Origin of the sequence: Agathobaculum butyriciproducens (genome assembly GCA_003096535.1) — a bacterium.
In the GTDB taxonomy this organism is placed as follows: Bacteria; Bacillota; Clostridia; order Oscillospirales; family Butyricicoccaceae; genus Agathobaculum; species Agathobaculum butyriciproducens.
In genome coordinates this window covers 1-51,248 of record QEKJ01000018.1, presented here as the reverse complement: position 1 = coordinate 51,248, position 51,248 = coordinate 1, and the positions used below count along the sequence as shown (strand labels likewise).

Annotated in this window: 51 protein-coding genes and 1 rRNA gene; 12 read left to right on the top strand and 40 right to left on the bottom strand. The window is 56.7% G+C overall.

The features are described from left to right. Window positions 1–471: 471 nt before the first annotated feature. The 7 genes from C7386_RS11170 to yunB form a co-directional block, all read right to left on the bottom strand. Window positions 472–804, bottom strand: a complete 333-nt coding sequence (locus tag C7386_RS11170) for a hypothetical protein (RefSeq protein ID WP_116705570.1) — start codon at window positions 802–804, stop codon at window positions 472–474. Then, entirely contained in the window at window positions 752–1,669 is a 918-nt protein-coding gene (locus C7386_RS13825) for a transglutaminase-like domain-containing protein (protein ID WP_286050406.1), read from the bottom strand. The genes C7386_RS11170 and C7386_RS13825 overlap by 53 nt, the downstream gene beginning before the upstream one ends. A 219-nt stretch (window positions 1,670–1,888) precedes the next feature. Continuing rightward, window positions 1,889–3,313 (bottom strand): Asp-tRNA(Asn)/Glu-tRNA(Gln) amidotransferase subunit GatB, encoded by a 1,425-nt coding sequence (gene gatB / locus C7386_RS11160; protein ID WP_110436651.1) that lies wholly within the window; start codon window positions 3,311–3,313, stop codon window positions 1,889–1,891. A gap of 15 nt (window positions 3,314–3,328) precedes the next feature. Beyond that, window positions 3,329–4,798, bottom strand: a complete 1,470-nt coding sequence (gene gatA / locus C7386_RS11155; RefSeq protein WP_110436650.1) for an Asp-tRNA(Asn)/Glu-tRNA(Gln) amidotransferase subunit GatA — start codon at window positions 4,796–4,798, stop codon at window positions 3,329–3,331. A gap of 15 nt (window positions 4,799–4,813) precedes the next feature. Next, window positions 4,814–5,101, bottom strand: coding sequence for an Asp-tRNA(Asn)/Glu-tRNA(Gln) amidotransferase subunit GatC (gene gatC / locus C7386_RS11150; RefSeq protein WP_110436649.1), 288 nt, complete (start codon window positions 5,099–5,101; stop codon window positions 4,814–4,816). A gap of 163 nt (window positions 5,102–5,264) precedes the next feature. Beyond that, a complete protein-coding gene (ligA, locus tag C7386_RS11145; protein WP_110436648.1) occupies window positions 5,265–7,250 on the bottom strand; it encodes an NAD-dependent DNA ligase LigA in 1,986 nt (661 codons plus the stop codon). A gap of 73 nt (window positions 7,251–7,323) precedes the next feature. Then, on the bottom strand, window positions 7,324–7,980 hold the full coding sequence (yunB, locus tag C7386_RS11140; protein WP_165815540.1) for a sporulation protein YunB: 657 nt from the start codon (window positions 7,978–7,980) through the stop codon (window positions 7,324–7,326). Window positions 7,981–8,066: 86 nt separating this feature from the next. On the opposite strand from yunB, the gene C7386_RS13305 reads away from it, so the two are divergent. After that, window positions 8,067–8,252 (top strand): hypothetical protein, encoded by a 186-nt coding sequence (locus C7386_RS13305; RefSeq protein ID WP_133241599.1) that lies wholly within the window; start codon window positions 8,067–8,069, stop codon window positions 8,250–8,252. 13 nt (window positions 8,253–8,265) lie between these two features. Here the strand turns inward: C7386_RS13305 and C7386_RS11135 are convergent, their stop codons facing one another. The 12 genes from C7386_RS11135 to C7386_RS11080 all read right to left on the bottom strand — a co-directional run bounded on the left by C7386_RS11135 (window position 8,266) and on the right by C7386_RS11080 (window position 18,831). Next, window positions 8,266–10,188, bottom strand: a complete 1,923-nt coding sequence (locus C7386_RS11135; RefSeq protein WP_110436646.1) for a bifunctional 4-hydroxy-3-methylbut-2-enyl diphosphate reductase/30S ribosomal protein S1 — start codon at window positions 10,186–10,188, stop codon at window positions 8,266–8,268. Next, window positions 10,185–10,769 carry a lysophospholipid acyltransferase family protein gene (locus tag C7386_RS11130; RefSeq protein WP_110436645.1) on the bottom strand — a complete coding sequence of 195 codons (585 nt, stop codon included), beginning with the start codon at window positions 10,767–10,769 and terminating at the stop codon, window positions 10,185–10,187. Before C7386_RS11130 ends, C7386_RS11135 begins: the two co-directional genes overlap by 4 nt. Then, window positions 10,766–11,449 (bottom strand): (d)CMP kinase, encoded by a 684-nt coding sequence (gene cmk / locus C7386_RS11125; RefSeq protein ID WP_286050401.1) that lies wholly within the window; start codon window positions 11,447–11,449, stop codon window positions 10,766–10,768. Before cmk ends, C7386_RS11130 begins: the two co-directional genes overlap by 4 nt. Further along, window positions 11,446–12,675, bottom strand: a complete 1,230-nt coding sequence (locus C7386_RS11120; RefSeq protein ID WP_116705569.1) for a BaiN/RdsA family NAD(P)/FAD-dependent oxidoreductase — start codon at window positions 12,673–12,675, stop codon at window positions 11,446–11,448. Before C7386_RS11120 ends, cmk begins: the two co-directional genes overlap by 4 nt. After that, window positions 12,672–13,541, bottom strand: coding sequence for a MurR/RpiR family transcriptional regulator (locus C7386_RS11115; RefSeq protein WP_110436642.1), 870 nt, complete (start codon window positions 13,539–13,541; stop codon window positions 12,672–12,674). Before C7386_RS11115 ends, C7386_RS11120 begins: the two co-directional genes overlap by 4 nt. A 130-nt stretch (window positions 13,542–13,671) precedes the next feature. Continuing rightward, window positions 13,672–14,403 (bottom strand): pseudouridine synthase, encoded by a 732-nt coding sequence (locus C7386_RS11110; protein WP_116705568.1) that lies wholly within the window; start codon window positions 14,401–14,403, stop codon window positions 13,672–13,674. A gap of 172 nt (window positions 14,404–14,575) precedes the next feature. Continuing rightward, window positions 14,576–15,652, bottom strand: coding sequence for a D-alanyl-D-alanine carboxypeptidase family protein (locus C7386_RS11105; protein ID WP_165815539.1), 1,077 nt, complete (start codon window positions 15,650–15,652; stop codon window positions 14,576–14,578). Between the two features lie 71 nt (window positions 15,653–15,723). Further along, on the bottom strand, window positions 15,724–16,164 hold the full coding sequence (ytfJ, locus tag C7386_RS11100) for a GerW family sporulation protein (RefSeq protein ID WP_110436639.1): 441 nt from the start codon (window positions 16,162–16,164) through the stop codon (window positions 15,724–15,726). Window positions 16,165–16,196: 32 nt separating this feature from the next. Further along, on the bottom strand, window positions 16,197–16,829 hold the full coding sequence (locus tag C7386_RS11095) for a DUF2953 domain-containing protein (RefSeq protein WP_110436638.1): 633 nt from the start codon (window positions 16,827–16,829) through the stop codon (window positions 16,197–16,199). A gap of 6 nt (window positions 16,830–16,835) precedes the next feature. Beyond that, window positions 16,836–17,474 carry an SMC-Scp complex subunit ScpB gene (scpB, locus tag C7386_RS11090; RefSeq protein ID WP_252197078.1) on the bottom strand — a complete coding sequence of 213 codons (639 nt, stop codon included), beginning with the start codon at window positions 17,472–17,474 and terminating at the stop codon, window positions 16,836–16,838. Then, entirely contained in the window at window positions 17,458–18,171 is a 714-nt protein-coding gene (locus tag C7386_RS11085; protein WP_110436637.1) for a segregation and condensation protein A, read from the bottom strand. The genes scpB and C7386_RS11085 overlap by 17 nt, the downstream gene beginning before the upstream one ends. A gap of 3 nt (window positions 18,172–18,174) precedes the next feature. Further along, window positions 18,175–18,831, bottom strand: a complete 657-nt coding sequence (locus C7386_RS11080) for a site-2 protease family protein (protein WP_133241598.1) — start codon at window positions 18,829–18,831, stop codon at window positions 18,175–18,177. 278 nt (window positions 18,832–19,109) lie between these two features. Between C7386_RS11080 and C7386_RS11075 the strand changes: the two genes are divergently transcribed. Both C7386_RS11075 and C7386_RS11070 read left to right on the top strand, forming a co-directional pair. Then, on the top strand, window positions 19,110–20,189 hold the full coding sequence (locus C7386_RS11075) for a sensor histidine kinase (protein ID WP_116705567.1): 1,080 nt from the start codon (window positions 19,110–19,112) through the stop codon (window positions 20,187–20,189). Continuing rightward, window positions 20,186–20,899, top strand: coding sequence for a response regulator (locus C7386_RS11070; protein ID WP_116705566.1), 714 nt, complete (start codon window positions 20,186–20,188; stop codon window positions 20,897–20,899). The genes C7386_RS11075 and C7386_RS11070 overlap by 4 nt, the downstream gene beginning before the upstream one ends. Window positions 20,900–21,090: 191 nt before the next feature. Here C7386_RS11070 and C7386_RS11065 read toward each other — a convergent pair whose 3' ends face one another. From C7386_RS11065 to C7386_RS11050, 4 genes are all read right to left on the bottom strand, one after another. Beyond that, window positions 21,091–22,914: a polysaccharide deacetylase family protein gene (locus tag C7386_RS11065; protein WP_165815538.1), complete on the bottom strand. Its 1,824-nt coding sequence runs from the start codon at window positions 22,912–22,914 to the stop codon at window positions 21,091–21,093. Between the two features lie 325 nt (window positions 22,915–23,239). Continuing rightward, complete coding sequence (locus C7386_RS11060; RefSeq protein WP_110436632.1) at window positions 23,240–23,428, bottom strand: hypothetical protein; 189 nt, start codon at window positions 23,426–23,428, stop codon at window positions 23,240–23,242. 116 nt (window positions 23,429–23,544) lie between these two features. After that, window positions 23,545–24,462: a collagen-like domain-containing protein gene (locus tag C7386_RS11055; protein ID WP_133241597.1), complete on the bottom strand. Its 918-nt coding sequence runs from the start codon at window positions 24,460–24,462 to the stop codon at window positions 23,545–23,547. A gap of 49 nt (window positions 24,463–24,511) precedes the next feature. After that, entirely contained in the window at window positions 24,512–25,600 is a 1,089-nt protein-coding gene (locus C7386_RS11050) for a tetratricopeptide repeat-containing glycosyltransferase family 2 protein (protein WP_116705564.1), read from the bottom strand. A 104-nt stretch (window positions 25,601–25,704) separates the two neighbouring features. Between C7386_RS11050 and selD the strand changes: the two genes are divergently transcribed. After that, the gene (gene selD / locus C7386_RS11045; RefSeq protein WP_116705563.1) at window positions 25,705–26,742 is read left to right on the top strand and encodes a selenide, water dikinase SelD; all 1,038 of its coding nucleotides are present in this window, start codon (window positions 25,705–25,707) and stop codon (window positions 26,740–26,742) included. 422 nt (window positions 26,743–27,164) lie between these two features. On the opposite strand, the gene C7386_RS11040 is transcribed toward selD, so the two are convergent. From C7386_RS11040 to yqeB, 8 genes are all read right to left on the bottom strand, one after another. Then, window positions 27,165–27,674 carry a MogA/MoaB family molybdenum cofactor biosynthesis protein gene (locus C7386_RS11040; RefSeq protein ID WP_116705562.1) on the bottom strand — a complete coding sequence of 170 codons (510 nt, stop codon included), beginning with the start codon at window positions 27,672–27,674 and terminating at the stop codon, window positions 27,165–27,167. A gap of 1 nt (window position 27,675) precedes the next feature. Next, entirely contained in the window at window positions 27,676–28,698 is a 1,023-nt protein-coding gene (locus C7386_RS11035; RefSeq protein ID WP_110436627.1) for a molybdopterin-binding protein, read from the bottom strand. After that, window positions 28,695–29,129: an MOSC domain-containing protein gene (locus C7386_RS11030; RefSeq protein ID WP_110436626.1), complete on the bottom strand. Its 435-nt coding sequence runs from the start codon at window positions 29,127–29,129 to the stop codon at window positions 28,695–28,697. Before C7386_RS11030 ends, C7386_RS11035 begins: the two co-directional genes overlap by 4 nt. 202 nt (window positions 29,130–29,331) lie before the next feature. Then, window positions 29,332–30,279: a GTP 3',8-cyclase MoaA gene (gene moaA / locus C7386_RS11025; RefSeq protein ID WP_110436625.1), complete on the bottom strand. Its 948-nt coding sequence runs from the start codon at window positions 30,277–30,279 to the stop codon at window positions 29,332–29,334. 5 nt (window positions 30,280–30,284) lie between these two features. Further along, the gene (locus C7386_RS11020; RefSeq protein WP_110436624.1) at window positions 30,285–31,322 is read right to left on the bottom strand and encodes a sulfate/molybdate ABC transporter ATP-binding protein; all 1,038 of its coding nucleotides are present in this window, start codon (window positions 31,320–31,322) and stop codon (window positions 30,285–30,287) included. Next, entirely contained in the window at window positions 31,313–31,990 is a 678-nt protein-coding gene (gene modB, locus C7386_RS11015) for a molybdate ABC transporter permease subunit (RefSeq protein WP_110436623.1), read from the bottom strand. The genes C7386_RS11020 and modB overlap by 10 nt, the downstream gene beginning before the upstream one ends. 61 nt (window positions 31,991–32,051) lie before the next feature. After that, window positions 32,052–32,912 (bottom strand): molybdate ABC transporter substrate-binding protein, encoded by an 861-nt coding sequence (gene modA / locus C7386_RS11010; RefSeq protein ID WP_116705561.1) that lies wholly within the window; start codon window positions 32,910–32,912, stop codon window positions 32,052–32,054. 28 nt (window positions 32,913–32,940) lie between these two features. Beyond that, window positions 32,941–33,732: a selenium-dependent molybdenum cofactor biosynthesis protein YqeB gene (yqeB, locus tag C7386_RS11005; protein ID WP_116705560.1), complete on the bottom strand. Its 792-nt coding sequence runs from the start codon at window positions 33,730–33,732 to the stop codon at window positions 32,941–32,943. Between the two features lie 266 nt (window positions 33,733–33,998). Between yqeB and yqeC the strand changes: the two genes are divergently transcribed. Continuing rightward, a complete protein-coding gene (gene yqeC, locus C7386_RS11000; protein WP_318261298.1) occupies window positions 33,999–34,634 on the top strand; it encodes a selenium cofactor biosynthesis protein YqeC in 636 nt (211 codons plus the stop codon). A 66-nt stretch (window positions 34,635–34,700) separates the two neighbouring features. Here the strand turns inward: yqeC and C7386_RS10995 are convergent, their stop codons facing one another. Next, window positions 34,701–35,750 carry a LacI family DNA-binding transcriptional regulator gene (locus tag C7386_RS10995; protein ID WP_116705559.1) on the bottom strand — a complete coding sequence of 350 codons (1,050 nt, stop codon included), beginning with the start codon at window positions 35,748–35,750 and terminating at the stop codon, window positions 34,701–34,703. A gap of 527 nt (window positions 35,751–36,277) precedes the next feature. Here C7386_RS10995 and C7386_RS10990 point away from each other — a divergent pair. The 6 genes from C7386_RS10990 to C7386_RS10970 all read left to right on the top strand — a co-directional run bounded on the left by C7386_RS10990 (window position 36,278) and on the right by C7386_RS10970 (window position 41,977). Beyond that, window positions 36,278–37,939 (top strand): solute:sodium symporter family transporter, encoded by a 1,662-nt coding sequence (locus tag C7386_RS10990; RefSeq protein ID WP_110436618.1) that lies wholly within the window; start codon window positions 36,278–36,280, stop codon window positions 37,937–37,939. Window positions 37,940–38,251: 312 nt separating this feature from the next. After that, window positions 38,252–39,268, top strand: coding sequence for a Gfo/Idh/MocA family protein (locus C7386_RS10985; protein WP_110436617.1), 1,017 nt, complete (start codon window positions 38,252–38,254; stop codon window positions 39,266–39,268). A gap of 138 nt (window positions 39,269–39,406) precedes the next feature. Further along, window positions 39,407–40,279 carry a sugar phosphate isomerase/epimerase family protein gene (locus C7386_RS10980; RefSeq protein ID WP_110436616.1) on the top strand — a complete coding sequence of 291 codons (873 nt, stop codon included), beginning with the start codon at window positions 39,407–39,409 and terminating at the stop codon, window positions 40,277–40,279. A 370-nt stretch (window positions 40,280–40,649) separates the two neighbouring features. Beyond that, window positions 40,650–41,210: an NAD(P)H-dependent oxidoreductase gene (locus C7386_RS10975; RefSeq protein WP_116705558.1), complete on the top strand. Its 561-nt coding sequence runs from the start codon at window positions 40,650–40,652 to the stop codon at window positions 41,208–41,210. Next, window positions 41,207–41,380: a DUF6472 family protein gene (locus C7386_RS13500; RefSeq protein WP_165815537.1), complete on the top strand. Its 174-nt coding sequence runs from the start codon at window positions 41,207–41,209 to the stop codon at window positions 41,378–41,380. Before C7386_RS10975 ends, C7386_RS13500 begins: the two co-directional genes overlap by 4 nt. Before the next feature lie 15 nt (window positions 41,381–41,395). Next, entirely contained in the window at window positions 41,396–41,977 is a 582-nt protein-coding gene (locus C7386_RS10970) for a sugar O-acetyltransferase (protein WP_116705557.1), read from the top strand. 144 nt (window positions 41,978–42,121) lie between these two features. On the opposite strand, the gene C7386_RS10965 is transcribed toward C7386_RS10970, so the two are convergent. The 4 genes from C7386_RS10965 to C7386_RS10950 all read right to left on the bottom strand — a co-directional run bounded on the left by C7386_RS10965 (window position 42,122) and on the right by C7386_RS10950 (window position 46,201). Then, on the bottom strand, window positions 42,122–42,748 hold the full coding sequence (locus C7386_RS10965; RefSeq protein ID WP_116705556.1) for a hypothetical protein: 627 nt from the start codon (window positions 42,746–42,748) through the stop codon (window positions 42,122–42,124). 50 nt (window positions 42,749–42,798) lie between these two features. After that, window positions 42,799–43,866: an alginate O-acetyltransferase AlgX-related protein gene (locus C7386_RS10960; RefSeq protein WP_116705555.1), complete on the bottom strand. Its 1,068-nt coding sequence runs from the start codon at window positions 43,864–43,866 to the stop codon at window positions 42,799–42,801. 8 nt (window positions 43,867–43,874) lie between these two features. Continuing rightward, entirely contained in the window at window positions 43,875–45,215 is a 1,341-nt protein-coding gene (locus tag C7386_RS10955; RefSeq protein ID WP_318261297.1) for an MBOAT family O-acyltransferase, read from the bottom strand. 74 nt (window positions 45,216–45,289) lie between these two features. After that, the gene (locus C7386_RS10950) at window positions 45,290–46,201 is read right to left on the bottom strand and encodes a DMT family transporter (RefSeq protein WP_116705553.1); all 912 of its coding nucleotides are present in this window, start codon (window positions 46,199–46,201) and stop codon (window positions 45,290–45,292) included. Window positions 46,202–46,337: 136 nt separating this feature from the next. On the opposite strand from C7386_RS10950, the gene C7386_RS13495 reads away from it, so the two are divergent. After that, complete coding sequence (locus C7386_RS13495) at window positions 46,338–46,508, top strand: hypothetical protein (RefSeq protein WP_158578383.1); 171 nt, start codon at window positions 46,338–46,340, stop codon at window positions 46,506–46,508. Window positions 46,509–47,109: 601 nt separating this feature from the next. Here the strand turns inward: C7386_RS13495 and C7386_RS10945 are convergent. The 4 genes from C7386_RS10945 to rrf form a co-directional block, all read right to left on the bottom strand. After that, entirely contained in the window at window positions 47,110–48,294 is a 1,185-nt protein-coding gene (locus C7386_RS10945) for a pyridoxal phosphate-dependent aminotransferase (RefSeq protein ID WP_116705552.1), read from the bottom strand. Between the two features lie 266 nt (window positions 48,295–48,560). Continuing rightward, on the bottom strand, window positions 48,561–49,265 hold the full coding sequence (locus C7386_RS10940; protein WP_116705551.1) for a hypothetical protein: 705 nt from the start codon (window positions 49,263–49,265) through the stop codon (window positions 48,561–48,563). Beyond that, window positions 49,258–50,781 (bottom strand): DUF1538 domain-containing protein, encoded by a 1,524-nt coding sequence (locus C7386_RS10935; protein ID WP_116705550.1) that lies wholly within the window; start codon window positions 50,779–50,781, stop codon window positions 49,258–49,260. The genes C7386_RS10940 and C7386_RS10935 overlap by 8 nt, the downstream gene beginning before the upstream one ends. Before the next feature lie 126 nt (window positions 50,782–50,907). Further along, a 5S ribosomal RNA gene (rrf, locus tag C7386_RS10930) occupies window positions 50,908–51,024 on the bottom strand. Between the last annotated feature and the right edge of the window lie 224 nt (window positions 51,025–51,248).

Below are 51,248 nucleotides of genomic sequence, written 5' to 3'. Positions count from 1 at the left end.
GTAAAAAACTCTCGAAATTTCAGGTTCGCACTACAACCTTGTTCATATCGAACAAAAGTTTAAGCACATCGTTGTTTAATTTACAAGGTACAATCCGCTGTTTTCAAAGAGTTTTCACAACTTTTCGTTGTTCTTAACTGCTCATCAACAGCTTATTTAGTATACCTCTCCCGATACGCTTTGTCAACACTTTTTTTCATTTTTCCCAAAAGTTTTTGCGTATAGCTTGCTCTCCCCTTGTCCATACTGAGTCCCGAGGTGAATTTCCATGAAGTATTTCTGCAATCTTACAGCACTGCTATCCATTGATCAAACGGCTAACGCCTGTTTTTGTGCACTTTCTCCGGAAATCCGGCAGCGCATTCTTCCGCACAGCGCACAGCTGCATACGCGCGAGGAACTGCTGCTCTGCGCCTTCCGTCTGCTGCAGCAATAGTAAGATCCCGAAGCCTATCGCCTCGGGATTTCTTTTTATTTCGCCGCCAGCAAGTACGCATACCGCAGTTTAAGGCGCATTTTCCAGCTTTTCTTCACATTTCTTCCCCAAAGCCGCTGCACGAACAGATCGAGCGCACGCTCCTCGAACGGCTCAAGCACGATGCCGCCGTATATGGTTTTCTCAAGCAGACCGTTCACACGCTCGTACTCTCCGGGCTTAACCGACGGCAGCGTGTCCGCAAGCGCCTTATCGGTCGCCGATGTCTCCCAGCCGAGCGCCGCGTCAATTCCCAGAGGGAAATCAGCTTGAATATCAGCTTCTGCGACTGCCGCACACGCTCCTCGATCGACATTCTGCGCCCGCATAACGTGCGGGAATGCCGTGCGCCCGCAGCGCCTGCACGGTCGCCGAGGCATAAAGCACTGCATTGCCCTTCCGCGAGTTTGTCAGGAAATATGCAATTGGGTCCGCATTATCCGGTGCGGCTTCGGCAGTCTCGCTGTAGCGCACCTGCGCTTTCAGCACCTCGCGGATGCGGCTGAGCGCACTGTAAACACCGTCATTTTCATCATCATAATCCTGCCAGAACAGACGGTTGAGCACAGGCAGCAGTTTCTCGTCCGCTGCGGTATATGCATCATACACAAAGCTGCGATAGACCGACTCTGCTTCCGCATAGGCTGTCTGCTCCTCGGTCTGCGGGCTGCTGACCCAGCTCTCCGCGACCATGAGCTCCGACGGCCGCGTACCCGAAACCTCGGTCACCATATAATTGCGGGTACCGAACAGACCGCGCCCCTTGAGCAGTGCGTCTCTGCGTTCGTGCACGTCACCGTCCGTTACCTTTTCCATCGAAGCCGGTGCGTACACCGCGTCGCGCGAAGCGTTCTGCACCGATATCTCGACCGTGTTGGCCTCCGGTGCATCGCCGGTCAGCCGGTAATATGCCGCCGGCTGTGTTAACGAGTTAAGACCCTGTGTCTGCACCCACTCGCCGTTCTTTGTCCGAAGGACGGTCTCGAACGGCTGCGCTCCGTCCCACGCACAGTATTTCTTCCAGACGGAAACGTCTTTCTGCCCGCCGGAGTGCGCTCCGTTTTTATCCGCGCACTGCCTGCGGTTCCGCAGCGCAGCACACAGGAGCACAACCGCCAGCAGTGCCTCAGCACAGCCGATCACCACCAGCGGAAAGTGCTCACCCAGCATTTCCAGCCAATCCGTTATGTGCATTCCTTCACCTGTCAAATTCCATTTTTACTCTTTTCTGTATTCTTCATCCAGTCGATACCTACATATCCATTTATACATAATAGCTTCTCTATCTGTCGATTTATAATATTTTCCAATGCAGCCGCTCTCTCCGACAAATTTCTCACCCCAAAAAACACAAAAAGGATACAGAACAGTACCGTTCTGTATCCTCTTGTATCAATTCGGTTTTAAGCTGAATTACAGCTTTGCCAGCTCGGATGCGATCAGCTTGTTGATGATCTGCGGGTTGCCCTGACCCTTGGAAGCCTTCATGCACTGGCCTACGAGGAAGCCGGTAACATTCTTGCCTGCCTTGAAGTCGGCAACAGCCTTTTCGTTCTTGGCAATAACGTCCTGTACGATGGCCAGAATTGCGCCCTCGTCGGATACCTGCTTGAGACCCATGCGGTCAACGATAGCCTCAACGGTCTCGTCGGTCTCGAACATGCTCGGCAGAACCTTCTTGCCTGCGTTGCCGGAGATGGTGCCGGCCTCGATCAACTTAACCAGAGCAACCAGCTTGTCTGCGGTCATCTTGGTCTCGCGGAGGCTTACGCCCTTGTCGTTCAGGTACTTGGAGATATCGGACAGGATCCAGTTTGCGGCAGCCTTGGGCTTAACCTGCTTTGCAGCAGCGTCGAGCAGCTCGGCCTTCTCAAAGCTGTCGGACAGCAGACGCGCCTCCATGGCGGTCATGCCGTACTCGTTCAGATAACGCTCGTAACGGGTGATCGGCAGCTCCGGAACCTCGCTTTCGATCTGGTGCAGCCATTCGTCGGAGATCTCGACGGCGATCAGGTCCGGGTCCGGGAAGTAACGGTAATCCTGTGCGTCTTCCTTGGTACGCATTACCGTGTTCTTCAGCTTAACGTCATCCCAGCGGCGGGTCTCCTGCTGGATTTCGCCGCCGTTCTCTACAACCTCGATCTGGCGTGCAATTTCGTAATCGATCGCACGAACCGCACCGGAGAAGGTGTTGATGTTCTTCATCTCGACACGGGTGCCCAGCTCGGTGGAGCCTTCCGGACGGATGGAAACGTTTACGTCGCAGCGGATGGAGCCTTCCTCCATCTTGCAGTCGCAGATGTCGAGGTAGGACAGCGTAGTCTTGATCATTTCAAGGAATTCCTTTGCCTCGGCAGAGGAATGCAGGTCGGGACGGGTTACCATCTCGATCAGCGGTACGCCGCAGCGGTTGAAGTCAACGATGGTGCCGTCGATCTCGTCATGCAGCAGCTTGCCCGCATCCTCCTCGAAGTGGATGCGCTCCAGACGGCAGGAATGCTTCACGCCGTCCACATAGAAGAATACCTCGCCGTTCTCGCAGATCGGCACATCAAACTGAGAGATCTGATATGCCTTCGGCAGATCGGGGTAAAAATAGTTCTTACGGTCAGCCTTGCACAGCTGATTGATGGTGCAGCCGGTAGCCTTGCCCATCTTTGCGGCGTAGTGTACAACCTGCTTGTTGAGTACCGGCAGTGCGCCCGGCATACCGGTGCAAACCGGGCAGGTGTGGGTGTTGATCGGTGCGCCGAAGCCAGTGGAGCACGAGCAGTAAATCTTGCTCTTGGTGGACAGCTCCGCATGCACTTCCAGACCGATGACAGCTTCGTATTTCATGTTTGTCTTCCTCCCTTACAGTGCAGCGATGATGTTCTTGAGACCGGACGCCTGCTCAAAGGCCAGACCGGCGTTCAGCAGCGTCTGCTCGCCGAAGCGCGGACCGATGAGCTGCATGCCGACCGGCATGTGGTTCTCATCAAAACCGCACGGCTGAACCAGACCCGGCAGACCGGCGATATTGACGGAAACCGTGCAGATATCGCCTGCGTACATCTCGAGCGGATTGGTGGTCTTGGAGCCGATCTCGTAAGCGGTGGTCGGCGCAACCGGCGTCAGGATGACGTCGCACTTCTCGAATGCGTTTGCAAACTCCTCGCGGATCTTGCGCTGTGCCGCACGAGCCTTCTTGTAGTACGCATCGTAGTAGCCGGAGGACAGAACGTAGGTGCCCAGCATGATGCGGCGCTGAACCTCGGCGCCGAAGCCCTCGGAACGGCTCTTGGTGTACAGCTCGATGATGTCATCGCCTGCATTCGGGGTACGGTAGCCGTACTTTACGCCGTCGAAACGGGCAAGGTTGGAGGAAGCCTCTGCGGAGGAGAGGATGTAGTAGATCGGCAGTGCATACTCAACGAGCGGCAGAGAGATCTCGAATACCTCCGCGCCGAGTGCCTTGTACGCCTCTGCAGCCGCCATAACGTTCTTGCGAACGGCATCCGAGATGCCCTCACCGAAATACTCCTTCGGCAGACCGATCTTGAGACCCTTGACGTCAGCGTTCAGGTTGGCGCGCAGCGAACCCTCAAACGGGGTCTTGACAGAGGTGGAATCGTGCAGCGGATCGTGGCCGGTAACCGCATCGAGCAGCATGGCTGCGTCCTCGATGGAGCGGCCGAACGGGCCGATCTGGTCGAGAGAAGATGCGAATGCGATCAGGCCGTAACGGGAAACCGCACCGTAGGTCGGCTTGAGACCGACAACGCCGCAGAAGGACGCCGGCTGACGGATAGAGCCGCCGGTATCCGAGCCGAGCGCCAGCGGAGCCTCGCCTGCTGCAACAACAGCAGCGGAGCCGCCGGAGGAGCCGCCCGGTACGCGGTCGAGACCATGCGGGTTGTGGGTCGGGTGCATAGCCGAATTCTCGCAGGAGGAGCCCATTGCGAACTCGTCCATGTTGGCCTTGCCGGTGATGACCGCATCGGAAGCAATCAGCTTCTCCATAACGGTTGCGTTGTACGGCGGCTTGAAATTGCCCAGCATCTTGGACGCACAGGTGGTCAGCGTGCCCTTGGTGCAGATGTTGTCCTTAATAGCGATCGGGATACCGGCCAGCGCGGACAGCGTATCGCCGCTCGCGCGCTTCTTGTCAACCGCTTCTGCCTGTGCCAGCGCGGACTCCTCGGCTACGGTAACGTAGCCCTGAACCTTATCCTCTACCGCCTTGGTGCGGGCAAAAACGTCCTTTGCCAGCTCTACTGCGGAAATTTTCTTTTTGCCGAGCAGCTCGGACAGCTCGGACGCAGTTTTTTCGTAAAGTGCCATGATTCTGTCCCCTCCTTACTCGACAACACGCGGAACTGCTACGCCGCCGCACTGGAAGTCCGGTGCATTCGGCTCGATCAGCTCATCCGGCGTGAATTCCTGGATCACTTCGTCCTCGTGGAACGCATTCTTGCGCTCGGTGTTGATAACATCGGTGATATCGCCCAGATCAAGCTCAGCCAGCTTGTCCACCATTGCGACGATACCCTGCATGTCATCGGCCAGACGGTCGAAAATACCGCCGGTCGAATCCAGACGTGCCAGGGACGCGATGTGCTCAATTTCTTTTCTGGAAATTGCCATATCAATTCTCCTCCATTTATATTTATTCTGAAATCGCTTTGTAATTGAAAATTGAGAATGGATAATGGAGAATTAAGGTATCGCGCCTTGCGCGATTATTTAATATCGGCGCTATGCGCCGTACATTCATTTTCCATTTTCAATTATCCATTTTCAATTATGCCTACTCTGCATTGGTTATCATCGTGCGGAATTCTTCTTCCGTCAAGACCGGGATTCCCAGCTCTGCCGCCTTCTGCAGCTTACTGCCGGCATTCTCGCCTGCGACGACATAGCTGGTCTTTTTCGAGACCGAACCGGCCGCTTTGCCGCCGAGAGACTCGATCAGATCATTGATCTCCTTGCGGGTATAGAGCGTCAGGCTGCCGGTTGCCACAATGGTCTTTCCGGCGAGCAGGTCGCTCTTTGCGGTCTTTTCACCGATGAAGTTGACGCCGTGTGCGCGCAGCTTCTCGATGAGCGTATGCGACTGCGGCAGCTCACGCCATGCGGCGATGCTCTCCGCCGTGGTCTGTCCGATGTCGCGGATCTCGGTCATCTCCTCGACCGGCGCAATCAGCAGCGCATCAAGCGAGCCGAAGTGGTCGCTTAGGATGCGGCCCGCCTTCTGGCCGACATGCCGAATGCCGAACGCGAACAGCAGCCGCGACAGGTCGCGGGTCTTGCTCGCTTCAATCGAGCGGACAAGATTGTTCGCCCAGACGTCCACCTTTTTGCCGAGCGGCAGCAGCTGCTCGACCGTCAGGTCGTATAGGTCAGCCGCCGACTTGACCAGTCCGGCGTCGATCAGCTTCTGCAGGTTGCCCTCACCGCAGCCGTCAATGTCCATCGCGTCACGCGACGCAAAGTGCATCAGGTTGCGCAGCAGCTGCGCCGGACACGAGGCACTCGTGCAGCGGATAGCCGCCTCGTCCTCATCGTCGTACACCGGCGCACCGCAGACCGGACAGAATTTCGGGAACTCATACGGCACGGAATCCAGCGGGCGCCGGTCCTTTTCCACGCCGATGATCTCCGGAATGATTTCTCCGGCTTTTCGGACGGAAACAATGTCGCCCACGCGGGCATCGAGCTGACGGATAAAATCGCGGTTGTGCAGCGTTGCGCGGGACACCGAGGTGCCCGCAAGCCGTACCGGCTCGAGCACGGCATTCGGTGTCAGCACGCCGGTGCGTCCCACCGTGATGACGATATCCTTGAGAAGCGTCTGCTTGACCTCGGGCGGGTATTTGTACGCCGCCGCCCACCGAGGGAATTTCGCGGTCGAGCCGAGCGTTTCACGCTGTGCGAAGGAGTTGACCTTGACAACAGCACCGTCAATGTCGAAATCCAGCTCACCGCGGGTCTCACCCATGTTCTCAATCTCGCGCTGCACGTCCTGCGGGTCGGTGTAGACCGGATAGCGCGGGCTTGTCGGGAAGCCGAGGCTCTTGAGGTAATCGAGCGCCTGCACATGGCTTTCCATCGGCAGCTCGTCGCTGTTCTGAATGTTGAAGCAGAAGATGGACAGCCTGCGCTCGCGCGTTATCCTGCTGTCCTTCTGCCGCAGAGAGCCGGCAGCCGCGTTGCGCGGATTGGCAAGCAGCGGCTTGTCATGCAGCTCCAGCTCGGCGTTGAGTGCGTCGAACACGGACTTTTTCATGTAGACCTCACCGCGCACAATGAGATGCGGCGGTGCGTTCTCCAGCTTTTTCGGGATGTCCTTGATGGTTTTGAGGTTCTTGGTTACGTCCTCGCCCACCTGACCGTCACCGCGTGTCGCACCGCGGACGAACTCGCCGTCTACATACTCCAGTGCGACCGAAAGGCCGTCGATCTTGTACTCGACAACGTACTCCGCCTGTCCGACGGCATTCTCCACACGGGAATAGAACTCGCCCAGCTCGTCAAACGAGAAAACATCCTGCAGGCTTTCGAGTGGGTAGGCGTGCGTCACCTTGGCAAACCGGCTGCTCGCCGTGCCGCCGACCCGCTGGGTCGGAGAGTTCGCGTCTGCCATCTCCGGATGCTCGGCCTCGAGCGCGCGAAGCTGACGCTGCAGCATGTCGTACTCATAGTCGGTGATCTCGGGCGCGTCCTCGTTATAGTATTTTTCGTTGTGATACCGCAGCTGCTCCCGCAGAGCGGTAATCTGCTCACGCACGTCCATAATAAAACTCCTTTGGTGTGAGCAAATACTCACACAGATTAAGTATACCAAATAATCTGATATTTTTGAAGTATTATTTTCCGGTTTCGTGAGAAATATCCGAATTTTCCTCGTAATCGCGGATTTCGCCGAGCAGATCAGAGCCGGAGCCGCCGATATAGGCGTACCGTTCGGGCACCGTGCCGACGATAACCGTGTCCGTGACCGGGTACGTCGAGACGATTTCCCTGTCTTCCCCGCCAAACGGCGTGAGAATGCGGAAGCCGGCGTGCACCTCGATGAGAATCCGGTGGCGCGTCTGGTTGATGCCCGCCGAGGTAAACGCGCTGACGAACCGCGCGTCCATCTGAGCAAGCCCCGCAAGACCGACCTTCACCCTCGGGCCCATTCCGGTAAACAAACTGGGCGCGAATACCGTGCCGAGCGGCACCTCGGTCTGCGTTTCCTCCAGATAATCCAGCCGGTCAAACAGACCGTTGACGATACGCGCCTTCACCTTTCCGACTGCGATAATATCCGTACGCAAGGCCGTGATGCGGTTGTCGCTGTCGCGCTCAAGCACCACAAGGTCGGCAAATTCGTCCGGATGGGAGAAAACCTCGTCCTCCATCAGCGTGTTGATCTCCTTGATGGCGCTGTCCTCGCAGACGTTGACGGCGTACTCCATGAAAATGCGCTGAAAGCGTATAGTCAGCAGACCAAGACCAGCCGCTAATAGCAGTATCAGCATGGCAAGCGCCAGTCTCCTGCCGTTTTTCCGTCTGCGCCGCATAATACCACCCCAGACAGTATATGCAGTCGAGGGAGGAGATAGGAGTGAATGGTGGTTTACGTTTCATGCAGGGCGGGGCACCCCAGGGTGGCTTCTCTTGCGGCTTTGCCGTAATTCACCTTCTGCCCTACGGTATGGGTAAATCAATAAATTTCACTCCTGCCTTGCAAAACGCTGTCCAAAGCAAAAAAGAAGCACCTGAAACAGGTGCTTCTTTGCGCTTGTTATGAAACCGGAGAGGGATTAGTCCTCTTCGTCCTCGAGCAGAGCACGGATGGACAGAGATACCTTCTTCTTCTCGTCGTTGATGTCGATGATCTTAGCCTCGACAACCTGGCCAACCTCCAGCTCGTCCTCCGGCTTTGCGATGCGGTGATCAGCGATCTGAGAAATGTGGATCAGGCCGTCAACGCCCGGTACGATCTCAGCGAATGCGCCGAACGGCATGAACTTGAGGATCTTAACCTCAGCAACAGAGCCGATGTCGTACTTGGACTTGAATACGTTCCACGGATTGTCCTCCTCGCGCTTGTAGCCGAGGGAGATCTTCTTGTTTTCCTTATCCAGACCGATAACGAATACCTTTACCTTGTCGCCAACAGAAACGACCTCGGACGGGTGCTTGATGCGGCCCCAGGACAGCTCGGAGATGTGAACCATGCCGTCTACGCCGCCGATGTCTACGAATGCGCCGTAGGAAGTCAGGGACTTAACGGTGCCGTCGTACTCGTTGCCGATCTCGATGGTGTTCCAGATCTGCTCAGCAGCAGCCTTGCGAGCCTCCTGCTGGATCTGACGGATAGAACCAACAACGCGCTTGCGCTGACGGTTGATCTCGGTGATATAGAAGGACTGCTTGGTCTTAACCAGCTGGCTCATCGGCTGATCCTTCGGTACGCCGGTCTGGGATGCCGGGATGAATACGCGAACGCCGTGTGCAGTTGCAACAACACCGCCGCGGTTCTCCTCAACGATAACACCCTCAACAACGGTGTGCTCCTCGTAAGCCTTCTCAACGGTCTCCCAGCCCTTCAGCTGATCAACGCGCTTCTTAGACAGAGTGATGGTACCCTCGCCGTCGTTTACGCGAACAACAACAGCCTCGATCTCGTCGCCAACGTGGATGTTGGCAGCTACGTCATAGTTCGGGTCGTCAGACAGCTCACCCAGCGGGATATACGCAGTGTGCTTAACGCCCAGATCTACCTGTACGTCGTTATTGGAAATACCTACAACGGTGCCGGTTACCTTTTCTCCATTATTTAAAGTCTTGAAGGACTCCTCCAGCATTGCTGCAAAGTCCTCACCAGTTTCAATCTTGGTTTCTTCGCTCATCATGTTACTGACCTCCTTAATTATCCATGCCGGTGTGGATGCTCCCGCCGTGATCCCGATGTGCTGGTGCTGCCCGAGCTCCTGCGTAGTAAGCTCTGCCGCGTCTTCGATGTAGCGCACATCCGAGCACAGCGACCGGCTGATCTCATACAGCCGTTTGGTGTTGGAGCTTTTCTTATCTCCGATCACGATCATTTGATCCGATACACCGGCAAGCAGACGAGCCTCCGACTGGCGCTCATCCGTCGCTTTACATATTGTATCAAAAATTTTGAGGTTTGTACACCTTTTTTTTATAAGTCCTACGGAAATATTCCAAATTGACCGGTTAACAGTGGTCTGTGCGACCAGAGAAATGGGTTTGTTTTCCATTTCAGGCCGTTTCGAGAAGGCTCTCGCCTGCTCCTCGCCCTCGAGCACGACCGACTCGCCGCACCAGCCCTGAATGCCTACAACCTCCGGATGTCCGGCGCTGCCGAGAATGACGATCAGCCGTCCGTCCGCGCTCTCTTTATCCGCAATTTTGTGTATTTTCCGCACAAAAGGGCAGGTTGCATCAAAGATTTCGCACTTTTTTGCTTGAAGCAGCGTGTATACATTCCGCGGTACACCGTGCGCCCGAATGAGCACGCCGGCACCGTCCGGAATGTCCTCAAGCGCATACGCGGTGTACACACCGAGTTTCTCCAGCCGCTCGATTTCGTGCATGTTGTGAATGATTTCACCATAGGCATAAATTTTTCCGTTTTTTTTCGCCTGCTGCTCGGCGAGGTCCACGGCACGGCGTACGCCGAAGCAGAATCCGGCGGTTTTGGCTACCGTTACGCTCATACCTGCTCCTTCAGCGCGTAGATGCGGCGCAGGATATCATCCGCGATCAGACCGTAGTCCTTCTGCTTCGGATCCGGCGTGAACGGCTTGCCGATCACGACCGTGGCTCTGCAGCGGAAACGCTTGCCCTCGGTGATATACATCGGCAGGATCGGCGCCCGGGTCTTGACCGCCAGCATGGCCGCACCTTTCTTGGTTTCGCCCTCGGCGGCGTGGCGTGTGCCCTGCGGGAAGATGATGAGCTTCTGACCGGCACGAACCGAGCCGAGCGCGGTCTTGATGGCGGTGATATCCGCGCCCTCGCGGTCAATTGGAAAGGCGCCGAGCGCCGCGATCAGCCACGCGAATATCTTCTTCCGGAACAGCTCTTTTTTCGCCATCAGCCGTATCGGTGTCTTGCCGCCGAGTGCGACCGCCGCAAACGGCGGGTCGGACAGCTGCACATGGTTCGGACAGACAACGCAGCCGCCCTCCGGGATGTTTTCGCGTCCGATCACGCGGTAGCCAAAGAAAATATGGAACGCCAGCGCTACCAGCGGCACAACCAGAGCCTGGAACCAGCGGTGGTACTTGAATTTCATGCCTTTTCCTCCGTTTTTTCACGAATAATACGCAGAACGGCCGCTATGCTCTCCTCGAGCGTCAGGCTGCTCGTATCCAGCAGAACCGCATCGTCCGCCTGTTTGAGCGGCGCAACGGCTCGCGTCATGTCCTGCCTGTCGCGCTCGTTGATATCATGCAGGATGCCATCCATCGTCACCTGCTGACCCTTCTCAATCAGCTCTTTATAGCGGCGCTCCGCGCGGGACTGCGCAGACGCAGTCAGGAAAATCTTGACCGGTGCATCCGGCAGGATGACCGTGCCGATGTCGCGGCCGTCCATCAGGATATTGCCGTTTTTCGCCATATTGCGCTGGGTTTCCAGCAGAAACCGGCGTACTTCCGGCACCGCGGATACCTTGGACGCGTAGTACGAAATCTCCGGTGTGCGGATGGCTTCGGAGACATCCTCGCCGTTCAGGAGAACGTGCTGTGCGCCGTCCTGATAGGTCAGCTGAATGGCAATCTCCGGCAGGGTTGCGATAATGCCTGTCGTATCCTCTCCGGCAATGCCCCTGCGGCACACCGCCAGACCGATGGAACGGTACATCGCACCCGTATCCACATATACATAGCCGAGTTTTGCCGCGGCAGCACGCGCCACGGTGGATTTTCCTGCCCCGGACGGGCCGTCAATGGCAACCGAAATGTACTTCATCATGATTCCTCCTCAGCAGCCGACAGACCCGCCAGACGGCCCGTGGACCACGCAATCTGCAGGTTGAAGCCGCCCGTGTAGGCGTCCACATCGAGCACCTCACCTGCGAAATACAGGTGCGGCAGCTTTTTGGACTCCATGGTTTTCGGGCTGACCTCGCGGACGGACACGCCGCCCGTAGTGATAATCGCCTCGGCGATCGGACGCTTGCCGGAAATCTCGACTGGGAACGCCTTGAGTACGCGCAGCAGCGCCGCTCTCTGTGCCTTGGTGATGGAATTGACCTTCTCGCGCGGGTCGATGCCGCTCTTTTCAATCACCACCGGGATTATCTTCTTAGGCAGCAGCTCACCGAGCGCGTTGATAAAATCGCTGTTCTTGTGCTTGTCAAAGTCCGCGAGCAGACGCTTGTCAAGCGTCTTTTCGTCCAGCGCAGGCTTGAGGTCAATCTCCACACGGTACTTTTTGCTGCCGAAATGGCGCATATGCGCGCTCGCGGACAGCACCAGCGGACCGGACAGACCGAAGTGCGTGAACAGCATTTCACCGAAGTCCGAGTAGAGCTTTTTCTCGTTTTCATACACGGTCAGCTGCACGTTGCGCAGGCTGAGACCCATTAGCTTTTGACAGGTGTCACCGTCCTCGACCAACGGCACGAGCGACGGATTTGCGGGCACAACCGTGTGTCCCGCCTGCCTGGCGAAACGGTAGCCGTCACCGGTCGAGCCGGTCTGCGGATAGGACGCGCCGCCGGTCGCCACGATAATGCGATCCGCCTTGTACGTCTTGTGACCGGCACGAACGCCTGTGAGCACACCGTCCTCGATGAGCAGCTCGTCTGCGGTCGTATGTACGATGGTCACACCCGCCTTTTTCACCCACAGGAACAGCGCGTCAATGATGTCGGCTGCCTTGTCCGACTGCGGGAACACGCGGTTGCCGCGCTCAGTCTTGAGGGCAACGCCATGGTTCTCGAAAAAGTCCATCACGTCCGCCGGACCGAATCCGCCGAGCGCGGAATACAGAAAGCGCGGATTGACCGGCACGTTGCGCAGAACCTCCTGCACATCGCAGTTATTGCACACGTTGCAGCGGCCCTTGCCCGTGATAAACAGTTTGCGGCCAACTTTTTCGTTGGTTTCTAGCAGCGTCACCTGCGCGCCCTGCTCCGCGGCAGTGCCTGCCGCCATCAGACCGGCTGCGCCGCCGCCGATTACGATAATGTTCAATTTATATCGTCCTCCGGTTTTTCATATACGTCGTATTCTTCCCAGATGCGCTCCAGCTTATTGAAGGTCTGCTCAATCTCATCGCGGCGGCTCATACCGACGGCCACGATCAGTGCGTTGATGACCGACAAGGGCGCCACGAGCGAATCGACAAAGCTCGCCATATCGCTGCGTGCGAGCAGCACATGATCGGCCACACGCGCCAGCGGCGACAGCTGCGAGTCGGTCAGTGCGATAACGCGGGCGCCGCGGTCGCGCGCGTACTTCATCGCACTCAGCGTGCGCTTGGAGTAGCGCGGGAAGCTGATGCCGAACAGCACGTCACCCGGTCCGACACGGAGCACCTGCTCGAAAATCTCGCTGACGCTGTTCGTATGTACAAGCGTCACATTTTCAAACAAAAGGTTGAAGTAAAAGCCTAAAAAGCTGGCTAAAGCGCTCGAGGAGCGCACACCGAGGATATAGATTCGCTTGGCGCCCATGAGCGCATCCACCGCACCCTGAAAGGCATCGCGGTCGATCTCGTCGAGCGTTACGCGGATCATATCCGTGTCCGCATGCAGCACGGTCTGCAGCACATCGCGGCCGCCCATGCGGTCGCCCGCGACCTCCATGCGCTGCACCGAAGTCAGCTTGTTGCGGATCATCTCCTGCAGGGCACGCTGCAGGTGCGGATAGCCGTCATAGCCAAGCTCGGTCGCAAAGCGCACGACCGTGCTTTCGCTCACGCCGACAGTCACACCCAGTCGGCTCGCGGTCATGAACGCAGCCTTGTCGTAGTGCTCTAAGATAAAACGCGCGATCTGCTTCTGACCCTTGGAAAAGCCGGGCAGCTCGCTTTGAATTTTTGTGATCAGGTCATTCATTATATTCTCTCCTGCATTGCATTCTCTGCATACATTCCTGCATTTGCACGATACTATTGTAAGTGAACCTGCAAAAAAATGCAAGAGCATATGGGTGCAAATTGCAAAAAGGCAGGGATTTCCTTAAAAATCAGAGGTTCTCCTGCACGTCGGCAGCGATGTCCTGCAGATACGCAATCTCGTCATTCGTCAGCTCGCGCCATGCGCCGCTCTTGAGGTGCGGATCGAGCGGCATCGTGCCCATTGCCACACGCTTGAGGCGGCGAACCTCCAGACCGCACTTCTCGCACATTTTGCGAATCTGGCGGTTGCGGCCCTCGTGGATGGTCAGGCGCAGCTTGGCGCTCAGCTCATCGCGGTCGATGGTAACGACCGTTGCCGGACGGATGCTGTAGCCGTCAATCTCCATCGGCTCTGCGAGCTTCGGGATGTTTTCCAGATTGCCGCGCACGCGCACCTCATAGTGCTTTTCCACCTCGTGGCGCGGATGGGTCAGCGCGTTGAGCAGATCGCCGTCGTTGGTCAGCAGCAGCAGACCCTCGGAGTTATAGTCCAGACGGCCGACCGGCACGACACGCGCACCGCAGCCGCGCACGAGGTCGGCAACCGTCTTGCGGCCGCGCTCGTCCCTCATCGTCGTGACATAGCCGCGCGGCTTGTACAGCATTAAGTATACCTTTTCCTCGGCACCGCCGATGGGCTTGCCGTCCACGAAAATTTTGTCACGGCGCGGATCGGCCTTGTCACCGACCGAAGCCTTTTTGCCGTTTACCGTTACGCGGCCGTCATCAATCCAGCGCTCCGCCTCACGGCGGGAGCACAGGCCTGCCTGAGCCAGTAATTTCTGCAGTCTTTCTTCCATTTATGTTACCTCTTTCGTGTTGTTCTATTGTTTTAATGGAAAATGGAGAATTGAGAATAGAAAATGAATGTGTTGCCTTACAGGCGGAATATAATTACGCCGCTCTGCGGCGATTCCGACGCAGCGCGGATGGAACTCGCGCAAGGATAGCGTCATTCTCCATTTTCAATTCTCAATTTCTAAACCGTTCCATAATGCGTTCTACGAAGGATTTTTCTTCCGCCGGAAGCAGCGATTCCCCGCCGTAAACCAGCGTATCGCGTCCTAAGACGCAATCCCCGAGCCGATATTCGACCGAACCCGCCTGTGCCGTCTTCACGACCGGTGCATAGCAGATTTTTTCGCCGTAGCGCACGCGCTGCAGCTTCTCTTTCTCGCCGGGCAGCAGATACGCCGTCACGGTATTCTTCGCCGCGAGCGGCACGGACGCAGTATCGCCGCCGAACACGCGTGCGTTTGCAATCGTGTCTCCTGCCTTATGCAGCGTGACCTCGCTGTACTGTGCGAAGCCGGCGTCAAGCATCTCCATGTGGTCGTTCCAGTCGTTCGGGTCATTGAGCGTCACCGCGATGATGGTGCGCCCGTTGCGATCCGCCGCCGAGACCAGACACCGCCCTGCCGCCCGCGTAAAGCCGGTTTTCACGCCGATCGCACCGTCGTACATGCTCAGCAGACGGTTGTGATTGCTCAGCGCATGCCCGCTGACCGTGCAGCTTTTTGTCGAGACGATCTGCCGGAACACCGGGTCCTTGAGGGCCGCCGCGGTGATCTTGGCCAGCTCATGCGCGGTGGTGTAGTGCGTGTCGGACGGCAGGCCGTTCGGATTGTCGAAATGCGTGTCCGTCAGACCGAGTTCCGCCGCTTTGGCGTTCATTTTGCCCACAAAGGCGGTCATGCCGCCGCATTCTCCCGCGATGGCGACCGCCGCGTCGTTGCCGGACGCGAGCATCAGCCCGTACAGCGTATCCTGCAGAGAGAGCCTTTCGCCCGCCTGCAAGTACATAGACGAGCCCTCGACCGCCGCGTACTCCGGCTTTACGGTATACACGCGGTCAAGGTCACCCTCGCCGAGCGCGACGAGCGCGGTCATGATCTTGGTGGTGGACGCCATCGGCAGGCGGCTGTCCGCGTTCTGCTCGAACAGCGTTTCACCTGTGTCTGCATCGATCACGACGGCCGCCCGTGCGCTCACCGCGCCCGCCCTCGGCAGCACGAGCAAAAGCGCGAGCACGCAAAACAGCTTTTTCACATTGCACCACTCCCCGCATAACAAAACCTACTCAGCATTCACGCGAGTAGGTTTTGCGGGAAAACGCGGTTTTATTCGTCGCCGGACAGGGTTTCCGCCACTTCGGCTGCGTCCTCGGTCTTGCCCTTGAAGCCGCTGACGAAATTGGACACCTTGTTGATCGCACCCGGGATCATCTCGACCAGACGATCGACCGTGTCGGACGCCTGTGCGTTGATGCCGAGGATGTTGGCACTGCCGTCCTTGCCGATGACAAGGAAGCACACCGGCGAAACCGTCACACCGGCGCCGCTGCCGCCGCCGAACGCGAGCGGAGACCCGCTTGCCGCGTGCTTGGATGCGAACTCGCTGCCGCCTGCGCCGAAGCCGAACGACACCTTGGAGACCGGGATAACGGTCGTGCCGTCCGCCGCCACGATCGGGCTGCCGATAATGGTATTAACATCCACCATTTCCTTGATTTTGGACATGGTTTCGGTCATCAAATCGCTGATAGGATGATGTTCACTCATAATTTTCGCCTTCCTTTATACGTTTTAACTGATTATTTGAAATATTTCTTGTACAGCTTATACATTGGCTTGCCATGCCGCAGCAGCACTCTGACGAGCGATATCGGCCGTATCGAGCAGTTTACGGTAAATGCCCACTCGGTATGGTCAGCGTTGAAGTCCGCGTCCGCGCTGACATGGTAATCCTGCATATCGAAAGTATTCTCTAGGAACGGAACAATGATTCCGCAGAGCGCCGCAGTCTGCCCGAGCAGAATGCCGGTCTGCGCCGCATCGTCTGTGCCGATAACTACGCGCGCCCGCAGTCTGCTGATGCGCAGGCGGTCGGTCAGGTCGCTGAGGAAATCGCGCACCGTGCCTGCGATCTCACCGACATCCAGTCCGTCCTTCGGCAGCGAGAGACCGGACTTGCCGCTCTTTTTCTTCTCACTTTCCTCGGATTTCTTCTGCTCCGCTTCCGTTTCCTCTTTTTTCTTTTTCAGGTGGCGCGGTCTCGGGTACAGCGGAATGCGAACCGGCCCATACCGTGCCTCCACGCTCACCTCGCCGGTCACGCCGACGGCTTCAATGCCTGCCCGAATGTTCAGCAGCACCAGCACAATCACCAATGCCAGCAGTACAATTCCAAGCAGAATGCCTAAAATCCAGAGTAAAACCGTTCTCATAGGCGGTCACTCCGTTTCCGGCGGCACAGGCTCGCCGTTCAAGAAGCGCAGCTGCTCGCCGGGCGGTGTCTCGTGCAGCGTGCCATCCATGTTCAGCTCCATCTGCTCGTTTTCTTCAAGCGCGGGCAGCGCCGGAAGGTCCTCGATGCTTGCCAGTGAAAAGCTGCGCAGGAACTGGTCGGTCGTGCGGAACAGCATGGGCTTTCCGGGCACGTCCAGCCGTCCGGCCTCCTCGATGAGCCCCTTTTCCGCCAGACTGCTCACCGTGTTCGATGAATCGACACCTCTCAGCTGGTCGATGAACGCGCGCGTTACCGGCTGGCGGTATGCGATGATGGTCAGCACCTCAAGCGCCGCAAGCGACAGCGCAGGCGGTCTGCGCGATTCGGTCACACGGCGCACATACGGCCCGTACATCGGCCGGGACGCCAGCTGCAGCTTGTCCTCGATACGCAGCAGCATGATGCCGCGGTTCTCGAAGTCGTAGCGGTTCTCAAGTGCAGCCGCCGCGTCCAGCAGCTCCGCCGGTGCGACCTCGAGCGCCGCGGACAGCCGTTCAATGGTAACCGCATCGCCTGCCGCGAACAGCACAGCCTCCAGTCCGGCCTCGAGCGCCGTCATGCTGCCGTTATTTTGTGTTGTCATTTGTCAGCATCAGCTCCATCTCCTCGCCGTCCCCTTCCAAACGGATTCGGCGGGTCTTGGATAATTCCAGCACAGCCAGAAAGGTAGCCACAATCTCCGAACGGTTTCTCGCATCGTCGAACAGCCGCATAAACGGCACGCGCATCCGGTACAGAAAGCGCTTGAGGATTGCGGTGACGCGTCCCTCTACCGGTGCAGGCTCCCGCCCGACAATGCCCTGAAACGAGGTCACCGGCGGCGGCAGTCTCCGCTTGGTGCGGCGCAGCATTTTGTTTGCCGCGCGGATGAGATCGTTTACCGTGTGGTGATACTCCACCGGCGCATCATCCTGCCGTTCGGGCGGTTTGACGTAGATATCACGACCGGTTTCGTTCTTTTCCGCAAAAAACGCAGTCGCGCTCTTGAGTCTCTGGTACTCGAGCAGCATCTCGACCAAACCCGCTCGCGGGTCCTCCCCGTCCTCGTTCTCCTCGTGCTTCGGCAGCAGCATCCTGGACTTGATGTACACCAGCTGCGCCGCCATTGCGATGAAGTCACCGGCAACGTCCAGATCCATGTGCTCGGCCTCGTGCAGAACCGCCATGTACTGCTCAAGGATTTCCGCGATGGGGATATCGTAAATGCTCACCTTGTTTTTGGAAATCAGGTGCAGCAGCAGGTCAAGCGGCCCGTCAAAGTTGTCTAAATGAAAATCCATAGCTTACAGAAACAGGCTGACGAAGTTTACCGCCAGCATGAGAACGCCGTTGCCGACCCAGTCCATAATGCCGTCCAGCCAGCCGAACCAGAGCGCCGCGATAAACACGAAAAAGATGATATTCTGGTACTTCTGCAGCTTGAGTGACCACGAAAACGGCATAAATGCGTCAACGACGCGCGAGCCGTCCAGCGGGTGCACCGGAACGAGATTAAACACACCCAGACCGACCGACATGCTCGCAACGATGAGCAGGAACTGCGACAGCGACCACAGGAACGTATTCGTCATGTTCATGCGCACCACAAAATACAGGCAGTACGCGATAAAGGCGGTGATAAAGTTGGATACCGGACCGGCAAGCGCAGTCAGCGCCATGCCCCAGCGTCTGTTCCTGAAATTGGCGATATTGACCGGCACCGGACGCGCCCAGCCGAAGCCGAACAGCAGCAGGCACAGGAAACCGATCGGGTCGATATGCGCCATCGGCGACAGCGTTACGCGGCCGGAATCACGCGCGGTACGGTCGCCGAGCAGATAGGCAGCACCGCCGTGCGCAGTCTCGTGGATGGACAGGCACAGCACGATCGCGGGCAGCGAAAGCGCCAGTGTGATAAATGCGGAGCGGATATCGCCGCTCATCAAAGCTCTCCAAAGCAAGCTGTTTCCTCCATTATTGCAGTGATTCTGATTCTATATTACCCTATAATGGATTATTATAACACGGATAGAGGTTGTTGTCACCCGAATATTTGTTCTGTACAACATTCGGCGGGATTTTGTCGTTTCATTGCGGGGCGGGGCCCCGCCTTGCATGATAACTTACCGAATGGATAATATCTTTGCTGCATAATTATCTACTCGGTAAGTTTTAGCAGCACATTAACGGATTATCTGCTATAATTAACTTGTACATTTATGCACTTGGAGGATTCGACATGAAACAACAGGACGGGAAACCGCGTTTATTCTCGTTTACGCTGCGGGATTTCCTTATTTTCGCGGCGATATTTATCTGTGCACTGGTACTCTGCACCTTGCTGCGCCGCTCGGACATCAGCGACGGCTTCGCCTCTCCGGTATTTGTTCTCGCAGTGCTGCTCACCTCGCGCTTCACAAACGGATACCTGTTCGGCACGCTTGCCGCATTCCTGAGCGTTATCGGCATCAACTACATCTTCACCTTTCCCTACTGGGAATTCAACTTCACGATGACCGGCTATCCGCTGACGTTTTTCGTCATGCTGTGCGTATCGCTCGTCACCTGCACGATGACCACCAAGATCAAGCAGCAGGAGCAGTTCCGCATGGAGAGCGAGCGCGAGAAAATGCGTGCCAACCTGCTCCGCTCGGTCTCGCACGACATCCGCACGCCGCTGACCTCCATCATCGGTTCAACCTCGGCCATTCTGGAAACGCCCGACCTGTCTCTCGAACAGCAGCATCAGCTGCTCGAGGACGTGCGCGATGACGCGCAGTGGCTGGTCCGCGTGGTGGAAAACCTGCTGTCCATCACCCGCATGGGCGAGGACACCCGGATCACCAAGCAGCCTGAGGCCGCCGAGGAGGTGCTCGGCGAGGTCGCCCGCAAATTCCGCAAGCACTATCCCGACGTCAAGATATCGGTGGCTGTGCCGGATGAGCTGCTCATCGTGCCGATGGATGCGATCCTCATTGAGCAGGTCATGACCAATCTGCTTGAAAACGCCGTTCGGCACGGCAAAAACACCACCCATATTGCGCTCTCTGTGCATCAGGAGGGCGAAAACGCCGTCTTTGCCGTGCAGGACAACGGCGGCGGCATCCCGCCCAAGCTGCTGCCCGTGCTGTTCAGCGGAACGCTGCGCCACAGCGACACGCCCACCGGAGACGGCAAGCGCAATATGGGGCTGGGACTTTCTGTATGCAACGCCATTGTCCGCGCACACGGCGGCACAATGCACGCACAAAATAGGGACGGCGGTGCGGAATTCATCTTCTGCCTGCCGATGATAGAAAAGGAGCCGGAACTGCAATGAACATTCGAGAAAAAATACTCATCGTGGAGGACGAAAAGAGCATTGCGCACTTTATCTCCACTATTTTGAACTCCAACGACTACGAAACGCTGCTGGCCCGCTCGGGCAGCGAGGCGAAGACCATGATCTCCTCGCACTGTCCGGATCTGGTCATCCTCGATCTCGGTCTGCCGGACATGGACGGCATTGACGTCCTGCGCGAGCTGCGCTCGTGGTCGAACCTGCCGGTGGTGGTGGTTTCCGCCCGCTCGCATGAGCACGACAAGGTGCAGGCACTTGATCTCGGCGCGGACGACTACCTGACCAAGCCGTTCGGCACCGCCGAGCTGCTCGCACGCGTGCGCACCGCCATCCGCCACACGAGAACCACCTCCGCGAACAGCGAAATCGCCCGCGAGGGCACCTACACGGTCGGTGAAATGACCATCGACTATAACAAGCATCAGGTGCTCGTCCGCGGCGAGAATGTCCATCTCACGCTCAGCGAGTTCCGTATCGTTGCGCTGCTCGGCAAGTTTGCCGGCAAGGTGCTTACCTACGATTACATCATCAAGGAGCTTTGGGGACCGCGAGCCGGCGGTGACAACCAGATCCTGCGCGTCAATATGGCAAATATCCGCCGCAAGATCGAAAAAAATCCTGCCGAACCGGAGTACCTGTTTACCGAGGTCGGCGTGGGATATCGTATGGCAGAGAATACGGATAATTGAGAATGGAGAATGGAAAATGGAGAATGTCGCTATCCTTGCGCGAGTTCCGTCCGCGCTGCGACGTGGTACCGCGCTACGCGCGATGATTAAATAACGGCGCTATGCGCCGAACCATAATTCTCAATCCTACATTATCAATTCTCCATTCCTAAACAAAAAATCCCGAACCGTTTGGTTCGGGATTTCTTTGTTTAGGTAAACTCCGTCGGCGAATAGCTGCCGTCCGCGATCTGCTGCGCGACTTCGTCGCTCAGTGCGTTATACACAACGCCCGGCTCCAGCGTGATGCCGTGAATTGCGGCAAGCTGAGAGACCGTTACAAACGCGTAGGTCTTATCCGTGCGGCTCTGCAGCTCGTCGATCGCTGCCAGCGCACCCCGAACCGAGGTCTCATACAGGTCGTGCATCAGGACAACATCGCCGTCCTGCGCCTGCTCCACGATGACCTTCTTCACATGATCGGCATCGCGGTACTTCCAGTCCTCGGTGTCCACGCTCCAGTTGATGATCGGATAGCCAAGCTCTGCGGCTACCGCCTTGACATCCGAGTTGACGCCGCCGCCTACCGGACGCAGCACCTGCGGTGCCTGCCCCGCAATATCCTTGATCGCATTGGTCGCATCGTCAATCTGGCTGCGGATGTCATCCGTGCCGAGGCCGGTCAGGTGGCACATCGGATGATTCATGGTGTGGTTGCCCAGCTCATGGCCTTCGTTTACCATGCGCGGCAGCACATCCGATACCTCGGAGACACGCTCGCCGACCATCAAAAACGTAGCAACTGCGCCGCGCTGCTTGAGGCCGTCCAGCAGATAGTTGGTCAGACCGTTCGGATAGCCGTCCTTTTTGCCGGTCGGACCGTCGTCAAACGTCAGCGCGATATAAACATCGGCCTCCGGAATATCGCCGTCCACGGCATCGCCCAGCTTATCCTTCATGTTCTTGAGGTATGCCTTCTGGCTGTCAAAGCCGTCAAGCGTTACGCCGGTGAACGAGAATACGCCGTCACCGAGATCGGTATACGTCTTGCCAAGGATCGCCGCAAGCACCTGCGGAGAAACGTAAAAACGGTTCTTGTCCTGATCCGTGTAGGTGGAGAAGCCATTGCCGGAGGCACGCTTGCCGTCCACCTTGGTCTTGCCGTCGTCCGCATCCACGGTCGCGGTGGATTCACCGCAGGTGACATTCCATGCGCCCTTGCCATCGTCCTCCGCCTTGCCGCCGAGCGCGGTCATCGCGGCCTTGAGCGGGATATACGCCGTGCCGTCCTGATCGAGCACGCCTGCACCCAGCTTTTTGCCTTCTTCCACCATGTGCTTGGTGCTGCCTTCATAGAGCAGCTGATCCGAGCCGGTTCGCATAACGATGCTGCCGCTCATCACCTGTCCCTCGGCCGGGCCGAGCACCTCGAGCGCCTTATCCGTAATTTCACCGATTTTCTTGTCGGTCAGCGCTTTTTTTGCCTGACTGATGATGATCAGATCGCCGTTTTCGGCGGCAACCTCACCGGTCTGCCACGAAAGCGCCTGACAGATATCCTTGACCGGCGCATAAACCACGCCGTTCTTCTCCACCGGTGCGGAGGCGAAGGTTTCGGTCGCGTCACCGACCTGCAGGTTTGTATCACTGAGCTTAATTGTCAGCACGGTCTTTTTGAGCGTGATCGTGCCGGATTTAGCGTTCTCGTCCCAGCTTAGTTCCAATCCGAGGTTATCGCACAGCGAGCTGATGGACGCCATGCCGTTGCCCTGACTGTCACGGTAGGGCGCAGTGTCAACCTGTATCGCCTTGCCGTTCTTATATGCATTCGTGTTGCCCACCTGATACACCAGCACGTTGTTGCTGCTGACTACGTTTCCGACAATCGAACGGATCGCCCGCACACCGAAGAAAATGACCGCAATGATCAGAATGATCAGGGCAAACAGTACACCGTAGTGACTGTTGCGCCGTCTGCGTCTGCGCCTTCTTCTATGCGGGCTGCGCGGCGCCTGCCGCGCCGATTCATATGCCATTTTTGTCATCCTTCCTATCCTTTTTTATAACATATGCTGCTAAGATATAAGTATACCACCTTTCGACATAAAGCGAGGTTACAGTTCTGTTACTTTTTACAGCTTCCGCCCGCACTTTTTCTGTCCTTTTCTGACGACAGACTTACGGCAACACCGCACAATTAAAGCAGCGGTTCCTTGCGCGAGTTCCGTCCGCGCTGCCGCGGCTCCTTGCGCGAGTTCCGTCCGCGCTGCCGCGGCTCCTTGCGCGAGTTCCGTCCGCGCTGCCGAGGTTTCACGCAAAATTTGCTCGCAAATCGCTCTTGTTCAATTATGCGGTATTGCCTTACAAATCCTCGCCTGCACTCCAGTTGACAAGATGAGGCGACTTTTTCGGCTGCACAGATGCCGGGTCGGGCACCTTTACACCGAAGAAATCATACCACTGACCGCACTGCTCGCACTGCCAAGCCGTTGCTTCGGTTTCGTCCATGATGAAAATCTCGTTTCCGCATTCACAATTCAGAATTGTCATTATACTTCCTGCTTTCCTGCTGTTGTATTTCTGCTATCAGTATAGCATAAGCCGCGCATAAAGTCGAATGCCGGCGCAAAGAAAAAAGGGAGTGTTTCCACTCCCTTTCTATGCGGTTACGGCAGCCTGAGCAGTCCCGCCTCGCGCAGACTGTTGAGCAGCTCGTTGAACCGTGCAACGATGTCGTCCGCACCGGTTGCGTCTGCTACCGATGCCGCTGCTTCCGGACTTGCACCGGCGGGACCGATCGGGCCGGTCGGGCCGGTTGGACCAACTGCGCCTGCTTCACCTGCCGGGCCGGTCGGGCCGGTAGCACCAACTGCGCCCGCTTCACCTGCGGGGCCGGTCGGGCCGGTAGCGCCGACTGCGCCTGCTTCTCCTGCCGGGCCGGTCGGGCCGGTTGGGCCAACTGCGCCTGCTTCTCCTGCCGGGCCGGTCGGGCCAACTGCGCCTGCTTCACCCACGGGGCCTGTCGGGCCGACTGCGCCTGCTTCACCTGCGGGGCCGGTCGGGCCGGTTGGACCAACTGCGCCTGCTTCACCTGCGGGGCCGGTCGGGCCGGTTGGGCCAACTGCACCTGCTTCTCCTGCCGGGCCGGTCGGGCCGGTAGCACCAACTGCGCCCGCTTCACCTGCGGGGCCGGTCGGGCCGGTTGGGCCAACTGCGCCCGCATCACCTGCGGGGCCGGTCGGGCCGGTTGGGCCGACTGCGCCTGCTTCACCTGCGGGGCCGGTCGGGCCGGTAGCACCGACTGTGCCCGCTTCACCTGCGGGGCCGGTCGGGCCGGTTGGGCCGATGGGTCCCGGGAAGCCCGGCGGTCCCGGAGGACCCGGAATGCCTCTCGGCCCCATTGGCCCCATCGGTCCCCTTTCTCCTCGCGGTCCGCGCGGACCCGGAGGACCGGGAGGTCCGGGAGGTCCGGGAGGTCCCATCGCATCCGGTCGGCCGTTGCCCATCACCGCATCGCACACGCGCTCCTGCCAGCGTTCGCTCGGGCGTTCCCAGTTGCCGCAGCAGTCCTGTCGATCGTTCATGTCGTTCTTCCCTTCCTTCCGATTTGCCGGAAATCTCCGGCAGTTCAATCTATGCCGAAGGCGGCTTTGCGGTGAGACCCTGCGCGGCAAAATACCGTCGGTTGTACGCCACCGCCGCCGACTGCGGACGCACAAGTGCTGCCCTTTCGTTCCAGGCACAGGCTTGCTTTGGGTCTCCCAATTTGTCCCAGCAGACGCACAGGCCGAGTGCCGGCACATAAGCACAAGCGTTCACATCAACAAAGCCGCGCGGCGCTGTGCTTGCGGCTCGAATGGCGGTTTCGTACCAGAACACCGCCTGTCTTGCGCGGTTATCCGCGTATTCGAGGGCTGCAAGCGCACAGCACACGGCACTGCGCGGCACCTCCAGTGCAAATGAGCGGGTCAGTGCCCGCTTTGCCTGCTCGCGCTCTCCGAGGGCGGTCAGCGCCTGCGACAGACCAAGGCACGCATCTATTTTGTTCTCTGCCCAGCCGTCCGGCATCGCAAGGAAGGCTTCAAACGCTTCGACCGCCTGTGCGTACCGTTTATGCGCCAGCAGCTCTCGCGCGTAATAATAGCTGCCGCGTGCATCCAGCTTTTCCCCCTTAGCGAGCAGGTTTTCGTAGATTTTCAGGTTGCGGTCGGAGTACGCGCACGGCGGCTTGCGGTGTGTCACCGCCGCGTCTCCGTACCGGATATTCCCGCGCGGCGCGATGCACTCGTGCACCGCACCCTGCCATCGAAAATGCGCAGACGTTTTCAGCAGCCGCTCACGGTAACAGAAAAACGTCGGTCTGCCCTGTTCATCAAAGCCGGTGTGGTACGGCAGCATGACGACATCGGCTGTGCCGTCCAGCTCCGCTTTGAGCGCAAGCAATTTCTGACGATCGGACGGCAGAAGCACATCATCCGCATCCAGCCACAGCGTATAGTCCATGCGCGCCTGCGCAAACGAAAAATTGCGTGCAGCGGAGAAATCATCGCACCACGGAAACGCCTGCACAGTGCCGTATTTTTGGGCAATTTCCCGCGTTTTGTCGGTCGATCCGGTGTCCGTGATGCAAATTTCATCCGCAATGCCGCGCACGCTGTCCAGACACCGCGCGAGCACCTTCTCCTCATTGCGTACGATCATGCAAAGGCTGACGGTCGTCATAGCATCCCTCCCAACCAGTCTATGCAAGGCGAATGAAGGTTGCTAATCTGCACGGATTTTGGTACAATAAGAAGAGTAAATCATGGAAACGGAGAGATTTTTCGATGGAGACCGAAGTAAAGCTGACCAAACTTGCAGGCTGCGCCGGCTGCGGCGCAAAAGTCGGCGCCGGAACGCTCGTACACCTGCTTGAAGGCTTTCGCACGCATACCGACCCGCGTTTGATCGTCGGCTATGACAAGAGCGATGACGCAAGCGTGTATGTGCTCGACGAGAACACCGCGCTCGTGCAGACAACCGACTTCTTCCCGCCCATCGTGGACGATCCGTTCCTGTACGGGCAGATCGCTGCTGCCAACGCGCTCAGCGACGTGTACGCCATGGGTGGTGAGCCCAAGCTCGCGCTCAACATCATGTGTCTGGCGCAGAGCATGGACGATCATGCGGTGCAGGAAATCCTGCGCGGCGGCTACGACAAGGCCTACGAGGCCGGCGCGATCATCACGGGCGGCCACACCATTCAGGGTGCCGAGCCGATTTACGGACTGGCGGTTTCGGGCTTCGTGCATCCGAAAAAGGTGCTCACCAACAGCGGTGCAAAGCCGGGTGATGTGCTGATCCTGACTAAACCGCTCGGCGTTGGCGTGCTGACCACAGCAGCAAAAGCGGATCTGGTTGAAAAGTCCGTGCTTGACCGCATCTACCGCCAGATGGCTGCGCTCAACAAGTCCGCGCGTGACGTGATGGTGAAATATCCGGTGCACAGCTGCACGGATGTCACCGGTTTTTCGCTGCTCGGCCACAGCTTTGAGATGGCACAGGGCAGCGGCGTTTCCGTGCACCTTCGCGCGGACGACGTACCCTATCATGCAGAAGCATACCCGCTGGCAGAGATGGGGCTGATTCCGGCAGGCGCGTACCGCAACCGGCAGTATGCGGAAGCCGGCGTATGTGTCAAGGGTAAGGTTTCGCGCACCCTGCAGGATTTGTTTTACGACCCGCAGACCAGCGGCGGCCTGCTGTTTGCCCTGCCGGAGCAGGACGCGCAAGGCTGTCTGGATGAACTGCAGCAGAGCGTGCCGGAGGCGAAGATCGTCGGGTATGTTACCGAGAAACAGGAGTTTTCGATTTATTTGGAGTAAATATAAATTGAGGATGGAGAATTGAGAATGGAAAATTAACGCGGTGGTTGACCGGTTTCTTTTGAAATTGAACCCAATCAAAAAACACCCCGAACCACAGGTTCGGGGTCAGTCTGTCGAAAAAGTCGTATAGTCAGCAGTTTTCAGTATTTCGCGCGGCAGCGCGCATAAAATAGCATTTGCTCTGCAAATGCTCAAAAAGGGGGAGCATGTATCACCATTTTTGAACTTCTGGAGGGAGAAAGTTTCTGTATAGGAACTTTCGGACGACTTTGGAACGGCCCACGGTCCGTTCCTGCTTGTCGGCGAAACTGTAGTTTCGCGACAGCCTCACCCCGAACCACAGGTTCGGGGTGTTTTCTATTCGGAGCAGAAACTGAAATCTGACATTTCATTCTCCATCCTCCATTTTCAATTCTCCATTATTCTTTCCCGCCCTGCAGGATATAAATCCCATGCTCAACGGGTTCGAGCACGGCCTGCAGATTTTCGCACGCACCCTTGGGACTGCCCGGCAGATTGATGATCAGGCTCGTGCCGCGAATGCCCGCTGCCGCGCGCGACAGACACGCCTTCGGCGTAATCTGCATGGACGCTGCCCGCATGGTCTCCGGGATACCCGGCGCGAGCTTTTCGCAGACCTTGATGGTCGCCTCCGGCGTTACATCGCGCGGTGCAAAGCCGGTGCCGCCGGTGGTGACGATGAGTGCGAGCTTCTCCTCGTCGGCGGCATGGATGAGCGCGGACTCGATACGCGGCTGCTCGTCCGGCAGCACCTCGACCGCACCGACCGCGTAGCCTGCCCGCTCGAGCAGATTCTTGACGGCAGGGCCGCTCAAATCCTCCCGCTCACCGCGGAACGACCGGTCGCTGACTGTAATAACTTTAGCAGTCAGTGGGCGAACACTGTTCGCCCCTACGGAACACGACATATCACACACCTCCGAAGCCGCAGTGCGGGTAGGTGCAGACCTCACAGCCGAGACACAGACCGCCTTCTCCGAGCGCAACAAAGTCGCGCCTAGTCAGCCGCACGCCCGCCGCGATGCGCGGCAGAACCAGATCAAAAATGGTGGCCTTGGCGTACATGACGCATCCAGGCAGACCCATCACCGGACGGCCGTCCGCGTAGTAGCCCAGAAGGAACATGGCGCCCGGGAGCACCGGCGCGCCGTAGGTGACGATATCCGCGCCGCTCTGTTTGATCGCACCCGGCGTGGAATCGTCCGGATCGACGCTCATGCCGCCCGTGCACAGGATCATATCGACCGGCTTGTTTTTCATCTGCTCGATGGCCGCCGCAACGTTCTCTATGCCGTCCTCGACCAGAACGTGCTCGGTCATTCTGATGCCGAGTGCAGCCAGCTTTCGTTCTACAACCGGCGTAAAGCTGTCCGGAATACGGCCCTTTGCGACCTCGCTGCCGGTAGTGACAACGGCTGCTGTTTTCAGCGTAAACGGACGGACTTCCAGAATCGGCATGCCGCCCGCTGCCTGCTCAGCCTGCCGCAGCTTCTCCTCCCTGATTATAAGTGGAATCACGCGCGTGCCGCACAGCTTATCACCCGGATGGACGATGCCGTTGCCGCGTCTGGTGGCGATCATGATTTCGTCAATGCTGTTGACCGCGTTCAGTCGTTCGGTATCGACCAGAAAAACGCCGTCAATGTCCGAAGAAAGCTCGATTTTGCCCTCTTTTGTCTCGCTTTTACGCATATTGGTATTCTGACAGAGCGCACACAGCCGCTCTGCCGCGTCATTCTCGTGCAGAAAACCCGGCTGCAGCTCCCAGACGTAAAGCTGCTCCTTACCCATCGAAAGCAGCACCGGAATGTCCTCCGCGGTGACGATGTGGCCCTTGCAGAAGCGCGGCCCCTTGCTCACGCCCGGGATGATCTGCGTCATGTCGTGGCACAGAACATGGCCGACCGCGTCCTCGGTTTTGATACATTTCATGGCTTTTCCTCCTCGATCTCGTCACCGGCGGTGATCGTACCGCCCGTCAGCACAATGGTAAAAATGCCGTCGGTCGGCATGACGCATTTGCCCGTCAGACGGCGGATTTCACAGTCATTATGGCATTTCTTGCCGATCTGGGTCACCTGCAGACGCGTTTTTCCCACGCGGAGCACCGTACCGACCGGTAAATGCTTGAGGTCAATCCCTTCGGTGAGGATGTTCTCCGCAAAGTCGCCCGCATGAAGCGTCAGACCGGTTCGGCGCATTTCGTCCACGCTCTCCTGCGCCAAAAGGCTGATCTGGCGGTGCCAGCTGCCCGCGTGCGCGTCACCGATGATGCCGTGGTTTTCTTTCACTGTGATACGCTCCACCGGGTGCTTTTTTGTTCCTTTATGTTCACTAATACAAACTGCTGTTACTTTTGCCATATTATCCTTTCTTATCTGTTGCAATAATTGAGAATTGAAAATGGATAATTGAGAATTAAGGTATCGCGCAAAGCGCGATTATTTAATAGCGGCACTATGTGCCGAACCTTCATTTTCCATTCTCCATTCCGACTCGCTAAGAGCCGCTCTACGAGCGGTTGCTCGCTGGACGCCCACTGCGGTGGGTGTCTCAATTTTCCATTCATCCTCCGATCTGGCTCATGCCTCTCCGGCTTTCACTCGGCTGCCCGGATTGCATATGGTGGCTGACCGGTTTCCCGAACATACCCTCGCGCAGTGCGCGTTCAAGGTTTTCGCCGTGCAGACCGCGCAGCGGAATCTCCTGCGCCGAGTGCAGGCACGGTTTCAGCCTGCCGTCTGCGGTAACGCGGATGCGGTCGCAGTCGGCGCAGAAACGGTGGCTCATCGGGCGAATCAAACCGATTTTCCCCTTCCAGCCGGGCATTCGATACCGTTCCGCAACGCCTTCATTCGGCAGACGCTGCAGCTCCGGCAGGGCGTGCAGCACCGCGTCCGCAGAGAGAAACCGCTCACGCGGCCAGTCCGCGCACTCACCGATCGGCATGAGTTCAATGAAGCGTACCTCATATTTCCCGTCCTGCGCCAGCTGCGCCAGTGCCGGAATCTCATCCGCGTTTACGCCGCCGAGCAGCACGGCATTCAGCTTTGTACCGCGGAATCCGGCGTTCCACGCCGCGTCCAGACCGGCCAGCGTATCCGCGAGCGAGCCGCCGCGCGTCAGCGACGCAAATTTATCCTCATTTAAGGTATCCAGACTGATATTCAGCCGGTCAACCCCTGCTTGTTTCAGCTCTGCGGCGTACTGCGGCAGGAGTGCGCCGTTAGTCGTCATGGTGAGCTCCCGCACACCATTGATGGCACGCAGACTGCGGCACAAGTCCACGATGCCGCGCCGTACAAGCGGCTCTCCGCCGGTCAGCCGCACCTTACTGACACCGAGCGAAACTGCCGTCCGCACGATCTCGGTCAGCTCCTCGAACGACAGCATTTCGCTGTGCTCCCGCTTGCACACGCCTTCGGCGGGCATACAGTACCGGCACCGGAAATTGCACCGGTCGGTCACCGACAGCCGCAGATAGCGAATATTTCTTCCTTGATTATCCAGCATTTTGCTCACTCCGTCAGCGGCATAACGTCCTCTGGGCGGACGTACAGCGTCAGCTTTTCCGTGCCGGAAAGCGTCTCCCAGACCGCCTTATCCAGCTCCCACCGCAGCCTGCCTGCGCCTGTCGTCTGCAGCATGACCACGGTCGAAAACGGGTTTTCGACTACGCGCTCGACCGTGCACGGAATGGCGTTCTCCGTACCCTCTGTGGTAAAGTAATGCGCCCGAACGCCAACGTAAGCGATGTTTTCCGGCACATGCAGCGCGGTTTTGAGCGTTACGTTCCAGTCCTTGCAGAACAGGGTCTCACCTTGCTTTACCTCGGCGGCAGAAACATTCTTGCAGCCGGAAATCAGTGCAGCACCCATGGTTGCCGGTGCGCGGAACAGTTCCTTGACTGTCTCCTTCGGATCGGACTTTCCCCTGTTCAGCACGCACACCGTATCGCACAGGCGGTACACCTCATCGCGGTTGTGCGTGACGAACAGCGTACCGCACGAAAGATTTTTCAGGATGTCCGAAAGCTCCAGTTCCACCTGCCATTTCAAGTACGCATCGAGCGCGGAAAACGGCTCATCGAGCAGCACAAGCTCAGGCTGCCCGACCAGAATGCGCGCCATCGCGCACCGCTGCTGCTGACCACCGGAAAGCTGACTCGGACGGTTGTTCTCCAGTCCCTCCAGGCGGAACGCGTGCAGAACCTCCCGCACCGCCTGCTCCCGCTCGGCTTTCGGGCGGGCGTGCGCGCCTGCGCGGATGTTCTGCTCGACCGTCATGTGTGGAAACAGCGCGTACTGCTGAAACAGGTAGCCGACCTTTCTCTTTTGCGGCGGCAGGTCGATTTTCTTTTCGCTGTCGAACAGGACGCGCCCGTTCAGTTCAATATGACCCTTATCCGGCCTCACGATGCCTGCGATGCATCCCAGCGTCATGCTCTTGCCGCAGCCGGAGACACCGAGCAGCGCCATCACTTCCCGCTCAGCGGTGAAGTTCACTTTCAGGTGAAAATCTCCGAGCGTTTTCTCGATATCCACGATCAGTGCCATGCCTTACGCACTCCTCTCTCCCGCTTTTCGAGCAGATTGACCGCCAGCAGCACCACCGCCGAGATGGCAAGGTTGACCACGACCCACTTGAACGCCAGCGCATCGTCGTTCGTGCGCCAGAGCTGATACACGGTGGTGGAGATCGTCGCGGTGCGGCCGGGCGTGTAGCCCGCCACCATCGAGGTCGCACCGTACTCGCCGAGCGCCCGCGCGAACGCCAGCACCGTGCCCGCAAGGATGCCCTGTTTGCAGCACGGCATCCGCACCCGCCAGAAGATCCATGTGTTCGAGCGGCCGAGCGTGCGGCCCGCATCTGCGAGGGTTTCGTCAAAGCTCTCGAACGCGCCGCGCGCTGTGCGGTACATGAGCGGGAAAATAACAACGGTCGTTGCGAAAATCGCTGACCACCAGACCATGGTCAGCTTGAGATTAAAATGCGTGAGCGCCCATGCGCCGACGGCTCTTTTCGGTCCGAGCACGCGCAGCAGCAGATAGCCGACCACCGTAGGCGGCAGCACGAGCGGCAGCGTGAACAGCACATCCAGCACACCTTTGAGCACGCGCGGCAGACGCGCAACGTAATAGGCCGCCGCAATCCCCGCGAAGAAGATGATAACCGTGGAAATGAGCGCGATACGCAGTGAGTTATATAATGGATACCAGTCCATAATCGTCTCCTTTTGCAAATAAAGGCGAGAGATTGCTCCCTCGCCTTTCTATTGTATCAGATTATGCCAACGTGGTAAAGCCTACGCTCTCGAATACCTTGCCCGCTTCATCGGTGGTCAGATAGTCAAGGAACGCCTTCGCCTCGTCTGCGTGTGCGCTGTTCTTCAGCACAGCCGCCGGATAGATGACCTGACCGCACATATCAGCAGTTGCCTCGTCAACCGTGACGAGACCTGCCGAGAATGCGTCGGTTGCGTAGATAATGCCGCAGTCAACCGCGCCTTCGCTTACCTGCGTGGTAACTTCCTTAACGTTCGAGCCGTAGGTCAGCACGCCGGAGGAAGCCAGCGCAGCCTCATCCAGACCGTAGTGCGCGAAGATCTTCTGGGTGTACTGACCGACCGGTACGTCGCTGTTGCCGATGGCAAGCAGCACATCACCGCTCTTCAGCTTGTCCGCAAGATCGTCAAAGCTCTTGATGTCCTTCGGGTTGCCCTCCGGTACAGCCAGCGTTACCTTGTTCTCGAGCAGATCGATACGGGTGCCGCCCAGCAGCTCGTCCAGACCGTCCGGGTTCTTGTCGGTGTCATCCTTGAGAGAGCCGTCGAGTGCGTTCATCTGCTTGGGCGCTGCGGAGATGAATACGTCGCAGTCCGCGCCTTCCTTGATCTGGGTGAGCAGGTCGCCGGAGGAGGCAAAGTTGAACGTCAGGGTGACGTTCGGGTCAACCGCCTTGTAGTCCTCTGCGATCCGGTTCAGGGTCTCGGTCATGGAGGCCGCCGCAAAGACGGTCAGCTCTGCGGAATCTGCAGAACCCGTGTCCTCAGCTGCGCTGTCGCTGCTCTGGGATGCACCGCAGCCTGCTAGCATTGCCAATGACAGAGCCGCTGCTGCAAATCTTGCAAAACAGTTCTTTTTCATTGGGTTTTCTCCTCTATTTTATGATTTTTTAATGAAAGACGTTGGAAAAGTGAAGCAGCGCTTCCAGCACACCGCCGCCGACCGCAAGCGCCTTATCGGATGCGGTATCGCAGTTTTCACGCTTGCCGCGCGGATCAACGTCACCGGATTTCATACCCTCATGTACGGATACGCCAGCCTGCAGCAGACCGCGCAGACAGCCGGCGATGGTGGTTTTCATGGGTTTTCCCGCAACATATGCGATGGTGTCTCCCGTCTCGACCAGATCGCCGATCTCACGGCACGGCTCGAACAAGCCGTCTGCCGGGGCACGCAGAACGCGCTCTGCCGCGTGGCCGCCGATCACACCGGGAACGCCCGTATTCGGCAGCGGCGAACCCGTATACAGCACCCGCCCGAGTGTATGCCCGCGCATGGTCTCAACCGCCGCGTGACAGTCCACGCCGGCCGTAAAGCCCGGACCGACCGCAATGACGATCGGCGCATCCGTGATATGCGTACCGAGGTTTTTCTTCGCCAGAATCGCGTCCACCAAGGCATCAGGGTGCAGTTCCTGCACACAGCCTGCCGCCGGATCGGCCAGCACAGTAATGATGCCCTGTTCGGTCAGTGCTGCCGCTTCGGCTGCGCTATCGGCTCGGCGTGCATGCACGCCCTCAACGACTGTTTCGCCCAATCGAATCGCTTCCGAAAAGCATACCGTGCGGCGGATCGACGTTGGCTGCGGCAGGTCTGTCAGCACCAGACGAATGCCTGCGCGGTACAGCCGCAAGGCAATCCCCGTGGCAATGTCTCCCGCACCGCGTATCACGACTAACATGGCGTTTTCCTCCGTTTACCTCCGTTGTATTTTACAAACTATAACGATTGCCACCGTTGATTATAGCGTATCGGTCGAGTGAAGTCAATATTTTTTCTATGTGGCAGACATGATATAATACTATTATAAAAGCATAGTTGCAGGGCGGGGTGACCTCAGGAGGTGAATGGCGGCATAGCCGCAAGAGAGACCACTCTGGAGTGTCCCGCCCTACGGTAAACATGGCTGTATTAGGTGGATTTATGAAAATATGTGAACAATTACACATGATAAAAGGCATAACCGCCGTGATCGGCAGCGGCGGAAAAACAACTTTACTGCGTATACTGGCCGAAGAATTATCCGGAACGGTGATTTTGACGACTTCCACGCACATTTTGCCGTTTGCGGGCATTCCCCTGTTGGTGACGGATGACATCGAACAGGTCCGCCGCGCACTTGCGCTTCACCGCGTGATCTGCATGGGCACGCCTGCCGCTGAGGGCAAGCTGACCGCGCCGGCACTTCCCTTTTCCGTGCTCGCGGACGCCGCTGACTATGTGATTGTGGAGGCCGACGGCTCCAAGCGGCTGCCGCTCAAGGCACACGCCTCGCATGAGCCGGTCATACCTGAGAATACATGCAAAACCGTGTGCGTCGTGGGCGCATCCGGGTTCGGAAAGCCGGTCAAACAAGCCGTACACCGGCCGGAACTGTTCTGTGCACGCACTGGTGCACACATGAGCGATATTGTCACGCCGGAGCTGGCCGCGCAAGGCATTATTGCAGAACACTTAGCGGATATCGTTGTGCTCAATCAGGCGGAGACTATATCCCCAGAAATAGCGAAAAGATTCACAGAAGCACTGAAATCCAGCGGATTTACGGTCGTTTGCACAACATTAAATCACACTTTAGAGTAAATCACCGTATTCATTTTCCATTCTCAATTTTCCATTAAAAAGAACCGCACAATGTGCGGTTCTTTCTTATTCCATTCCCACAGGTTTATCGCTGTTAAACTTGGTTTTGATTGCAATATCCGTATAAAGCAGTTCTTTTTCCGGTGCTTTTTTGTTCTGCAGGTAATCAAACAGCAGGAACGGCGGCCGGTAGCCCTGCTCGAATGCCTTCTGATCGAGCACGAAACTCAAGCTGTCCGACTGGAGCAGCTCCATATTCATCGGGTTGAGGTCGAATGCAACGACCTTGACCTTGCCCTTTCGGCCTTCTTCCTCTACGGCTGCGCACGCACCGACCTGTCCGTTGGACGCAACGTAAATCCCGGTCAGGTCAGGATTTGCACGCAATGCGTGCTGCGTAATCTCGTGGGCATAGTCGTCCCGGTCGAAACACGGCTGAAACGCTAACAGTTCAATTTCGTTTCCTGTTTCACCGTTAATCGTATCCATAAATCCGTTTAAACGGTTATTATGTGCGGTATTATTCAAGTGTCCCGCCAGCGGAAGCACCTTGCCGCCCTCGGGCAGCATCAGCCGAAGCAAGCCTGCGGCGGTCTGTCCGGCGCGGTAGTTGTCCATACCGATGAACGCAAGACGCCTGCTGCCCGGTGCATCCGAGTTGAGTGTGATGACCGGAATGCCCTGTTCGTACAGTTCATCAATGCACTGGCGAATCTCCGGCGAGTTGTTCGGCGCGATAGCCAGTCCCTGCACGCCCTGTGAAACCAGCTCTTCAATGTGTTCGAGCACCATTTCGGTATCCAGACCGCGGTTTTCGCGCATGATCAGTTCCACGCCCGAGGCGGCAAGCTCCTCTGCGGCGCGCTGCACGCCTGCACGCACGATCTGCATCGTCGGCGTCTCGGTGGACTGCAGAATCGCACCCAGCTTGAACTCCCGACGGGATTTGACCAGTGCCTGTCCGATCAGATTCGGTTTATACCCTAATTCTGCTGCAATTTTGTGAATCTTAGCCGCTACTTCGGGATTTACACGCCCTCGATTGTGCAGCGCACGATCTACCGTACCGCGGGATACACCTGCCAGCTCCGCAATCTGCTGTGCGGTTACAGCCATGCTTTTTCCTCCTTACTATATAGTGAGTATTGCCCACTCGTTTTTTCTGTGTATAGTATAACACAATGCACGCAACTTGCAACTGTTTTTTTGCGTGTTTTTTCCTATGAATTTGCTTTTTTCTTGACCGTCACGGCAATTGCCCAATATCCCCCTCTGTTTTTATGCAAAATGCCCATTAGATTGCACGCTTTGCACGCACATGCGAATGATTCAGTGGCTATTCATACAAAAAGGCAATCTTAATTTTGTACTGTTTGCCAAATCAAAATAAATCTCACATTTAAGGCTTGAAATATCCCAAATAACATGATAATCTATGGACAACGAAATAAATCCCCTTGCAAAACATTCACAGCATTTCTCAAAATATGCTATGTTTTATCGGGGAATTATTTTTGAAGATGCGCGTTCACGAGAACGCCAGAAGCCTGCTGAAAAAGGCTTCTTGCCAACCACAGCTCGCGTGCATCCCTTTGGGAGTGTTACGGATGCACACGACAAGAGAACGATATGGGGGTATATCAATGACATTCTTCTCATCACTCGCATGGACAGGAATCTCGTTCCTGTTGTTCACAGTCCTCGTTGCAGTCATTTCCGCATGGAAGACCCGCGACGAGCAGCTCGACACCGCTGAGGGTTATTTCCTCGCAGGCCGCGGCCTGCCGGGCGTAGTCATCGCCGGTTCTCTGCTGCTGACCAACCTTTCCGCTGAACAGCTCGTCGGTCTGAACGGCCAGAGCTGGAAGACCAACATGGGCCCGATCGCATGGGAGGTCGGCTCGATGTTCACCCTGCTGGTTCTGGCGTACTACTTCCTGCCGAAGTACCTGAAAATGGGCGCCATGACCATCCCGTCCCTGATGGAGGAGCGCTACGGCAAGGGCACCAAGACAATGTTCTCGCTGGTAATCGTTGTTATGTACTCCATCCTCAACCTGCCGGTCATCCTGTACTCCGGTGCAGTCGTTTTCGAGCAGATCTTCGACATCTCCGGCATCCTCGGCACCAGCAAGTTCATGGCTGTTGCCATCCTGTGCCTCATCATCGGCATCATCGGCGGCTGCTACGCCATCTTCGGCGGCCTGAAGGCAGTTGCGGTTTCTGATACCATCAACGGCATCGGCCTTATCATCGGCGGTCTGATGATCCCATTCCTCGGCTTCGCAGCTCTGTCCGCTGCAACCGGCGGCCACGGCATCATGGACGGCATCAAGTACATGGTAGAGGCTGATCCGGCCAAAATGAACGCCATCAACGCATGGAATGCACCGGAACCGGAAGTTCCGTGGCCGCTGATCATCACCGGTATGTTCTTCAACAACCTGTACTGGTGGTGCACCAACCAGTCCTTTGTACAGCGTTCCCTCGCAGCAAAGAGCCTGAAGGAAGGCCAGAAGGGCGCTATCTTCTGCGGCTTCCTCAAGTGCCTTGGCCCTCTGTACCTCGTAATCCCGGGCGTCATCGCATTCTACCTGCCGTCCATTCAGGACAAGCTGGCTGCTGCCGGTTCCTCCGCTATCGACTTTGCTTACCCGGCTCTGATCGCTGAGATCGTACCGAAGCCGGTAATGGGCTTCTTCGCCGCTGTCATGTTCGGCGCGATCCTGTCCTCCTTTAACTCGGTACTGAACTCCGCATCCACCATGTTCACCTTGGACCTGTACCGTTCGTCCATCAACCCGAAAGCTTCCGACACCAAGTGTGTTAAGGTCGGCAAGATCTACGGCACCATCGCAGGCTGCATCGCAATTGTTATCTCTCCGTTCGTTATGTACGCTGGCGGCATCACCACGTTCCTGAACTCCATGAGCCAGTTCGTTTCCCTGCCGGTACTGTGCACCATCCTCGGCATCTTTATGTTCAAGCGCATCCCGAAGTACATGCCGAAGGTAATCACCGTGTTCCATGTTGTATGCTACGGTGCGTTCCTGCTCATCAAGCCGTGCTATCCCGGCTCTTCCAACCCGATCCACTATCTGTACGCAATGGCTGTTCTGTTCCCGATCGAGCTGCTCATCATGTGGTATCTGAACAAGTATCATCCGGCTGAGGAGTACGAGATCCGCGACGTAGGCGCAGTAGACCTGACCCCGTGGAAGTACCGCCATATTGTATCCATCATCGGCCTGCTTCTGGCACTCGGCATTTACATCCTGTTCTCTCCCCTCGGCATCGCAGCCTGATTTTAAGACAACACACACCTTTTCTTTCCCCTTTCGCACCGTTTTCGGTGCAGATCCCTCGCTGTCCGGCGGTGAATTTGATCCTCGCCGCCGGGTAGTAAAATATTTTTGAAAATTTTAAAATTCCCTATTGCGTTCTCGTGAACGCAGATGTATAATCAACCTGACCTCAAAAATGAGGAATGCACACACCGAGTACCGACTGATGCGTGCATCAGTAAACACGAAAGTAAACGCAGAACAATCTGCGCTGACCTCTCTCAAAAACCACCTTTTCACCCATTTTACACAACATTTTAGGAGGAATTCATCATGGAAAACCTGAACATTGCACTGATCGGCTGCGGCATGATCGGCCGTGAACACATCGAGCGTATCCAGAACCGCATTCGCAACGCAAAGGTCGTTGCAGTCTGCGACGTATTCGAAGAAGGCGCAAAGAAGGGCGCTGAGATCGCCGGTGCCGGCACCAAGGTTTACACCGACTTCAACGAAGCAATCAACGATCCGGATGTAAACGCTGTTGTTGTTACCACCCCGGGTCAGTTCCACAAGGGTCCGGTTCTGGCAGCTATCAAGGCCGGCAAGCCGGTATTCTCCGAGAAGCCGCTGGCAAACACCGCTGCTGACGGCAAGGAGATCGTTGAGGCCGAGATGGCCGGCGGCAAGCACCTGGTTCAGGTTGGCTTCATGCGCCGTTACGACCGCGGCTACCGTCAGGTTAAGGAGCTGATCGACTCCGGCAAGTTCGGTGCCCCGATGGTAATCAAGTGCACCCACCGTGCAGACGGCGTTGCCGACGACTACACCACCGCAATGGCTGTTACCGATACCGCAATCCACGAGATCGACGTTCTGCCGTGGCTGGTAAACGACGAGTGGGACGAGGTGCAGTGCATCATGCCGAAGACCAACAGCAAGGTTAAGAACGCGCTGAAGGACCCGCAGATCATGATCATGAAGACCAAGGGCGGCATCATCAACATGCTCGAGGTTAACGTAAACTGCGGCTTCGGCTACGACATCAACTGCGAGGTCGTTTGTGAGAACGGCGTTGTAAACCTGCCGTGCCCGTCCTTCCCGACCGTTCGCTACGCTAACGAGGTTTCCACCAAGATCGAGGATAACTGGATCCTGCGCTTCATCGACTCCTACGACGTTGAGATTCAGGACTGGGTTGACCACGCACTCAAGGGTGAGACCGGCGGCTCCTCCGCATGGGACGGCTACGTTGCTTCCATCACCGCTGACGCTCTGGTTAAGTCCCAGACCTCCGGTGTGCCGGAGAAGGTTGTTACCGGCGGCACCCCGGACTTCTACAAGAAGTAATCCATCTCACATTTTCTATTCATTGCTACTCACTCGCAAGGGTAGCAGAGCTTCCTGCTTTACTGCCCTTGCATATCACCTTAACCACTATACCGCGTTTTACAACGCGAAATTGATACGTTAAAAGGAGTTACTGCTATGAAAATCGGTTTTAACGAAGGCTGCAACCGTTTCTGCGAAAACCACTCCGTACTCGAAGACCTCGACCTGTGCGAGAAGTACGGCTTTGACTACATCGACATCCAGTCCGAGTGCCTCGACCGCGAGATCGCTGCCGGCAAGTACACCATCGATGATCTCGGCGCATGGTTCGCTGACCCGAAGCATCACCTGAAGATGCTGTCCTACAACGCCCTGATCTTCTTCAACATGAAGCAGACCCAGGAGGAGAAGGACGCCGTTATGGCAAAGCTGGATCAGATCATCGCAGACTGCAACAAGCTGGGCTGCAAGATGATCGTTGTCGTTCCGTCCATGGATCTGACCGTTCCGGCTACCGTTGACGAGATCCGCGAGGACGCTGTTGCTGTTCTCAAGGAGATGGTAAAGAAGGTTGAGCCGCACGGCATCAAGCTGTCCATCGAGTTCTGCGGTTGCCCGACCATGTCCATCAACCGTTTCGAGTACGCTTACGACATCGTTACCGAGGTAGATCATCCGCTCGTCGGCATCACCCTCGATCAGTACCACTTCCATGCAATGGCTTCTTCTTTCGAGGCTCTCGAGAAGGCTGACGGCAAGAAGATTTTCGTATGGCACCTGAACGGCATGGAGAATATGCCGTGCGGCGCTGCTTACAACAACGACGAGAAGCGCCTGTGGCCGGGCGAGCCGGGTGACTGCCTGGATCACAAGCGTTACGCAGATACCCTCAAGAAGATCGGCTTTGAAGGCGACGTTTGCACCATGGAGGTGTTCCGTCCGGACTACTACAAGCTGTCTAACGAGGAGAATATCAAGAAGGCCGCTGAGGTTACCAAGGCACATGTTGCGAAGTACTGGGCGGAATAATCAGTAGTTAGTAATTAAAGATTAGCGATAACCTTCCGAAAGGGCAGACCATTGGTCTGCCCTTTCGTTTTATCTCTGCATGTCGTTTGATACAGGCGTGCAGTGCACTGCTCTATAAAAAACTTACCGTATGTTAGTGTATGTTGATATACAGATTATTACATATATACAACCTGTTACCCACACTAACATACGCTAACATACACTAATCTATTTGTTATATCTTTACCGTAGGGGCGAACATTGTTCGCCCGCAGCGCGACCGGAGCACCCCAGGGTAAACAATTCATCCTCACAATAATTTCTCATTCCTAATTCCTCATTTTTCTGCTATACTATATAGTTAGGAACAAGAAGAAGGAAGGATACCATGACACTCTACATCAACGCCTGTCCGCGGGAAGAGTCGCGGACGGAACGGCTGGCGCGCGCCTATCTCGCACACATAAGCGACGTCACCGAGCTGAACGTATACGATCAGCCGCTCGTCCCGCTCGACCGTAAACGGCTTGCTCACCGCGAATCGCTCATTGCCGGCGGCAAATGGCACGACCCGATGTTCGATTATGCCCACCAGTTCGCCGATGCCGACGATATCATCATTGCCGCTCCCTACTGGGATCTGGGCTTTCCGGCACAGCTGAAAACCTACATCGAGAACATTTATGTCCCCGGCATTGTCAGCGCCTACAACGACCACGGACAGTCGTGCGGCCTGTGCCGCGCCCGCAGTCTGACCTACATCACCACCGCAGGCGGCGCGTACGACCCGCGGTTCAGCTTCGATTATCTGACCGCTATGGCCAAAGAATACTTCGGTATCCGCGAGACCCGCCTTATCTATGCGGAGTGTCTCGACATCTGCGGCAACGACCCCGAGGCTATTCTGCAGTCCGCAATTGACCAAATGGAAAGGAGCGCTGACCGATGACCGGAACCTGTGACGACTGCGCCTACAACGTCTACGATGATGAAATGGATGAATATGTATGCGAAGCCTATCTGGATGAGGACGAATTTTACCGCCTGATGCAGACCGGCAAAAGCTGTCCGTACTACCGCTCCGGCGATGATTATGAACTGGTACGCCACCAGAATTAAGGAGGAACCCTGACGATGACCGAACTTGAAAAAGCCGCTTCCGGCCTGCTGTACGACGCCAACAGCGACCCCGCACTGCTTGAAGCGCGTGCGCAGACCAGCGATCTGTGCATGGATTACAACGCACTCCGTTCCTCCCAGAAGGAGGAGAAAAACGCCCTTCTGCATACCATTTTAGGTGCCTGTGTGCCCGATATCGTCATTGAGCCGCCGTTTTTTGTCGATTACGGCAGCCATACGCGTGTCGGCCGTGCATTTTATGCCAACCATAACCTTGTGATTCTGGACGCGGCGCCGGTCACCATCGGCGACCATGTGTTCATCGGCCCGAACTGCTGTATCTCGACCGCAGGCCATCCGTTCGATGTTGCACAGCGCAACGCCGGACTGGAATATGCCAAGCCGGTCACCATCGGCAATAACGTCTGGATTGGCATGGGCGTGCAGATTTGCCCGGGCGTCACCATCGGTGATAACGCCGTCATCGGCGCAGGCAGCGTTGTGACGGAGGATATACCGGCAGGTATGCTTGCCATCGGCGTGCCGTGCAAGGCCGTGAAGCAGGTAGCGAATAAACCGCAGCGACGCATTCTCTGATGAATCAGTAATTGGGAATTTTATCTCCCATAGGGCAGACCACCGGTCTGCCCTTTTATTTTACCTCTGCAGAACGCGAAAAAGGGAGGCCACTGGCCTCCCCTGTGAAACATAAAACCGTATCGTCGATTACTAACTGCTAATTTATTGAACCGCTTCGACAGTCTCCGAACCGCCCTCTTTATAGGTATAAACGGTAAACCCGTCATACGTCCAGATGCCGTCCTCACCTTCGCCCATGCAGCTCGGCGAATAGCTCTTGGATGTCGGTGCGCCGAGTGCGCTCTCGAGTGCGGATGCGGACGAGCCGACGTACCCGCTCGCCTGAGAGGCAGTCGGCTTCGCCGGTTCTGCAGGTTTGGTCTCAGCCGGAGCGCTTGCCGCAGGCTTGCTCTGTGCCGGCTTGCCTGCCGGAGCGGATGCCGCCGGTTTGCTCGTCGAGGCAGACGGCTTGCTCGTGCTCGCCGGGGCAGACGGCTTTGCGGTCGTGGTGTTCGTGCTGCTCGTCACCGGCTTGGTTTCGTTGGTTTTATCCTCGGTTTTGCTGTCGGTCGAGGTCTTATCGTCAGTCTTAGTCTCGGTCTTTGCGTCCTCGGTCTTGGTCTCGTCGGATTTCTCCTCGGTCTTCGCTTCGTCCTTCTTATCCTCGGTTTTGCCGGTCTGGACGGTCTGGCTCTCGTCCTTGGTATCGTCCTGTGCGGTGTTGCCGCCGCACGCAGCAAGACCAAAGCAGAGCGTTAGTGCCAGCAGCATGGCTGTCAGCTTTTTCATAAAATTTCCTCCATATTGTTTATTTCTCCTGCGGATACTGATTAGACGGATTACGGTTCGGTTTTGTTCCCCAAATCCGGTGAATATTTTAGTATATTCGGCAGATTTCGCTCGACAATCTCGATGATGACCGTATCGCCCTCCTGCACCTGCTCCAGCGGATACGGCATCTGCCGGGTGATGATCGCCTCACGGAAATCCTCCGCAAGAAACGGATGCAGCGCATTGCCGAACGAATCGCGGCACAGCAGCAGGCGGCCGTTCGGCGCATTCTCCTGTGTGGTCTGCATGAGGATATCCTCGTCCGAGCGCGGCGGGTTTACATACGAAAACGAGGTCTGATACACCTGCGTTTCCTCCTTTTGCGTGCCTTTTGGGTACAGCATTTGGTAAAGATCGCCGCTGTGGCTCCGCTCGGTCGTATATTCCTCATCCGTGAACGATGTATGCGGCAGACCGAGCGTGTTCATCAGATAATCGTGTGCGAGCGCCGCGCCGCGGTTCGTCCAGTGCGAGTCGGTCTTATAATACAGCACGTTTGCGTGTGCGCGGAACACGGAGAACAGGTCGGCATAGTTCACGCCCTCCTGCTCGAGATACGGCAGCACGCGCTCGTAGTTGCCGTCCGCATCCTCGGTCAGGTAGCGCGCAGGCATGTGCTCCGGGTAAAGCGAGCTTTTATTCGGCGCAATCGTGAACAGAAAGCGCGCGCCGCGGCTTTCGCAGTAGTCCTGCATGGATTTTACCGTCTGCGCCAGCTGCTGCGCCTCACTCTCGGTCAGCGTTGCGTGATTCTGATAATCATCGAGCGTTTTCGCGTAGTACAGCCAGCCGTCCGTACCGTAAATGACGTCCTCAGCAGGCGAGGTGCACAGCAGCCCGGTCTGCAACGCGGCATTCGCGGTGACAAGCTCCTGCCGGAAGCCGAAATGGTCGGCAACATAATCAGTCAGGTCGCCGAGAAAGTCTGCGTTCCAGCCGGTCTGCGCGTTCCACAGGCTCGGCTTGGGCGTGAGATGCTCATTGCCTGCCGCCTGCTGCTCGGGCAGCACGAGCATACCCGCCGCCGGAATCAGGCACAGCGACAAAAACGCCGCTGTAAACCATTTATATTTCATATTTCACCTCAAAATCGGAAGTAAATGAACGGATTAAACGAGCCTGCCGCAAGGTACATCATGCACAGCAGCAGCAAACCCAGAGAGCCGATGAACGTCACACTCTCACGTTTCGGTGTATGCTCACGGGCCACAGACGTACACAGGAGCAGTGCAAGGCACAGGGTCAGTGCAAACGCAGGCGTAAATTTTGCCCAGACAGCCGCCGTGCCCAGCCAGTGCAGACCCACGCCGGAGAACATCGCGGCATACATGGCACCCGCCTGCGCCAGCGTGTCCGCGCGGAACAGCGTAAAGCCGAGCACGACCACGAGCAGCGTATACAGCTGTCCGATGCGCTTGCCCTTGAGCTTGTCTACCGGAATCGCGCCGCAGTCCTCAAGCACGGAAAACAAGCCGTGCCACAGTCCCCAGAGGACGAACGTCCAGCTCGCGCCGTGCCACAGACCGGTTGCGAAAAATACGAGAAACCGGTTGAGCCACGTCCGCGCATTCCCCTTTCGGTTGCCGCCGAGCGGAATATACAGATAGTCGCGGAACCAGCCGGACAGCGAAATGTGCCAGCGGCGCCAGAACTCCTTGATGGTGGTCGCGGTGTACGGATAATTGAAGTTTTCGCGGAAATGGAAGCCAAACATGCGTCCGAGACCGATGGCCATATCGCTGTAGCCGGAAAAATCGAAGTAGATCTGCAGCGTGTAGCAAATGGCGCCCGTCCATCCTGCCAGCATGCCGATCTCTCCGGCAGGCAGCGCGAACACCGTATCCGCCATCTGACCGAGCGCGTTCGACAGCAGCAGCTTTTTGCTCAGACCGCAGATAAACCGGCGGATGCCGAGTGCGGTCTCCTGCGGAGTGGTGCGGCGGCTGTCGATCTCCTGCTCGATATCGTGGTATTTGACGATCGGTCCGGCGATCAGCTGCGGGAAAAACGCGATGTACAGCAGCACCTTCTTGAACGAGTGAGAGACCGTTTGTGGCTCACGGTACACGTCAATAACGTAGCTTAACCCTTGGAAGGTGAAGAACGAGATACCGATGGGCAGCGCAATGCCGGTCAGCGGCAGGTGCAGCCCGCACAGTGCGTTCACTGTGCGGATAGCGAAATCCGCGTACTTGAACACGGCGAGCAGCCCTATCCCGCCGATGACCGCGAGTGTGACACCGAGTTTGGCGTACTTTCCTGCGGCCAGCCGTCCGCAAACGTAGTTAAGCGCCACTGAGAGCAGCAGCAGCGGCAGGTAATACACCTGTCCGAACGAGTAGAACACCAGACTTGCGAGGAGCAGCCAGGTGTTTTTCGCATCGACGTTCGACAGCCTGCGATCGAGCAGAAACACGATCGGCACAAAGAAAAACAACGAAATTGCAGAACTAAATACCATAGATTAACCCTTTATGCACCGCAATTCCGTCTGCGGTGTTATTTTTTCGTACTTGCAGAGTTTGCGACCGCAATACCTCCGCTGACCAGCACGAGCGCCGCCAGATTGCGTGCGGTGAAGATATTCTCGCCGAGTACGAGCGCGGAGAACAGCGTGCCGAACACCGGAATCAGGAAGCCGAACAGACTGACCTTTCCGACCGGAAATTTACCCAAAAGCGCCGTCCAGATGGTAAACGCTGCCGCAGACAGCACGATCATGTAGCCAAGCAGCAGCACGCCGCCGAGCGTCACCCGACCGAGTGCGCCTCCTCCCATCGTGCCGACACCCAGCAGGAAGCAGCCGCCGATGAGCAGCTGCCAGCCGGTCAGCAGCATGGGATCACGGTCGGGCGTGTAAATGCGCGAAACAAGCGCGCCCGCGCCCGCCGAGACCGCGCTCAGCAGCACCAGACCGTCACCGGTGAGGTTGAAGCCGTTCAGTCCGCCCAGTCCGAGCGCGAGTACGCCTGCAAAGCCGCAGATGCAGCCAAGCGTTTTCCGTCGGTTGAGCTTGTCATTCGGCAGCAGGCAATGCGCCAGCAGCAGCGCAAAAAACGTCTGCGTACCGGAGAGCACCGAGCCTTTGGTGCCGGTCGTACCGCTCAGACCGATGTAGTAGCACACATACTGCAGCATGCTCTGAAACAGGCTGATCGCCAGAATCGGCTTGATTTCGTCCCGTTTGGGCACGATTCGGTGCCCTTTCAGCCGGGTCACGAACAGCACAAGAATTCCCGCCAGCGCAAACCGCCAGCCGGCAAACACCAGCTGCGAAAACGGCGCGTCAGCCGAAACAGCGAACAGCTCGTACCCGCGCTTGACACACGGCGCCGCACTACCCCAGAGAGCGGTGCATAAAATCGCCGGTAAATATAATTGACGTAACAGACTGCGTTTTTGTTCCCCCATTTTGATACTCCCAGACAAAAATTTTTATGATTGCTGCTATCAGTATACCATACTTCCCTGCTCTCCTGCAAGAAAGGGAGTTTTATCGGACTTTCTCTGTGGTACACTGTCCTCAGTAAAAAGGAGAGGTGAAGCCATGATCTACACTTGCGACACCAAATGCTGCCACTTTATCTTCTTCGGCAGCGCTGAAACCCGCGTCTGTCCGGATTGCGGCAAACACAGCATCCGGCCGTCCACGCTCGAGGAACGCGCCGCGTTCTTCCGCCGCCAGACCGAGTTCGCGCAGGAGCATCCGACCGGATAAGGCAATACCGCATAATTGAACAAGAGCGATTTACGAGCAAATTTTGCGTACTGATTAGGCGCGGTTTTGCGGTAATACTTTGTGTATTACCGTAAAGCCGGAACGACATCAGGACACAAAATTTCCGTAAAGCGCCGCATCTTTAATTGTGCGGTGTTGCCTTCATCAAAAGAAAAACCCTTCCGAATGTTATCCTCGGAAGGGTTTCACTTACTGTCTTCAGTTGTCATGTGCGGTTACGGCTCCTCGTGTGATGTTTTTTTAATCAGACGATTACTTGCCGCGACGATTGGTACGGTTCATGCTCTTAGCGTTGATGTGTTCGCCTTCCAGTTCTACCATGCGAGCGTTTACCAGTCCATTAAAGAAACTTCTCATACCCATAATCTTTGCACTCCTTTTCAGTGATTCCGGTGATTGTATTTTTGAGATCCTTTCCTGATCTCTGGTATTATAATACACTTTCCCTGAAAAGAATACAAGAGCAAATTTTTATGAATATCTCACAGCTCAACCTCCGTTGTTTTGTGTAGTTTGTACAGTGCAACTTGACACCTTATACATAATTAACCGAAACCACTTGTGAACTTTACATAATAAATCAGCGATACTCCTTCGCCAGTCGTTCAAACAGCGGCAACGCACGCTCGATGGTCTCGGTTTTCACACAGTAAGAAATTCGCATATGACCGGGGGCACCGAAATCCGCACCCGGAACGACCAGCAGGTCATATTTCTTTGCGCGTTCACTGAAGGCGCGGTCGTCCGCCTCGAGCGTCTGCGGGAACAGATAAAACGCGCCGTCCGGCTTGACACAGTGATACCCCATCGAGGTCAGACCGTTAAAGAGCAGGTCGCGGTTGGTCTGGTAGACCGCAATATCGCTGGTCTGGTCGGCACAGCGTGCCGCTACGCGCTGGAACATACTCGGTGCACAAACATAACCGAGTGCGCGGCCGGCACCGCAGACCGCAGCGTACAGCGCCTTGCTGTCGGCGGCTGCCGGCGGCACGAGCACATAGCCGATACGCTCACCCGGCAGCGACAGCGACTTGGAGTACGAGTAGCAGATAATGGTATCGTCGTAGAAATGCGGCACGAACGGCACCTGCACGCCATCATATACGATCTCACGATACGGCTCGTCCGAAATGAGGTAAATCGGGTGACCGTATTCCTTCTCCTTATCGCGCAGTATGTCGGCAAGGCGCTTGATGGTCTGCTCGGAGTACACTGCACCGGACGGATTGTTCGGCGAGTTAACAACGACCGCCTTGGTGTGCTCATTCAGGCACTGTTCGAGAGCACCGAAGTCAATCTGAAAATCCGCGATAGACGGCGGCACAATGACGCACTTGGCACCGGCACCGCTTTCGATGAACATTTTATATTCCGGGAAATACGGCGCAAACACAATAATCTCGTCACCCTCGCAGACGATCGCCTTGAACGCACAAGAGAGCGCGGCTGCCGCGCCTGCAGTCAGGTACAGGCTGTCGCCGGTGTAGTCCGTGCCGAAACGCTTGTTGAGGCTGTCCGCCAGTGCGCCTCGCACGTCTGCGGCGCCCTGTGCCGAGGTATAACCGTGCAGTGCAACCGGATCACCTGCCGCTTCGGCGTAAATCGCCTGACGAACGGCCTCCGGGGCGGGTACGTTCGGGTTGCCGATCGAGAAATCGAATACGTTCTCGCGGCCAACGATCGCCGCACGGCTGTTCCCGTACTCGAACAGCTCGCGGATCGTCGAACGGCGGCTGCCTAAATCCATCATGTGCTCATTTATCATGGTTATCTACTCCTGTCAGGGGTTCTCCCTGCGAAAATTACTGCCCTCATTATATCATACTATTTTATCAGAGTGAAGATGAAAATTGGAAATTGAAGGGTGCGTTCCTCTCTTTTGTGTTACGGGAGAGCACGCTGTGCTCCCCTGCGGGATAAATTGTGCAGAGCGGGATGGTGTCCCGCCGTTTCCCGCCAAATAACACAATAAAAAACGGAGAACAGAAAGCAAACGTCAGACGCTTATTTTCCATTCTCCATTTTCCATTATCAATCCGCCAGTCCGATGGCTGCCGAAAGCGGCATTGACAGCACAATGCCATGACTGCGGGTCTTCATTCCGACCGCCTGCATCAGCGCCGTCATAATCTGCTGTTTCTCATCGCTTCGCACCACGAGGAACACGATTTCCTTTTCAGCCTGAATTTCAATACCGAAAAACCGCTTGACCTCATTTTCCGCAATGCCGCGCGCGGAAATGACCGTGCCGCCGCGTGCACCGGCCTTGCGCGCCGCATCCATCGCCACGTTGGTATAGCCGCGCTCCATCACAACTGCTACAACGTCAAAACCGTCGTTCTTCTCTGTCTCGTGCATCCGGCTGACCTCCTTTTGCTCCTCGTCTGCAGCGGTCAGCAGCTTGTGCCACCGCAGACCAATGCCTGTAATCGGAATGGCAAACGCGATTCCGCGTCCGGGATATCGCATCTCCAGCTCGCGTCCGAGCCTTTTGAGCAGGCGAACGCCGGTCTGACGGCTGACCATACACATCACAATGGCCTTTGCCGTTTCACCGATGCCGAGCAGGTCGAGCATTTCCGTGCGCGCCGTGCCGTGTGCCATGCACACAAAGTCCACCGGCGCCTGTTCCTCACGATAGATACGCAGCACCTTTTCGCCCTGCTCCACGTCAACAACGGCCGCCACGACCTCTACCGCGCTCTGAACCGTCATCTGCGGTCGGTTTTCACTCATGCTCTGCTCCCTCCAAAACGATGATGCTGTCCTCATCCTCTGCGGAAACATCGGACGCATCCTCGCTGTTCTGTTTCTTTTTATAGATGAGACCCAGCACCTGAATGGTAAGCAGCGGAGTCATGGCTACCATAGCTACAATACCGAAGGCATCAGTCATCACGTTACCGCCGAGCGCTTCACACGCGCCCATGGCAAACGGCAGCAGGAATGTGGTCGTCATCGGACCGGACGCAACGCCACCCGAGTCAAATGCAATGCCGGTGAAAATTTTCGGCACGCAGAAAGTCAGTCCCAGTGCGGCAAGATAGCCCGGCACCAGTATATAATAGATTGAAATGCCTGTCAATACGCGAAGCATAGCCATGCCGACCGAGCAGGCCACGCCGATGGACAGGCTGAGCATCATCGCTCTCTGCGAGATGCCGCCGTTTGTGATGGACTCGACCTGCCGGTTGAGCACATGCACAGCCGGCTCCGCAGTTACCAGAAAATAGCCGATGAGCATGCCAAGCGGCACCAGCACCCATTCCTGTCCGCTCAGCGCCAGCTGCTGTCCGAGATAATGGCCCACGGGCATAAATCCGACGTTTACACCGGTCAAAAACAGCGACAGACCGGTAAATGTGTACACAAAACCCACGCCGATTTTTCTAAGCTGCATGGCATGGAATCTGCGGAAAATCAGCTGAAACACCGCGCAGAACAGGATGATTGGCACCAGTGCGGACAAAACCTCGTGTATGTACGCGGGCAGCTCCACCACAAATGTGTGCGCTGCCTGACGAGTGTCCTCCACGTCCGGCACGGTCACTGCCGTGTAGCCTGCACCATTTGTCGGATAGAAAATGCCAAGCAGCAGCACCGCCAGCACCGGCCCGATGCTGCACAGCGCAACCAGACCAAAGCTGTCCTCCTGTGCGCCGCTATCACCTCGGATGGAAGCTAAACCGACACCGAGCGCCATGATGAACGGTACGGTGACCGGTCCGGTGGTCACGCCACCCGAGTCAAACGCCACCGAAACGAACTCGTTCGGCACGAAAGCCGACAGGATAAACACCACCGCGTAAAACACAATGAGCAGCAGCGACAGACGAATTTTAAACAGCGTACGCAGCATAGCCAACACGAAAAACAGACCGACACCGACCGCGACCGTCCAAATCAGCACATTGTTCGGAATGGACGGCACCTGACCGGCCAGCACCTGCAGATCCGGCTCCGCGATTGTGATGAGCACACCGATGATGAACGTAATGAGTATCACGATGAACAGATTTTTCGTACGCGGCAACTGTGCGCCGATGCCCTCGCCCATAGGTGTCATAGATACGTCCGTGCCGAGTGAAAACAATGCCATGCCGACGATGAGCAGCGCCGCACCGGTTAAAAACAGCACCATCGTGCCGACCGGCATCGGTGTGATCGTCACGCTGAGCAGCAGTACAATGATCGTGATCGGCAGGACAGACGACACCGACTCGCTGATTTTTTCTTTCAAAATTTTGTTCATTCTCGACCCCCTGCTTCGCGATAAAATACAATTTGGACCATTATATCATATAAGGAGAGGTGAATTCCAGTGAACAAGGACTTCTTAACGAAAACAAAACACCGACTCTTTCGAGTCGGTGTTCGGTGTGCGCGATGAGTTATCTTCCCAGGCCGTCACCAGCCAAGTATTGTCACCGTAAACGAGCTTAACTACTGTGTTCGGAATGGGAACAGGTGTACCCTCGTCACAATAATCACGCACTTACTTTCTTGTGAACAAGAAAGTAAGCAAAGAAAACTTTACCTGCGCGCTACGCACGCTCTTGTTCAAAAGAAACCTTATATATATGAGAAACGCTTTCGCGCTAACTCACTTTGTAATACCATCAGCCTGCTGTCAACATCTTTCTTGAAGAAATTTGGTGACCCGTGGGAGAATCGAACTCCCGTTTGCGGCGTGAGAGGCCGCCGTCTTAGCCGCTTGAC

What these genes read in the sequence shown, in the direction of transcription:
- C7386_RS11170 (WP_116705570.1), bottom strand. Translation starts at nt 804, where the DNA reads ATGCGGGCGCAGAATGTCGATCGAGGAGCGTGTGCGGCAGTCGCAGAA.
- C7386_RS13825 (WP_286050406.1), bottom strand. Translation starts at nt 1,669, where the DNA reads ATGCACATAACGGATTGGCTGGAAATGCTGGGTGAGCACTTTCCGCTG.
- gatB (WP_110436651.1), bottom strand. Translation starts at nt 3,313, where the DNA reads ATGAAATACGAAGCTGTCATCGGTCTGGAAGTGCATGCGGAGCTGTCC.
- gatA (WP_110436650.1), bottom strand. Translation starts at nt 4,798, where the DNA reads ATGGCACTTTACGAAAAAACTGCGTCCGAGCTGTCCGAGCTGCTCGGC.
- gatC (WP_110436649.1), bottom strand. Translation starts at nt 5,101, where the DNA reads ATGGCAATTTCCAGAAAAGAAATTGAGCACATCGCGTCCCTGGCACGT.
- ligA (WP_110436648.1), bottom strand. Translation starts at nt 7,250, where the DNA reads ATGGACGTGCGTGAGCAGATTACCGCTCTGCGGGAGCAGCTGCGGTAT.
- yunB (WP_165815540.1), bottom strand. Translation starts at nt 7,980, where the DNA reads ATGCTGATACTGCTATTAGCGGCTGGTCTTGGTCTGCTGACTATACGC.
- C7386_RS11135 (WP_110436646.1), bottom strand. Translation starts at nt 10,188, where the DNA reads ATGAGCGTAACGGTAGCCAAAACCGCCGGATTCTGCTTCGGCGTACGC.
- C7386_RS11130 (WP_110436645.1), bottom strand. Translation starts at nt 10,769, where the DNA reads ATGAAATTCAAGTACCACCGCTGGTTCCAGGCTCTGGTTGTGCCGCTG.
- cmk (WP_286050401.1), bottom strand. Translation starts at nt 11,449, where the DNA reads ATGATGAAGTACATTTCGGTTGCCATTGACGGCCCGTCCGGGGCAGGA.
- C7386_RS11115 (WP_110436642.1), bottom strand. Translation starts at nt 13,541, where the DNA reads ATGAATGACCTGATCACAAAAATTCAAAGCGAGCTGCCCGGCTTTTCC.
- C7386_RS11110 (WP_116705568.1), bottom strand. Translation starts at nt 14,403, where the DNA reads ATGGAAGAAAGACTGCAGAAATTACTGGCTCAGGCAGGCCTGTGCTCC.
- ytfJ (WP_110436639.1), bottom strand. Translation starts at nt 16,164, where the DNA reads ATGAGTGAACATCATCCTATCAGCGATTTGATGACCGAAACCATGTCC.
- C7386_RS11095 (WP_110436638.1), bottom strand. Translation starts at nt 16,829, where the DNA reads ATGAGAACGGTTTTACTCTGGATTTTAGGCATTCTGCTTGGAATTGTA.
- scpB (WP_252197078.1), bottom strand. Translation starts at nt 17,474, where the DNA reads ATGACAACACAAAATAACGGCAGCATGACGGCGCTCGAGGCCGGACTG.
- C7386_RS11085 (WP_110436637.1), bottom strand. Translation starts at nt 18,171, where the DNA reads ATGGATTTTCATTTAGACAACTTTGACGGGCCGCTTGACCTGCTGCTG.
- C7386_RS11075 (WP_116705567.1), top strand. Translation starts at nt 19,110, where the DNA reads ATGAAACAACAGGACGGGAAACCGCGTTTATTCTCGTTTACGCTGCGG.
- C7386_RS11070 (WP_116705566.1), top strand. Translation starts at nt 20,186, where the DNA reads ATGAACATTCGAGAAAAAATACTCATCGTGGAGGACGAAAAGAGCATT.
- C7386_RS11065 (WP_165815538.1), bottom strand. Translation starts at nt 22,914, where the DNA reads ATGGCATATGAATCGGCGCGGCAGGCGCCGCGCAGCCCGCATAGAAGA.
- C7386_RS11060 (WP_110436632.1), bottom strand. Translation starts at nt 23,428, where the DNA reads ATGACAATTCTGAATTGTGAATGCGGAAACGAGATTTTCATCATGGAC.
- C7386_RS11055 (WP_133241597.1), bottom strand. Translation starts at nt 24,462, where the DNA reads ATGAACGATCGACAGGACTGCTGCGGCAACTGGGAACGCCCGAGCGAA.
- C7386_RS11050 (WP_116705564.1), bottom strand. Translation starts at nt 25,600, where the DNA reads ATGACGACCGTCAGCCTTTGCATGATCGTACGCAATGAGGAGAAGGTG.
- selD (WP_116705563.1), top strand. Translation starts at nt 25,705, where the DNA reads ATGGAGACCGAAGTAAAGCTGACCAAACTTGCAGGCTGCGCCGGCTGC.
- C7386_RS11040 (WP_116705562.1), bottom strand. Translation starts at nt 27,674, where the DNA reads ATGTCGTGTTCCGTAGGGGCGAACAGTGTTCGCCCACTGACTGCTAAA.
- C7386_RS11035 (WP_110436627.1), bottom strand. Translation starts at nt 28,698, where the DNA reads ATGAAATGTATCAAAACCGAGGACGCGGTCGGCCATGTTCTGTGCCAC.
- C7386_RS11030 (WP_110436626.1), bottom strand. Translation starts at nt 29,129, where the DNA reads ATGGCAAAAGTAACAGCAGTTTGTATTAGTGAACATAAAGGAACAAAA.
- moaA (WP_110436625.1), bottom strand. Translation starts at nt 30,279, where the DNA reads ATGCTGGATAATCAAGGAAGAAATATTCGCTATCTGCGGCTGTCGGTG.
- C7386_RS11020 (WP_110436624.1), bottom strand. Translation starts at nt 31,322, where the DNA reads ATGGCACTGATCGTGGATATCGAGAAAACGCTCGGAGATTTTCACCTG.
- modB (WP_110436623.1), bottom strand. Translation starts at nt 31,990, where the DNA reads ATGGACTGGTATCCATTATATAACTCACTGCGTATCGCGCTCATTTCC.
- modA (WP_116705561.1), bottom strand. Translation starts at nt 32,912, where the DNA reads ATGAAAAAGAACTGTTTTGCAAGATTTGCAGCAGCGGCTCTGTCATTG.
- yqeB (WP_116705560.1), bottom strand. Translation starts at nt 33,732, where the DNA reads ATGTTAGTCGTGATACGCGGTGCGGGAGACATTGCCACGGGGATTGCC.
- yqeC (WP_318261298.1), top strand. Translation starts at nt 33,999, where the DNA reads ATGATAAAAGGCATAACCGCCGTGATCGGCAGCGGCGGAAAAACAACT.
- C7386_RS10995 (WP_116705559.1), bottom strand. Translation starts at nt 35,750, where the DNA reads ATGGCTGTAACCGCACAGCAGATTGCGGAGCTGGCAGGTGTATCCCGC.
- C7386_RS10990 (WP_110436618.1), top strand. Translation starts at nt 36,278, where the DNA reads ATGACATTCTTCTCATCACTCGCATGGACAGGAATCTCGTTCCTGTTG.
- C7386_RS10985 (WP_110436617.1), top strand. Translation starts at nt 38,252, where the DNA reads ATGGAAAACCTGAACATTGCACTGATCGGCTGCGGCATGATCGGCCGT.
- C7386_RS10980 (WP_110436616.1), top strand. Translation starts at nt 39,407, where the DNA reads ATGAAAATCGGTTTTAACGAAGGCTGCAACCGTTTCTGCGAAAACCAC.
- C7386_RS10975 (WP_116705558.1), top strand. Translation starts at nt 40,650, where the DNA reads ATGACACTCTACATCAACGCCTGTCCGCGGGAAGAGTCGCGGACGGAA.
- C7386_RS13500 (WP_165815537.1), top strand. Translation starts at nt 41,207, where the DNA reads ATGACCGGAACCTGTGACGACTGCGCCTACAACGTCTACGATGATGAA.
- C7386_RS10970 (WP_116705557.1), top strand. Translation starts at nt 41,396, where the DNA reads ATGACCGAACTTGAAAAAGCCGCTTCCGGCCTGCTGTACGACGCCAAC.
- C7386_RS10965 (WP_116705556.1), bottom strand. Translation starts at nt 42,748, where the DNA reads ATGAAAAAGCTGACAGCCATGCTGCTGGCACTAACGCTCTGCTTTGGT.
- C7386_RS10960 (WP_116705555.1), bottom strand. Translation starts at nt 43,866, where the DNA reads ATGAAATATAAATGGTTTACAGCGGCGTTTTTGTCGCTGTGCCTGATT.
- C7386_RS10950 (WP_116705553.1), bottom strand. Translation starts at nt 46,201, where the DNA reads ATGGGGGAACAAAAACGCAGTCTGTTACGTCAATTATATTTACCGGCG.
- C7386_RS13495 (WP_158578383.1), top strand. Translation starts at nt 46,338, where the DNA reads ATGATCTACACTTGCGACACCAAATGCTGCCACTTTATCTTCTTCGGC.
- C7386_RS10945 (WP_116705552.1), bottom strand. Translation starts at nt 48,294, where the DNA reads ATGATAAATGAGCACATGATGGATTTAGGCAGCCGCCGTTCGACGATC.
- C7386_RS10940 (WP_116705551.1), bottom strand. Translation starts at nt 49,265, where the DNA reads ATGAGTGAAAACCGACCGCAGATGACGGTTCAGAGCGCGGTAGAGGTC.
- C7386_RS10935 (WP_116705550.1), bottom strand. Translation starts at nt 50,781, where the DNA reads ATGAACAAAATTTTGAAAGAAAAAATCAGCGAGTCGGTGTCGTCTGTC.